Raw genomic sequence first — 57,671 nt, 5'->3', positions numbered from 1 at the left:
AGGTAAATTCACTATAAAGAGGAATCGCCGCAATCGTTACTTGATAGTCAGAATGTAACGGTAAAATATATTGATGGTGATACATAACATTAGGATCAGGAACGATTTGCTTACCTTTAAAAACAAATAATTGCTTATCGCCATCATTAATTGTTAACGTTACTACATTACTAGCCTCTAATAATGTCGGCAACCAACGAGGCAATGCTTGTACCCCTTGAGGATCTGCTAACTCTTGATCAATAACTGTCACCACGCCATCAAGATAATGGACTAATGAATCTTGACCAAGTTTACGAAAACTCAATGCGCCACCAATAAAAATCACTAAAATCGCGCAAATCACGATCATGGTAACAAACGCAACTAAACGATTTGTTAACTTCATCCTTGAGGCTTTTCTCATAGCATCCTTACTTCACATATGCCATTAATGTCATTAGATAATCATCAAACGATCTTAATCATTTTCAGATCGCTTAGCATACGCTACATTAGCCCCGTTAATCGATTATTAATCTTACATTGTAATAACAAAATAATACTTTTATGGATTGGATCACTTGTGCTAATCGTTTTATTACCGTAGTTGAGCATGGCTCACTCGCACAAGTAGCAGACAAACTTAATGCCTCTCGCTCTGCACTATCAACATGATTATTTTAGATAGAAAAACAATTAAGGTACTGCTGCCTCATTTAGCAGTCACAAACGCTATCCATTAAACGGTTAATGACAATCAAGATATATACATTATTACCACCGTTAATGATTAATTATTAATTATTTCCTCAGGATCATTTTTTAACATTTTAAATGGAATCATTTCATTACCGCTCAAAACTTGAATATCATTATTTTTTGGTAATTGATAAACATTAAGTGATGGTACTTGTGTTGTTTTAACGCCAATCCAATTAGAAAAAATAGACATGAAATTAAAGGCACTAACTTGCTTATTTAACATTATATGCTGATGAATATCACTGGCTATTTCAATTAATGGTACTTCATAATTTTGCTTATATAAATCACCATGCACTAATTGTGTTTTTCCTTTAACCGTACTAACGTTATTCAAACCATGATCAGAGAAATACAACACAGAATAGCTTTTTTGGGTTGCTTTCAAGTCCTTAATTACCGATTTAATAATCGCATCTGTTTGGTTATATGTTGATAAATAACAAGATAAATCTTTATCTTTTAATCTATAAATATCTTTTTTAATCCGATCACAAAAATTCTCATGTGATCCCATAATATGCAACACAATTAATTTAGAACCATTATATGGTTGTACTAATGCCTGTTTAAATAACGGCAATAATGCATAATCACTGGTATTATTAGTCAGAAAATTGCCCTTCTTTAAAAATTCTTTTTCTGAAGCATGTACAGCAATGGCTGATACAGCAGTATCATACTTACCTATAAAACCCTGATTTGATAACCATATTGTTTTCATCTTCGCGGCATTAGCTAAAGTAATAATATTATCTACTGGATGTAAATCTAAGCCATGGCTGATACCTAATGTACGAGGTAATGAAACAGCAGTATGAGATGCTGTTGAAAGGTAACCATTTACATATATTCCTGACGTTTTAGCTAAAAACGGCGTCGTATTAATAGGATAAGCATAAGCAGACATATAATCTTTACGCATGCTTTCTCCAATAATTAATACATAAGTTTTATATTTTGGCTTAACCTTTAAAATCGTCCAATTAGCCGTTTGATGAATACTCTTTTTCAATGCATCGATTTGCGTAATATAATGTTCAACACTTTTATAACCATGCGTTACAAATAAACTGAGTGATGATAAATAAAAGCAAACACATCCAAATAAAAAAGCAGTTTTACGCCATTTAAATATAAACTCAACGCTTATTAAATAATAAATAAAAGTTATCAATAAAATGGTATTAAGAAGCCATACTTTTATTGGAATAGCGAATAAAAATTCAATACTCTCACGTTTATTCGTTTCAAATAATGATGCAACAATACCGATATTTGGGTGCCCATAAATATAACCAGACTGAAAGTATAATACGGCAACCAATCCAATAGGAAATATAAAAAACCATTTAAACCAACGTGTAGCTGATAAAAATATCAGAGCTAAAAACAAGTATCCAGCTACTATTATTATTTTATTTTCATAACCAACACCAATGGTTAATAATAAAGATAATAATAATGTAACAGCAATATCTAAACGTTTCATAAATACAACAAGATAAATAAATAACAATCGAAATAATAGTTTATCTTAGGTTTGTTATTTTTAACACAAAAAACCCAGCAAGAATGCTGGGTCAATAAATATGGATAAGCTAAATATAATTATCTATATTACACTTTTTTTCATGAGTCCTAGAACGGAATATCGTCGTCAAAATCCATTGGTGGCTCATTATATTGCTGCTGCGGTTGCTGTGGAGCAGACTGCTGCGGCGCTGGCTGATGTTGTTGCTGTGGTGCATAATTTTGTTGTGGCGCAGCTGCAGGTTGTTGAGGCTGACCCCAATTACCTTGATTCTGCTGTTGTTGCTGGCCACCCATTGGAGCACCTTGACCGCCATTACGGCCGCCTAACATTTGCATTACACCATTAAAACCTTGAACAACGACTTCAGTAGTGTATTGATCTTGGCCTTGTTGGTTTTGCCATTTACGGGTTTGTAATTGGCCTTCGATGTACACTTGTGAACCTTTACGTAGGTACTCACCAGCGACTTCTGCTAATTTGCCAAACAATGCTACACGGTGCCATTCTGTTTTTTCACGTTGCTCACCGGTAGACTTATCACGCCAAGACTCAGAGGTTGCAATAGTAATATTAGCTACTGCACCACCGCTAGGCATGTAACGAATTTCTGGATCATTTCCCAAGTTACCAATTAAGATAACTTTATTTACGCCACGACTGGCCATAGTTCACTCCAAAGCTGATAGCGACGGTATTGGGTGTTAATAGCCGCTTAGTCAAAGTTTATACCCAATCACACAGTTTATCATGCTAGCAAGGTCAAGGCATAGTGCCAAAGCATGCCATAACACGCAATAATCCATAGCGACGCTAAGCTAAACCAATATTAATATGAAGAATAAATCCATCATCACCAATTGAAAACCTTAACACTATTAATGCAGATTATTACTGCAAAATTATTATTTTTCTAACTCACCATTTTTGTAACAATATTCAGCATCAACACTTAATAAAGTCTATTTTCAAGATTAAAAACGCATGCTGTTAAATATATTGTAAAAACTATTTGTAGATAACCACATTAAAAATATAAATAAATTTAAAGGTTAATCTTGTTATTCGCTCAAAGATTTAAAGATAACACGGTTCAAAATTATTATATGGTTTTGAGAGCACAACACTGATATTGAGTTGATTTATCGCTTAAAATCTCTAACATTGCACATCATAAAATAATGCTATATCGCATCAGCAGATAGACGTTAATCTGCATTCAATACATACTCAATTACATTAAATCTAGGAAACACTATGATCAAAAAATGTCTATTTCCTGCAGCAGGATACGGTACGCGTTTTCTTCCGGCAACAAAATCAATGCCAAAAGAAATGATGCCTATCGTAAATAAACCTTTGATTGAATATGGTGTAGAGGAAGCAATTCAAGCGGGCATGAACGGTATGTGTATCGTGACTGGCCGTGGTAAGAATACCTTGATGGATCATTTTGATAAAAACTACGAACTAGAACATCAAATTAGCGGTACTAACAAAGAAGAACTGTTATTTGATATTCGCCGTGTCATTGATTCAGCGCACTTCACTTACATTCGTCAAGGTGAAATGAAAGGTCTCGGTCACGCTATCCTTATGGGTCGTGAACTCGTTGGTAATGAACCTTTCGCAGTGGTACTTGCTGATGATCTTTGTGTCAATGAAGAGCAAGGCGTATTGGCTCAAATGGCTGCACTTTACAAGCAATTTCGTTGTTCAATCGTTGCTGTTGAAGAAGTACCAGCAGAAGATACCCATAAATACGGTGTCATTGCAGGTCAGATGATCCGTGATGACCTATTCCGCGTTGATAACATGGTAGAAAAACCAGAACCAGGCACTGCGCCAAGTAACCTTGCTATTATCGGTCGTTACATTCTAACTCCAGATATTTTTGATATCATCGAAGAAACAGAACCAGGTAAAGGCGGTGAAATTCAAATTACTGATGCACTCCTAAAACAAGCGCAATCAGGTTGTGTATTAGCATACAAATTTAAAGGTAAACGTTTTGATTGTGGTAGCGTTGATGGCTACATTGAAGCGACTAACTACTGTTATGAAAATATCTATAAAAAAGAACAATCATCTAAGTTAGCCAAACAACAAACTAGCAAAAAGTAACTTATCAATACCTTTTAAGAATCCCGCTTTTTATAGCGGGATTTTTTTCATTCTGCTGCTGTGTTTTTATTCTTTTGCTCATTAAAAGCGGCTATGAAATACTACTCACTAATAATTAACTAAAACAATAGTGATGGGTATGGATTACATCGAAGTACAGGGTGCACGCACTCATAATCTTAAAAATATCAATATTTCCATTCCTCGCGACAAGCTCGTTGTTATCACGGGCTTATCCGGTTCGGGAAAATCATCGTTAGCCTTTGATACCTTATATGCTGAAGGTCAACGCCGCTATGTCGAGTCACTATCTGCTTATGCTCGTCAATTTCTTTCGTTAATGGAAAAACCGGATGTTGATCATATCGAAGGTTTGTCACCTGCTATTTCAATTGAACAAAAATCAACATCGCATAATCCTCGTTCGACCGTAGGTACAATTACTGAGATCTATGACTATTTACGTTTGCTTTATGCTCGCGTAGGCGAACCTCGCTGCCCTATTCATAACGTTCCCCTAGCCGCACAAACCGTCAGCCAAATGGTTGATCAAGTACTTGCTATGGATGAAGGCAGCAAGTTAATGTTACTCGCACCTATCATCAAAGAACGTAAAGGCGAGCATGTAAAAACGCTCGCTAACCTTGCCGCCCAAGGCTATATTCGTGCTCGTATTGACGGTGATGTCTGTGATCTTTCCGATCCACCCACATTAGAGCTTCATAAAAAACACACCATTGAAGTTGTCGTTGATCGTTTAAAAGTCCGTGATGATCTGCAATTACGCTTAGCCGAATCGTTTGAAACCGCACTAGAACTATCTGGTGGTACCGTTATTATTGCCCCAATGACGACTGGTGACATACCAGAACAAGTATTTTCCGCTAATTTTGCTTGTCCGCATTGTGGTTACAGCATGCAAGAACTTGAGCCTCGACTGTTCTCATTCAATAACCCTGCTGGTGCTTGTGGTACTTGTGATGGTTTAGGAGTCCAACAATATTTCGATCCTGAACGCGTAGTACAAAATGGCGAACTCAGTTTAGCTGGCGGTGCCATTCGCGGCTGGGATAAGCGTAATTTTTATTATTTCCAAATGCTAAAATCACTAGCGGAACATTTTAAATTTGATGTTGAAGCACCTTTCGATACCCTACCAAAAAAAATTCAAACCGTGATCCTTAATGGTTCAGGCACAACAGATATAGAATTTAAATACATTAATGATCGTGGTGACATTACCGTTCGTCGGCATCCATTTGAAGGTATTTTAAATAATATGGAGCGCCGTTATCACGAAACAGAATCTAACTCTGTTCGTGAAGAACTGGCTAAATTTGTATCAACCAAGCCTTGTGCGAGTTGTCATGGCTCACGGTTACGCCAAGAAGCACGTCATGTTTTTATTGGTGAAACCAACCTGCCGCATATTTGTGACATGAGCATAAGTGAAGCATCCACGTTCTTTGAACAATTAGCATTAACCGGCCAACGAGCTCAAATTGCCGCTAAAATTCTCAAAGAAATTAATGAGCGTTTAAATTTCTTAATTAATGTTGGCTTAAATTATCTGAGCTTATCTCGCAGTGCTGATACTCTTTCGGGCGGTGAAGCTCAGCGTATTCGACTCGCAAGTCAAATTGGTGCAGGGTTAATGGGCGTGATGTATGTCCTTGATGAACCCTCAATAGGTCTCCATCAGCGAGATAATGAACGATTATTAAAAACCCTGATCCATTTGCGTGATCTCGGGAATACCGTCATTGTAGTTGAACATGATGAAGACGCTATTCGTGCTGCCGATTATGTGATTGATATCGGTCCTGGTGCGGGCGTCCATGGTGGTGAAATCATTGCAGAAGGCACCATTAAAGATATTCTAAAATCAAAAAAATCGTTAACAGGCCAGTATCTTAGCGGTAAAAAATCCATCGCAATCCCAACCCAACGGGTACCGTTTGATCCTGCTAAAACAGTTACACTTTTAGGAGCCAGCGGTAATAACCTTAAAGATGTTAATGTTGAAATTCCAGTCGGATTATTTACCTGTATTACAGGCGTTTCTGGATCAGGTAAATCGACGTTAATCAATGATACTTTCTTTAAAATCGCCCACCAACGACTTAATGGCGCCACAACAGGCACACCCGCGCCTTATAAAGAAATTCGAGATCTAGAACATTTTGATAAAGTAATCGATATTGATCAAAGCCCGATCGGTCGTACTCCTCGTTCAAATCCTGCGACTTATACGGGTATTTTTACCCCTATTCGTGAATTATTTGCAGGAACACAAGAATCTCGCTCTCGTGGTTATAAGCCCGGTCGTTTTAGCTTTAACGTTCGCGGCGGACGCTGTGAAGCTTGTCAAGGTGATGGTGTTATCAAAGTTGAAATGCACTTTTTACCTGACGTTTATGTTCCGTGTGATGCATGTAAAGGTAAACGCTATAACCGTGAAACATTAGAAGTACGTTACAAAGGCAAAAGTATTGATGAAGTTTTACAGCTTACCGTTGAAGATGCGCATCAGTTCTTTGAACCTGTTCCAGCAATTGCACGAAAATTGAAGACATTAATCGATGTCGGTTTATCGTATATTCGCCTCGGTCAGGCCGCGACAACGTTATCAGGCGGTGAAGCACAGCGGGTTAAACTTGCTAAAGAGTTATCTAAACGTGACACGGGTAAGACCTTGTATATTTTAGATGAACCCACTACAGGCTTGCATTTCCATGATATTCAACAGCTACTAACGGTGTTACACAAGCTGCGTGATCGTGGTAATACCATTGTGGTTATCGAACATAATCTCGATGTCATTAAAACCGCAGATTGGGTAATTGATCTCGGTCCTGAAGGCGGTAATGGTGGTGGTGAAATTATTGCTACTGGTACTCCTGAAGATGTCGCTCAAGTTAAAGGCTCACATACCGCAAGATTTCTAAAACCGTTATTAGGTTAGAATATGAAAGCACGTTAATATATCAACAGGCTGAGATTATTCAGCCTGTTTGCTCATTCATACTCAGGAACAACCATGACAGTGTTACAACTTCAAGGTACCAGATTAGAACAGAAACGAATTTCTAAACCTTTGGTGCGCTATTTTCTTGCAACAATAGGAATTATTTTTATTGTTGCGATGCATTACTTTCAACATAATCCCGGTGGTTCAGGGCTTGAGCTTTCCTTTAATGCCGCAGTATGGATACCATTTGGCTTTGTGCTGTCTTTAGGCTTACTTGAAATTTGCCGTCAACAAATATGGCGTTACTCTCGACTGACATTGTTCCTGTTTGGCTGCTGTGTACTACTCACTCTTCCCATTTTTTATCCTAATGCTGACGCAGAGGCTGCGTTTAATCGCTTATTTACTTTGTGGGCTGGGTTTCTTTTCTTTGTGAGTTTGCAACAATTTGTTTTTACTCATCAGCAACGTCAACGTTTACTATGGTTTATTTTAATTGGCGTTTTAATTGAAGCCGTTTTCGCCTGGTATCAATACCTTTGGATCCCTGCTAAAAATCCCATTGGTTATGATGTTATCGCTAACCGCCCTTATGGAATATTCCAACAACCCAATGTAATGGCAAGCTTCTTAGCGACAGGGCTAGTCATTAGCTGTTACTTATTAGCGCGAGTACCGTTATATCGTGGTAAATGGTCATGGCAACATATCATCCTACTCGCAACACCAGTTCTGACTATTCCTATTCTTGTCGTTCTAAACTCCCGTACAGGGTGGTTAGGTACCATCATTGGTCTAGTGCTAATGCTGCCTTATTTACACCGTTTTGCTGCTAAACAAACGCAACGCTTATGGCTATTAATGATTACACTAGGACTCTGTTTTGCATGGAATATAGCATCAACTGAAGACTGGTCACCAAGAAATGAAAGTATTTCTTTAGAAAGCCCAAGAGAAATTCATTTTCCACAAGCTTATGATATGTTTACCACTAAACCATTAACAGGTTATGGCTATGGTAAATTTGAACCCGCTTATATCACCCAAACTGCATTATGGCACCAACAAAATCCTGCTCATCAACCTGCAGGGATCCCCAGCTTAGATCATCCTCATAATGAGTTACTTTACTGGGCTGATGAAGGCGGCATTATACCGTTACTCGGGTTATTATTAGCAGCATTTGCTGTCTTAATGAGAATAAGAAAAGCCCCTAATGGAACGCAATTAGCATTGATAGGGTTATTCTTCCCTATCGTGTTACATACCCAACTTGAATATCCGTTTTATCACTCATTGGTACATTGGTTAATATTTATTATATTAATTTTTTGGGTCGATAATCTCACGGCAAAATATCATCGTCGCCAAGTGACATATACGTTAAGTATTAAAGTTTTTGCACTTATTACACCCATTATTATCTCTGGCTTTATGCTAACAACCTTATATTCAGGTTGGCTGTTAACTAAATTTGAAACAACTCGACCGGTTAATATTGATTACTTAATTAAAGTGAATAATCCATGGGCATGGAAAAATCGTTTTGAATGGGATCTTCATTTAACTCAACTACAACTAGGTATTGCGACCGAAAAACCGCAGTTAATTACTGAATATATTCAATGGGCAAACCAAAAAGCACAACATTGGCCTCGTCCCGCTTTGTTTGAAAATCTAATTCTTGCGTACACCGCACAAGGAAACACTGCCCAAGCAACCCAAGTGACACATGAAGCACAACTGCTGTTTCCAAATATCGCTCAACTAAGCGCTGCAACAACCACAGCGTCATCAGCAAAGTAACCACGACAAACAACCATCAATGGCGAACACTATTGCCATTGATGGTTCATCTCTCTCTTATTTCAACGTGCTTTCAAGAGCTTTAATACATAATGCGACATTTTCACTACGCGCAGCATAACCCATTAATCCAATTCGCCATGCTTTACCGGCAAGCGAGCCTAATCCTGCACCTATTTCTAGATTGTAACGCTCTAATAACGTCGATCTTACTGCCGCATCATCAATCCCCTCAGGAATATAAACCGCATTAAGCTGAGGTAACCGATAGGCTTCTGCAACCACAAATTCAATTCCTAAGGCTTCAAGTCCGGTCTTTAACTCAAGATGTGCTCGTTGATGACGCAGCCAAGCTTGCTCTAACCCTTCATTGTGTAATAACACTAGCGCTTCGTGTAATGCATACAAGCTATTAACGGGTGCAGTATGATGATAGCTGCGCTTACCTTCACCACTCCAATAACCCAGCACTAAACTTTGATCTAAAAACCAACTTTGCACTGCTGTTTTACGTTGCTGAATTTTATTTATAGCTTGCTCGGAAAACGTCAGTGGCGATAATCCGGGAACACAAGATAAACACTTTTGACTGCCAGAATAAACCGCATCAAGTTGCCACTCATCCACCAGCAACGGTACGCCACCTAAAGATGTTACGGCATCAACAATAGTTAAACAGCCATACTTTCGTGCAATTTCAGCCAAGGTTTTTGCATCAGATAATGCACCCGTTGATGTTTCTGCATGTACAAAAGCAACAATTTTAATCTCAGGATCGGTCTGTAATGCTTGTTCAACCAAAGCGGGAGATACCGGCTCCCCCCATGCATTATCAACCATAATGGCAATACCACCACAGCGTTCAACGTTCTCCCGCATGCGATCGCCAAACACGCCATTACGACAAACTAATACCTTATCTCCCGCTTCAACTAAATTAACAAAACAGGCTTCCATGCCCGCACTACCCGGCGCTGACACCGCAATCGTAAACGTATTTTTAGTTTGAAAAGCGTATTGCAGCAACTGTTTAAGCTCATCCATCATTTTAATAAATAACGGATCAAGGTGGCCAATTGTCGGACGACTTAGTGCTTGTAATACTTGCGGATAAATATCAGAAGGCCCAGGTCCCATAAGTGTTCTTTGTGGTGGTATAAAACTGGTGATAGGCATAGATTCAACTCCATTAAATCATGTTTATTATCAATAAGGTGATGGAAGGTTAGTCGTTATTACAGAGTATTAGAGCGATGCCAAAGCTGCAAGTAACGATCTAAAATCCTGTTAATTACACATACTTTTTATTAACCAGTGATAAATTATCATTTAACAATTGACAACTTAGGGTCATTTCCTATTCAATGAAAACAGTGATTATTCACTACAGAAGAGGTGCGTTACCTAGGTAGCAAGATGGTAGGACCCAAGCCTAAGTCGATCTTGTAAGGGAGAGTAACGCCGAGATATTACTGGTTTGGGGCCAATAATATCGGCTATGAGAGTTGAATCTCTCAGGCTGTCATCTAAGTCAGGTTGACGATGATGGGGAGCTTCTGGGTAGCCGCATCAGCGTTACTGCCTATTACCTCCTCGACAATGGACGTCGGGAATTCTTCCGAAGCAAAAGCCTACTTTGCCGTATTTACGATAAAAGGGAGAACACCGTAATGAGCATGATTTCAACCGCAACAACAAAGCCATTGATTGTGGCCAAATTTGGTGGTACCAGTGTCGCTGATTACGCTGCAATGTGTCGCAGTGCTAATATTGTTATTACTAACCCACACACCAAAATAGTATTAATAAGTGCTTGTTCAGGCGTGACCAATGTACTGGTCGCCTTAGCTAATGGCATTAGTGATACCACTTTACGCCAACAACATTTACAACAGTTAACTGAGACTCACCAACAGATACTGGATCAACTCCAGTACCCACATACGGTTAGTGACGCAATTTATACGTTATTAGATGATATTGCCTCAGCCTCAGCACAAGCAGCGATAGCATCATCACCACAACTCACTGATAAATTAGTCAGCCATGGCGAGCTATTATCAACCCATCTTTTTAATCAAATTTTAGTCGAAATGAATGCTGCTGCGATTCGATTTGATATTCGCGATGTCATGCGTACTGATACCCAATTTGGTAAAGCATTGCCGCAACCCAAGCTTATTCGTCAATTAGCTCAACAACATTTAGTACCACTTGTCGCTACTCAGATTGTAGTATCACAAGGCTTTATTGGTCGTGACGAACTGGGCAATACCACCACACTAGGCCGAGGTGGAAGTGATTATAGTGCAGCATTGATTGCCGAAGCGGTAGATGCGACCACCCTAGAGATCTGGACAGATGTTCCGGGAATGTATACCACCGATCCTCGCATTACCACGGCAGCCAAACCAATTAAAGAAATCAGCTTTAGTGAAGCCTCTGAAATGGCTAACTTTGGTGCAAAGATCCTCCATCCATCAACACTGGTTCCTGCTATTCGCCACCAGATCCCCGTTTTTATTGGTTCATCAACAGCACCGCAACAAGGTGGAACATGGATCAGAAAAACGGTCAATCAAGCGCCACTCTTTAGAGCATTAGCGTTACGTGGAAATCAGACGATGGTGACATTAACCAGTCTTAATATGTTTCAGGCTTATGGCTTTTTAGCCGAAGTATTTCGTATTTTGGCTGAACATAAAATCTCGGTCGATTTAATTACCACCTCAGAAGTCAGTGTTTCGTTAACGCTCGATAAAACCGATACTAGTGGCGGTGCCCCAACATTACCCTTAGCTGCCGTTGAACAATTGAATCAATTGTGTCGCGTTGATATTGAACAGGGGCTGTCGTTAGTGGCTTTGATTGGTAATCATATGAGTGACAGTAAAGGCTCTGCCAAGCATATCTTTGGCGCACTTGATGCGTATAATTTACGTCTTATTTGTTATGGTGCGAGTCCGCATAATCTCTGTTTCTTGGTCAATGAAGCTGATGCTAAATCAGTGATCACAACACTGCATCAACAACTATTAGAATAATCACTATCAGCACAAATAAAAAAAATACAAAAAAGGCGCAACCATTGCGCCTTTTCGTTTTAATCTCATAAAATTATTATAAATTAGGGCCTAACCACTTTTCAGCTTCAATCAAATCCCAACCTTTGCGATCAGCATAACTGGCTAATTGATCAGGTTGGATCTGCGCAACCGCAAAATAACGTGCATCTGGATGTGAAAAATACCAACCAGATACCGCCGCACCTGGCCACATGGCATAACTATCAGTCAGCACCATACCCGTATTGGCTTCTGCGTTTAATAGCTGCCAAATCGCCCCTTTTTCAGTGTGTTCAGGGCAAGCAGCATAGCCTGGAGCAGGACGAATACCCTGATACTTTTCACGGATCAAATCATCATTGCTAAGATCTTCATCCTCTGCATAACCCCAAATTTGTTTACGCACCATTTGGTGCATACATTCAGCAAAAGCTTCGGCTAATCGATCTGCCACCGCTTGAATCATGATCGCATTATAATCATCACCCTGCGCCTTAAACTGATCGGCAATATCATATTCACCAATTCCACCAGTCACCGCAAACGCACCAATCCAATCGGCTTTACCACTTTCTTTAGGGGCAATGTAATCGGATAAACAATAATTAGGGCCTTTGGGCTTTTTGGTCTGTTGACGTAAGCCATGCAATACCGTTAACACCTCGGTGCGAGTTTCATCAGTGTAAACCTCAATATCATCACCAATATTATTCGCTGGGAATAAGCCACACACACCATTAGCTTTGATCATCCCTGTACGCTCAATCTCATCAAGGATCTTATTAGCATCATCAAATAACTTAGTTGCCTCAACCCCAACAACTTCATGGCGTAAAATGGTTGGATATTTACCACTTAATGACCATGTCATAAAAAAGGGCGTCCAATCGATATACTGGCGTAATTTAGCCACAGGGAAATCGGTAAAGGTGTGTACACCCGCTTGTTTTGGTGCTGGCGGTGTATAATTAACCCAATCAAGCGCAACCGCATTTGCACGTGCTTGATCTAAGGTGATCGGAGGCGTTCGTGGCTTTTTACGCGCATGCTGTTCACGCACAACATCATATTCCGCTGCTAAGCGTTCAACAAAGGCTGGCTTTTGTTGTTCAGATAGTAATGCCGAACACACGCCAACAGCGCGTGAGGCATTAGAAACATACACCACAGGCTGCTGATAATTTTGTTCAATTTTAACCGCAGTATGCGCTTTTGAGGTGGTTGCACCACCAATCAATAATGGCACTTCAAACCCACGTCGCTGCATTTCTTTAGCTACATGAACCATTTCATCTAAAGATGGCGTGATCAAGCCACTTAAACCGATAATATCAACGTTTTGTTCTTGCGCGACCTGCAAAATTTTATCGCATGACACCATCACACCTAAGTCGATAATCTCATAGTTATTACATTGAAGTACCACTCCAACGATATTCTTACCGATATCGTGAACATCGCCTTTTACTGTGGCTAATAAAATTTTACCATTAGTATACCCCGCTTGTTTTTCAGCATTAATATACGGTTCTAAATGAGCAACAGCTTGCTTCATAACTCGCGCTGATTTAACCACTTGAGGTAAAAACATCTTACCTTCACCAAACAGGTCACCGACAACATTCATACCCGCCATTAATGGCCCTTCAATGACCTCAAGTGGTTTACTTGCGTTTACCCGTGCAAGTTCAGTATCTTCAATAATAAACTCAGTAATGCCTTTAACCAGTGCATGCTCTAGCCGTTTTTCAACCGACCAACTGCGCCATTCTTGTTGAGTACGATCTTCTTCAACTGCACCACTATCACGGTAGTTAGCTGCAATATCTAACAAGCGATCTGTACTATCATCGCGACGATTTAATACTACATCTTCAACAGCATCACGAAGCTCAGCAGGAAGATCATCATAAATCGCTAACTGACCTGCGTTAACGATCCCCATATCCATGCCATTTTTAAAACAGTAATATAAAAATACCGCATGGATCGCTTCACGAACTGGATTATTGCCACGAAATGAAAACGAAACGTTAGAAACACCGCCAGAAACCATCGCATGAGGTAACGTACGTTTGATATCAGCAACAGCCTCAATAAAATCGACCGCATAGTTATTGTGTTCTTCAATACCTGTCGCGACCGCAAAAATATTAGGGTCAAAAATAATATCTTCCGGTGGGAAACCAACTTCATCAACTAAAATATGATAAGCATGGGTACAAATTTCAATTTTACGTTCACGTGTATCAGCCTGACCTACTTCATCAAATGCCATCACAATCACTGCAGCACCATAACGACGTAACAGCTTAGCTTGAGTGATAAAATTATCTTTACCTTCTTTGAGTGAAATAGAGTTAACGATCGGTTTACCCTGTACACATTTCAGTCCGGCTTCAATAATTTCCCACTTTGATGAATCAACCATGATCGGCACTTTTGCGATCTCTGGTTCTGTGGCACATAAATTCAGAAAGCGTACCATTGCCGCTTTCGCATCCAACATGCCTTCATCCATGTTGATATCAATAATTTGTGCGCCAGATTCAACTTGCTGACGAGCAACCTCTAACGCTTCATCGTAAAGCTCATCTTTAATTAAGCGTTTAAAGCGGGCAGAACCTGTGACATTAGTACGCTCACCCACGTTAACAAATAAGCTTTCAGCTTCAATAGTGAGTGGCTCTAAACCTGATAATCGGCAGGCAATTTTAATCTCAGGTAACACCCTTGGTTTAATATTTTTAGTTACTTGATACATCTGCCGAATATGTTCAGGTGTTGTACCACAGCAACCACCAACTAAATTTAAAAAGCCTTGCTCTGCCCATTCCTTTATATGTTCTGCCATTTCATCGGCTTCAAGATCATACTCACCAAATGCATTAGGTAAGCCTGCATTGGGGTGAGCTGAAACTGCACATTCAGATATGCGCGATAACTCAGCCACATATTGACGTAATTCATCAGGTCCTAAAGCACAATTTAAGCCAAAAGAAATCGGCTTAACATGGCGTAACGAATTATAAAAAGCTTCCGTTGTTTGACCGGAAAGAGTACGCCCAGAGGCATCTGTAATCGTACCTGAAATCATGATTGGTAATTCATAACCCAGTTCTTCAAAAACACCAGTAACAGCAAATGCACATGCTTTGGCGTTTAAGGTATCAAAAATGGTTTCAATCAAAATAATATCAACCCCACCTTTAATTAACGCATGGGTCGATTCACTGTAAGCCGTCACCAATTGATCAAAAGTGACATTACGAAAACCAGGATCATTTACATCAGGAGAGATTGAACAAGTACGGTTAGTCGGGCCTAGCACACCAGCAACAAAACGTGGTTTATTTGGTGTTTGCGCGGTCCATTCATCCGCCGCTTCACGAGCTAGTTTGGCAGCAGTAAAATTAATTTCGGCACTGAGGCTTTCCATATCATAGTCAGCCATCGCAATGGTAGTAGCATTAAAAGTGTTGGTTTCTAAAATATCCGCACCAGCCTCTAAATACTCAAAGTGAATATCTTTAATTAACTGCGGCTGAGTTAAAACTAATAGATCGTTATTCCCTTTAAGATCTGCGTGCCAATCACTAAAACGTTGACCTCGATAATCTTGCTCATCCAATTTATAGCCTTGGATCATCGTGCCCATGCCACCATCAATGATCAAAATTTGCTGTTTGAGTCGCTTATGCAGTACATCCTTGTCTTTTAACACTACATTACATCCTTATAATCCATTACAGCCTGATAACATCCTATCACAATTCAAATAGGAATCTAGACGTCTAAAAAGGTAGAATGGCAAAATAAGTTAATTAACGGTAGCCATTGCTAACTGATGGTTTTACTATCACAACCAATTAAATCTAATCAATAATTTAATCTAGAGGCTTCGCATGTCGGTCTACAATACCCTCTGCTTCCTAGCTGCTGCAGCAATGCTGATAGCTTTTATAAACAGTAAGATAGGTAAGATGCAAACCACTATCGCCATCACGGCGGGTTCACTTATCTTATCGTTACTCATTATTTTTGCTGGCCATAATGGCTGGTTTCATCTTGAAGATATTGCTTCAACCCAAATGGCAAAAATTAACTTTGAAGACTTTTTGTTAAAAGGGATTTTAGGATTTTTGCTCTTTGCCGGTGGGCTTGGTATTAAATTGCCGCATCTCAAAGAGCAAAAATGGGAAATCACTACCTTAGCATTAGGCTCAACTCTCTTTTCAACTTTTTTTATTGGTTTTAGCTTGTGGGGTATTTGTCAATTAATTGGGATCCAACTCGATCTTATTTATTGTTTATTATTTGGCTCACTGATCTCGCCAACCGACCCCATTGCCGTACTTGCTATTGTTAAAAAGATGAATGCCCCCCGTCGAATCTCGACTCAAATTGAAGGGGAGTCACTGTTTAATGATGGCTTTGGTTTAGTTATTTTTGTTACTTTATTTACCATAGCTTTTGGTAATCAAAGCCCAACCGTATTAAGCGTCAGCCAATTATTCTTACAAGAAGCCATTGGTGGTATTGTTTATGGCTTCATTCTCGGTTTAATCTTCCATTACCTTATCTGCTCAACCAATGACCACTCAATGGAATTACTATTAACTATTGGTATTCCAACTGCTGGTTATGCTTTTGCTGAAATTATTCATGTGTCAGGCCCACTCGCGATGGTTGTCTCTGGTATTATGATCGGTAACTGGACCCGTTATATTGGTTTCTCAAAAGAAAGTGAAGAGCACCTTGATCACTTCTGGGAATTAGTCGATGAATTTCTTAACGGTCTACTATTCTTGTTAATCGGTATGACAATGCTTGAATTCAGTTTTCACCAAGAAGATTGGGTTCTAATGGCAATTGCAATTCCATTAGTATTGCTAAGTCGTTACTTAAGCGTCAAATTACCTTATCTTGGCTTTAGCCGTTATCGTCAATATAATCCAATGTCAGTTAAAATTCTTACTTGGGGCGGCTTACGTGGCGGTCTTGCACTTGCTATGGCGATGGCAGTACCAGCAGGCGTAATGGTTATTCCAGAGAAAGATATTGATGTTAGAGAGATAATCCTCGTAATGACTTATTCAGTAGTAGTGTTTTCAATTCTAATTCAAGGTTCAACCATTACCTCATTAATTGAAAAAGCCAAACTGTGGGAAAATCAGAATAAACATTAATTGCCATCAAGCACACAAATAACAACAGGCCTGCTACTAAGCAGGCCTTTTTATTAATCTTTAGTAAAACTGGCTTCAGAAAAATGTGCCAAGTCATAAGGGGTCTGTTGATAAACGCAATAATTAAGCCAATTACTAAATAGTAAATGTCCATGACTACGCCAACTGGCAACAGGTGCACAATTAACATCATCATTAGGATAATAATTTACAGGCACTGTAGGCTCCATCCCTTGCTCACTATCACGTATAAATTCATTGTGTAGCGTATCAACGTCATACTCAGGATGACCTGTAACAAATACATTACGTTTGTCTTTTGTTGCCGCCAGATAAACTCCTGCTTGATCAGATGTCGCTAAAATATCTAAATCAGTATGCTTACTTAAATAATCAGCAGAAAAATCAGCATAACGAGAATGGGGAGCAAAAAAACTATCATCAAAACCACGTAATACAGGATGATGACAATCATGAATGCGATGATGGTAAACCCCTGATAATTTTTCTTTTCGTGTCCGCTTCGGTAAATCATATAACAACTTCAATCCTGCTTGAGCGGCCCAGCAGACAAACAGTGTTGAGGTCACATGATCCTTAGCCCAATTCATAATCAGCTGAATCTCTTCCCAATACAATACATCTTCAAACTGCACTAACCCTAATGGTGCTCCCGTCACAATCAAGCCATCAAAATTACGATCTTTAACCATTTCAAATTGACGATAAAAGGTATCTAAATGTTCTTGAGGTGTATTTTTTGTCGGTCGGTTATCAATCCGTAATAACTCAACATCAACTTGTAATGGGCTATTAGAAAGCAAACGTAGAAACTGGGTTTCAGTCTCAATCTTCTTTGGCATTAAATTGAGTAATAACACTTTAAGCGGTCGAATACCCTGACTGGCAGCACGTGCCTCTGTCATTATGAAGATATTCTCACTTCTTAAAATATCTGTAGCAGGTAAACGATCCGGTATTTTAATTGGCACTTTGGTTTTCTCCTTACCCCAAAATAGCTTTAGCCGTCTAGATATCCGATTAAAGCTATAGAAAAAACAATAAGGGTGCAAGTAAAATAAAGCCACATCAACCAACACTATATTGTGATTATAATAAAGAGATGAAAAATACTGAGGAATTTTGATACGCTAGAAATGAAAAAACCCAGCCAAAGGCTGGGTTTTAAAGAGGTATTTAGCAATGTCCTACTCTCACATGGGGAGACCCCACACTACCATCGGCGCTACAACGTTTCACTTCTGAGTTCGGCATGGGATCAGGTGGTACCGCTGTGCTATGGTTGCTAAAAAATAAATGGTGCTAGTACCCAGAGTCGAACTGGGGACCTCACCCTTACCAAGGGTGCGCTCTACCAACTGAGCCATACCAGCACACAAAGCTGTTATGAATCTGCAAGTGCAAATTCTAAAATTTGAAGCCTGGCGATGTCCTACTCTCACATGGGGAGACCCCACACTACCATCGGCGCTATTACGTTTCACTACTGAGTTCGGCATGGGATCAGGTGGGTCCATAACGCTATGGTCGCCAAGCAAATTCTGGTTTATTTATTGCCTTGTGGCAATAAATAGCAATCTGGGAAAATCTAACTAGTTGTTCTCAACACGCATTCAAGCGTTTGTAGAGTCCGTCTCTTCTCTTTTGAGAAGAAAAACCCCTTGGGTGTTATATGGTTAAGCCTCACGGGCAATTAGTATCAGTTAGCTCAATGCCTCGCAGCACTTACACACCTGACCTATCAACGTTGTAGTCTTCAACAACCCTTTAGAGACCTTAAAGGTCTAGGGATGACTCATCTTGAGGCTCGCTTCCCGCTTAGATGCTTTCAGCGGTTATCGATTCCGAACTTAGCTACCGGGCAATGCATCTGGCGATACAACCCGAACACCAGCGGTTCGTCCACTCCGGTCCTCTCGTACTAGGAGCAGCCCCTCTCAATCATCCAACGCCCACGGCAGATAGGGACCGAACTGTCTCACGACGTTCTAAACCCAGCTCGCGTACCACTTTAAATGGCGAACAGCCATACCCTTGGGACCGACTTCAGCCCCAGGATGTGATGAGCCGACATCGAGGTGCCAAACACCGCCGTCGATATGAACTCTTGGGCGGTATCAGCCTGTTATCCCCGGAGTACCTTTTATCCGTTGAGCGATGGCCCTTCCATTCAGAACCACCGGATCACTATGACCTGCTTTCGCACCTGCTCGAATTGTCATTCTCGCAGTCAAGCGGGCTTATGCCATTGCACTAACCTCACGATGTCCGACCGTGATTAGCCCACCTTCGTGCTCCTCCGTTACTCTTTGGGAGGAGACCGCCCCAGTCAAACTACCCACCAGGCACTGTCCGTAACCCCGATAAGGGGTCGACGTTAGAACATCAAGCATACAAGGGTGGTATTTCAAGATTGACTCCACAACCACTGGCGCGGTTGCTTCAACGTCTCCCACCTATCCTACACATGTAGGGTCAATGTTCAGTGCCAAGCTATAGTAAAGGTTCACGGGGTCTTTCCGTCTAGCCGCGGGTACACAGCATCTTCACTGCGATTTCAATTTCACTGAGTCTCGGGTGGAGACAGCGTGGCCATCATTACGCCATTCGTGCAGGTCGGAACTTACCCGACAAGGAATTTCGCTACCTTAGGACCGTTATAGTTACGGCCGCCGTTTACCGGGGCTTCGATCAAGAGCTTCGACCGAAGTCTAACCCCATCAATTAACCTTCCGGCACCGGGCAGGCGTCACACCGTATACGTCATCTTTCGATTTTGCACAGTGCTGTGTTTTTAATAAACAGTTGCAGCCACCTGGTATCTGCGACTCCCGGCAGCTTAGAGAGCAAGTCTCATCACCGCTAGGAGCGTACCTTCTCCCGAAGTTACGGTACCATTTTGCCTAGTTCCTTCACCCGAGTTCTCTCAAGCGCCTTGGTATTCTCTACCTGATCACCTGTGTCGGTTTGGGGTACGATTTCTTATAATCTGAAGCTTAGAAGCTTTTCCCGGAAGCATGGCATCAATGACTTCACTACCGTAGTAGCTCGACATCGTATCTCAGCCTTAAGATGGTCCGGATTTGCCTAAACCATCAGCCTACATACTTGGACCTGGACAACCGTCGCCAGGCTCACCTAGCCTTCTCCGTCCCTCCATCGCAATTATAAGAAGTACGGGAATATTAACCCGTTTCCCATCGACTACGCCTTTCGGCCTCGCCTTAGGGGTCGACTTACCCTGCCCCGATTAACGTTGGACAGGAACCCTTGATCTTCCGGCGAGGGAGTTTTTCACTCCCTTTATCGTTACTCATGTCAGCATTCGCACTTCTGATACCTCCAGCACACTTTACAATGCACCTTCAACGGCTTACAGAACGCTCCCCTACCCAATATGAACGAGTTCACATTGCCGCAGCTTCGGTGTATAGCTTAGCCCCGTTAAATCTTCCGCGCAGGCCGACTCGACCAGTGAGCTATTACGCTTTCTTTAAATGATGGCTGCTTCTAAGCCAACATCCTGGCTGTCTGAGCCTTCCCACATCGTTTCCCACTTAGCTATAACTTTGGGACCTTAGCTGGCGGTCTGGGTTGTTTCCCTCTTCACGACGGACGTTAGCACCCGCCGTGTGTCTCCCGGATATTACTTACTGGTATTCGGAGTTTGCAAAGGGTTGGTAAGTCGGGATGACCCCCTAGCCTTAACAGTGCTCTACCCCCAGTAGTATTCGTCCGAGGCGCTACCTAAATAGCTTTCGGGGAGAACCAGCTATCTCCGAGTTTGATTGGCCTTTCACCCCTAGCCACAAGTCATCCGCTAATTTTTCAACATTAGTCGGTTCGGTCCTCCAGTAAGTGTTACCTCACCTTCAACCTGCCCATGGCTAGATCACTCGGTTTCGGGTCTAATCCTAGCAACTAATTCGCCCAGTTAAGACTCGGTTTCCCTACGGCTCCCCTAAACGGTTAACCTTGCTACTAAAATTAAGTCGCTGACCCATTATACAAAAGGTACGCAGTCACCCAACAAGTGGGCTCCTACTGCTTGTACGTACACGGTTTCAGGTTCTATTTCACTCCCCTCACAGGGGTTCTTTTCGCCTTTCCCTCACGGTACTGGTTCACTATCGGTCAGTCAGGAGTATTTAGCCTTGGAGGATGGTCCCCCCATGTTCAAACAGGATATCACGTGTCCCGTCCTACTCGATTTCACTAATAAAGCGTTGTTGGTTACGGGGCTATCACCCTGTATCGCGGTACTTTCCAGAACCTTCACCTAACGCTGAACTAACTTAAGGGCTAATCCGGTTTCGCTCGCCGCTACTACCGGAATCTCGGTTGATTTCTCTTCCTCGGGGTACTTAGATGTTTCAGTTCCCCCGGTTCGCTTCATTAACCTATGTATTCAGTTAATGATACTAGCTTATGCTAGTGGGTTTCCCCATTCGGAAATCCCAGACTCAAGTGGCTTTTACTGCCTAATCTGGGCTTATCGCAAGTTAATACGTCCTTCATCGCCTCTGACTGCCAAGGCATCCACCGTGTACGCTTAGTCACTTAACCATACAACCCCAAGAGGTCTTGTATGTTCAAACAACCAAGGTTTGTGTTTAATAATCCGATCAAGAAAATATTAAACATTGGTTTTTCGCCGGACTCATTTATTTGTCTTCACTTTAAAAAGTGAAAGCAAACACAGACACTTGAATGTGTATGTTTTGAGAACTCGTTTTTATTCTTCTTTTACAAGAAGCAACAAAAACATTTTAAAAATTAATCTTTCGATTAAATTTACTAGTCAGCTTTCCAGATTGTTAAAGAGCATGTGTCTATCTTTCGACGTCCACTTTTTAAAAGCACTTTAATCTCTTAAAGTTAAGAGAAATACGTTTAAAAAGTGGCGTCCCGTAGGGGAGTCGAACCCCTGTTACCGCCGTGAAAGGGCGGTGTCCTAGGCCTCTAGACGAACGGGACATTGGTGGAGCTATGCGGGATCGAACCGCAGACCTCCTGCGTGCAAGGCAGGCGCTCTCCCAGCTGAGCTATAACCCCAATATTTTACTTCAGAAGAAGTTCTCTAAAAAGAGAAAGTGGTGGGCGATACCGGGCTCGAACCAGTGACCCCCTCCTTGTAAGGGAGGTGCTCTCCCAACTGAGCTAATCGCCCACGATAATTGCTATTTGCTTTTACTTTAAAAAGTAAAATCAAACTAGCTTTCCTTCGTGGAAAGGAAATGGTGGGTCGTGCAGGATTCGAACCTGCGACCAATTGATTAAAAGTCAACTGCTCTACCAACTGAGCTAACGACCCATTGGCGTCCCGTAGGGGAGTCGAACCCCTGTTACCGCCGTGAAAGGGCGGTGTCCTAGGCCTCTAGACGAACGGGACAATGTTCATAACGTAAGTTGTTGGGCAACTTACGTCGGCTCTTTTACATTTCGACCAAGCAATCTGTGTGGACACTGCATAAAACAGTATAAGTCTTTAGGTAAGGAGGTGATCCAGCCCCAGGTTCCCCTAGGGCTACCTTGTTACGACTTCACCCCAGTCATGAACCACACCGTGGTAAACGCCCTCCCGAAGGTTAAGCTATCTACTTCTGGTGCAGCCCACTCCCATGGTGTGACGGGCGGTGTGTACAAGGCCCGGGAACGTATTCACCGTGACATTCTGATTCACGATTACTAGCGATTCCGACTTCATGGAGTCGAGTTGCAGACTCCAATCCGGACTACGACGTACTTTGTGGGATTCGCTCACTATCGCTAGTTTGCAGCCCTCTGTATACGCCATTGTAGCACGTGTGTAGCCCTACTCGTAAGGGCCATGATGACTTGACGTCGTCCCCACCTTCCTCCGGTTTATCACCGGCAGTCTCCCTGGAGTTCCCACCATTACGTGCTGGCAAACAAGGATAAGGGTTGCGCTCGTTGCGGGACTTAACCCAACATTTCACAACACGAGCTGACGACAGCCATGCAGCACCTGTCTCAGAGTTCCCGAAGGCACTAAGCTATCTCTAGCGAATTCTCTGGATGTCAAGAGTAGGTAAGGTTCTTCGCGTTGCATCGAATTAAACCACATGCTCCACCGCTTGTGCGGGCCCCCGTCAATTCATTTGAGTTTTAATCTTGCGACCGTACTCCCCAGGCGGTCTACTTAACGCGTTAGCTCCGAAAGCCACGGCTCAAGGCCACAACCTTCAAGTAGACATCGTTTACGGCGTGGACTACCAGGGTATCTAATCCTGTTTGCTCCCCACGCTTTCGCATCTGAGCGTCAGTCTTTGTCCAGGGGGCCGCCTTCGCCACCGGTATTCCTTCAGATCTCTACGCATTTCACCGCTACACCTGAAATTCTACCCCCCTCTACAAGACTCTAGTCTGCCAGTTCAAAATGCTGTTCCGAGGTTGAGCCCCGGGCTTTCACATCTTGCTTAACAGACCGCCTGCATGCGCTTTACGCCCAGTAATTCCGATTAACGCTCGCACCCTCCGTATTACCGCGGCTGCTGGCACGGAGTTAGCCGGTGCTTCTTCTGTTGCTAACGTCAAACAGCTAAGCTATTAACTTAACTGCCTTCCTCACAACTGAAAGTACTTTACAACCCGAAGGCCTTCTTCATACACGCGGCATGGCTGCATCAGGGTTTCCCCCATTGTGCAATATTCCCCACTGCTGCCTCCCGTAGGAGTCTGGACCGTGTCTCAGTTCCAGTGTGGCTGATCATCCTCTCAGACCAGCTAGGGATCGTCGCCTTGGTGAGCCATTACCCCACCAACTAGCTAATCCCACCTGGGCTAATCTCAGCGCGAGAGGCCCGAAGGTCCCCCTCTTTGCTCCCATCTCGTAAAAGATCGGAGATTATGCGGTATTAGCTATCGTTTCCAATAGTTATCCCCCACACTGAGGTATATTCCCAGGCATTACTCACCCGTCCGCCGCTCGTCAGCAAAGAAAGCAAGCTTTCTTTCTGTTACCGCTCGACTTGCATGTGTTAGGCCTGCCGCCAGCGTTCAATCTGAGCCATGATCAAACTCTTCAATTAAAGTTTTGTTGGTCTTTCGACCGGCTCAATAAATACTGACTTTAAATACCAATTCTTTATAAATAAAGAACGTAATTTTAAAGCTTTTTATCATTCAAAGAATGATAATTAAATAACTGTGCCAAAATAATCTTCTCTATAAATAGATTAGGCTATTTTGTATTGGTCACTCAGTTTATTGATAAATCTTTCGACTTAACTCTTCAGTGAGTGCCCACACAGATTGCATGGTCAAATTGTTAAAGAACAATACTGACTTTCGGTAACCACTTGCGCCGTTGTCCGTGTCAGTGAGGTCGCATTATAGGGACTTTTTTATTGCAGACAAGTACAATTTTAAAAAATTAAATCGTTTGCTTAAATTTAAGACAAAATAACAAGAAGTGTTACTTTTACAACCACAATCAATCTAAATATAATTTTTAATCAACTTGAATATACAAATTAATAGATATTTTCCACCTTCTAGATCTATATACGAAGATCAATAATAATTATTACAGTAGAAGTAGAAGTAGAAGTAGAAGTAGAAGTAGAAGTAGAAGTAGAAGTAGAAGTGAAAACTATGTTGTGGAATAAGTACAATAAAAAAACAAAAAAAAAGCCGAGTCCAAAGACTCGGCTTTCTTCTTATTTAACGGCTAGTGCTTATTCAGCAGCAGCTTCTTCCTTTGCAGGACGGTCAACTAACTCGATGTAAGCCATAGGAGCTTTATCACCAGTACGGAAACCGCACTTCATGATACGAGTGTAACCACCAGGACGCGCTGCGAAGCGTGGACCTAGTTCGTTAAATAATTTCGCAACAACTTCGTTATCACGAGTACGAGCGAATGCAAGACGACGGTTAGCAACACTGTCGGTCTTAGCTAGGGTAATCAAAGGCTCAATTACGCGACGTAGCTCTTTTGCTTTAGGCAAGGTAGTCTTAATTAATTCGTGACGTACCAGAGAGCTAGCCATGTTGCTGAACATCGCTTTACGATGACTGCTGTTGCGGTTGAGTTGACGACCACTCTTACGATGGCGCATGACCTAATCCTTCTAACTAGATATCAGTAAACTATTAATCTTCAGCGATTGATGCAGGTGGCCAGTTTTCTAGGCGCATACCTAGAGATAGACCACGAGAAGCCAATACATCTTTGATTTCTGTCAAAGACTTCTTACCAAGGTTTGGCGTTTTAAGAAGCTCAACCTCAGTACGCTGAACAAGATCACCGATGTAATGGATCGCTTCTGCTTTCAGACAGTTAGCAGAGCGAACAGTTAGTTCAAGATCGTCTACAGGACGCAGTAGGATCGGATCGAACTCCGGCTTCTCTTCTTTCTCTTCAGGAACTCGTACATCGCGAAGATCTACAAATGCATCCAATTGCTCAGCAAGAATTGTTGCTGCACGGCGGATAGCTTCCTCAGGATCAAGTGTACCGTTAGTCTCCATATCGATTACAAGCTTGTCTAGGTCAGTACGTTGTTCTACACGTGCTGCCTCTACCGCGTAAGCGATACGGTCCACTGGGCTGTAAGTAGCATCTACTAACAAACGACCAATTGGACGCTCATCTTCTTCAGTGTGAATACGAGCTGATGCTGGTACGTAGCCACGACCACGTTCTACCTTGATGCGCATGCTTAATTCAGCATTATCATCAGTTAAATGGCAGATTACGTGTTCTGGGTTCGCAATCTCAACATCACCATCATGGGTGATGTCACCTGCAACAACAGGGCCTGCACCAGATTTGTTCAGAGTAAGAATAACTTCATCTTTACCCTCAACCTTAACGGCTAGACCTTTAAGGTTAAGAAGAATTTCAAGGATATCCTCCTGAACGCCTTCTTTGGTGCTGTACTCATGTAACACACCGTCGATTTCCACTTCAGTTACAGCACAACCTGGCATTGAAGATAGCAAAATACGACGAAGAGCGTTTCCTAGAGTGTGGCCAAAACCACGCTCCAACGGCTCTAGAGTTACTTTTGCGTGCGTAGAGCTAACTTGTTCGATGTCAACTAGACGCGGCTTAAGAAATTCTGTTACAGAACCCTGCATTGTGTCCTCTCTTAACTGTAGCCTTACTTAGAGTAAAGCTCGACGATCAGGTGTTCGTTGATGTCGGCAGACAAATCAGAACGTTCTGGAAGACGCTTAAACGTACCTTCCAACTTGCTGCTGTCTACTTCGACCCAAGTCGGTAGTTCACGCTGTGTAGCAACTTCTAGAGCTGCTTTAATGCGTGCTTGGTTCTTAGCTTTCTCACGAATGCTAACAACGTCGTTTGCCGCTACCTTGAAAGAAGGAACGTTTACGACTTGACCGTTAACTAGAATCGCTTTGTGGCTTACCAATTGACGTGATTCAGCGCGAGTAGCACCAAAACCCATACGGTAAACTACGTTATCTAAACGACCTTCAAGAAGCTGAAGCAAGTTTTCACCTGTGTTACCCTTAATGCGGGCAGCTGTCTTGTAGTAGTTACGGAATTGTTTTTCTAGTACGCCATATGTACGACGAACTTTCTGCTTCTCACGAAGCTGAACGCCGTAATCAGATAGACGACCGCGACGAGCGCCATGTTGGCCCGGAGCGTTATCAATCTTACACTTGGTATCAATCGCACGTACACCAGACTTAAGGAATAAGTCTGTGCCTTCGCGACGGCTAAGCTTTAGCTTAGGACCCAAATATCTTGCCATTTTTCTTTCTCCAATTTCCTAGAAACGAAACGTTATACGCGACGTTTCTTAGGTGGACGACAACCGTTATGAGGGATCGGAGTCGCATCAACAATGTTAGTGATACGGAAACCCGCTGCGTTTAGAGCACGGATTGTAGACTCACGACCAGGACCAGGGCCCTTAACCATAACTTCTAGGTTCTTAACGCCATATTCTTTGGCCATTTCACCACAACGCTCAGCAGCAACCTGTGCAGCGAACGGAGTAGATTTACGAGAACCACGGAAACCTGAACCACCTGCAGTTGCCCATGAAAGAGCATTACCTTGACGGTCAGTAATGGTTACGATTGTGTTGTTGAAAGAAGCATGGATGTGCGCAACGCCATCGGCTACTTGCTTGCGTACGCGCTTACGAGCGCGAGTTGGTTGTTTTGCCATTGTACTCTACCTTATCCGACTATTTTTTGATCGGCTTGCGCGGACCCTTACGGGTACGTGCGTTGGTTTTAGTACGCTGTCCACGTAGAGGTAGACTGCGACGGTGACGAAGACCACGGTAACAACCAAGGTCCATAAGACGCTTGATGTTCATGGAAATTTCACGACGAAGATCACCTTCTACAGTGTATTTAGCTACACCATCACGCAGTAGATCGATCTGTTCTTCAGTTAGTTCACTGATCTTAACATCTTCAGCAATACCCGTTTCAGCTAGAATAGCTTGAGAACGAGTCTTACCGATGCCGTAAATCGCAGTTAATGCGATTACAGCGTGTTTCTGATCAGGAATGTTAATGCCTGCAATACGGGCCACTATTCACTCCTAGTACTTTACAAGAATAACCGCTGCAGAGCCCGTTCAGGATACGCAGCGGTGGTACAATTCTTTTGCACATAACAAAAGATGGTTGACTAATTTAGCCAACCTATCTTCAATTTGCAAGAAATATTTCTGCTAATTAACCTTGGCGTTGTTTATGCTTTGGCTCACTGCAAATTACACGCACAACACCGTTGCGCTTGATAACTTTACAGTTACGGCAGATTTTCTTAACGGAAGCACGAACTTTCATTGCTAAACTCCGTAAATATGGAAAACTAAACTTAGCGGCCGTAGCCTTTCAGATTAGCTTTTTTCAATACTGACTCATATTGTTGAGACATCAAATGTGTCTGAACTTGAGCCATGAAATCCATGATAACAACGACTACGATTAGTAGGGAAGTGCCGCCAAAATAAAAGCGAACGTTCCATGCAATCATCATGAACTCGGGGATCAGACAGATAAAGGTGATATACAACGCGCCCGCTAGGGTTAGTCGAGTCATTACTTTATCAATGTACATTGCGGTCTGTTCACCCGGGCGAATACCAGGTATGAATGCTCCAGACTTCTTCAAGTTATCAGCTGTCTCGCGAGGGTTAAACACCAACGCGGTATAGAAGAAACAGAAGAATATAATTGCAGCAGCGTAGAGCATTACATAAAGTGGCTGTCCTGGACTAAGAGCAAGTGAAATATCACTTAACCAGCCAAGACCTTCACTTTGTCCAAACCACTGAGCCAGTGTGCCTGGAAATAGAATAATACTCGATGCGAAAATTGCTGGGATTACACCTGCCATGTTGATTTTCAACGGCAAATGTGTGCTCTGCGCAGCAAAGACACGACGGCCTTGTTGACGCTTGGCGTAGTTAACGACGATACGACGTTGACCACGTTCCATGAACACTACAAAGTAAATCACAGCAAAAGATATAACCGCAATTAACAGTAGAAGAAGTACGTGCAATTCACCTTGACGCGCTTGCTCTACGGTCTGTCCAATAGCTGGCGGCAAACCAGCAACGATACCTGTAAAAATAATCACAGATATACCATTACCAATGCCACGCTCGGTAACTTGCTCACCTAACCACATTAAGAACATGGTACCAGTAACCAAACTAACCACGGCAACAAAATAGAAACTAGGACCTGGATTATGTACCAGGCCTGGAATCATACTTGGTAACCCCGTTGCAATACCAATTGCTTGGAAGGTTGCCAATACAAGCGTACCGTATCGGGTGTACTGACTTATCTTACGACGGCCAGCTTCACCTTCTTTCTTCAACTCAGCCAAGGCTGGATGAACTACTGTTAGCAACTGGACAATAATGGACGCAGAAATATACGGCATTATGCCCAGAGCTAAAATAGAAGCACGCGAGAGTGCACCACCAGAGAACATGTTAAACATCTCAATGATGGTACCCTTTTGCTGCTCGAACAGACTGGCAAGTACAGCAGCGTCAATACCAGGAATAGGCACAAAGGATCCAGCTCGGAATATTAATATCGCACCTAATACAAAGAGAAGGCGTGACTTAAGCTCTGCTAGGCCACCTTGTCCACTACGAAAATCTTGTCCTGGTTGTTTAGCCATCTGTACCTCATCCTCGAGTTAATTATTCCTCGATTTTACCGCCAGCAGCTTCGATAGCAGCTAAAGCGCCTTTAGTAACGCGTAGGCCTTTCACTGTTACTGAACGAGCGATATCACCAGAAAGTACAACTTTCACGAACTTAATGTCCTTAGTGATAACATTCGCAGCTTTTAGTGTTTCAAGGCTTACAACATCACCTTCAACTTTCGCTAGCTCAGCTAGACGAACTTCAGCAGTTACTAGGCTCTTACGAGACGTAAAACCGAACTTTGGTAGACGCTGTTTCAAAGGCATTTGACCGCCTTCAAAACCTGGGCGAACAGAACCACCTGAACGTGATTTCTGACCTTTAACACCACGGCCACAAGTTTTACCTAGACCTGAACCGATACCACGGCCTACGCGCTTCGCAGAAGGCTTAGAACCGGCAGCCGGTGATAGAGTATTCAAACGCATACTGATTACTCCTCAACTTTAACCATGTAGTAAACTTTATTGATCATGCCGCGTACGCAAGCAGTATCTTCAAGTTCAACAGTGTGGTTGATGCGACGAAGGCCTAGGCCGCGCAAAGTAGCTTTATGCTTCGGTAAACGACCGATAGAGCTCTTTGTTTGGGTTACTTTAATAGTTTTAGCCATGTCGATTACTCCAGAATTTCTTTAACAGAAAGACCACGTTTTGCAGCGATCATTTCTGGAGAGTTCATTCCACTTAGACCCAAAATTGTTGCGCGAACAACGTTAATTGGATTAGTAGAACCGTATGTTTTAGCTAGTACGTTACGGATACCCGCAACTTCTAGCACTGCACGCATTGCGCCACCGGCGATGATACCAGTACCTTCTGATGCAGGCTGCATGTACACTTGAGAACCAGTGTGACGGCCTTTAACAGCGTGGTGAAGAGTACCTTCGTTGATTGCGATCGTAACCATGTTACGACGTGCTTTTTCCATCGCTTTCTGGATTGCAGCAGGCACTTCACGTGCTTTACCGTAACCAAAACCGATGCGACCGTTACCGTCACCAACTACTGTTAGTGCAGTAAAGCTGAAAATACGACCACCTTTAACCGTTTTTGAAACACGGTTAACAGCGATCAGTTTTTCATTCAAATCTGATTGTGTCTTTTCGTTAGCCATCTTCCGCCTACCTTAGAATTTCAGACCAGCTTCACGAGCAGCTTCTGCTAGTGTCGCGATACGGCCGTGGTATTGGAAACCAGAGCGATCAAATGCAACGTTAGAGATGCCTTTTTCAATCGCGCGCTCAGCAATAGTTTTACCTACAACTGCAGCAGCGTCTTTGTTTCCGGTACTCTTAACTTGCTCACGGATCGCTTTTTCTAAAGTAGAAGCGGCTGCGATAACCTCAGAGCCGTTCGGTGCGATTACCTGAGCGTACACGTGACGTGGAGTACGGTGTACAACTAGGCGAGTTGCGCCCAGTTCAGCAATCTTACGACGTGCTCGGGTCGCACGACGGATACGAGATGCTTTCTTATCCATAGTGTTACCTTACTTCTTCTTAGCTTCTTTAGTACGCACAACTTCGTCGGCGTAACGAACACCTTTGCCTTTGTAAGGCTCAGGGCTACGGTAAGCGCGAATATCAGCAGCTACCTGACCAACTAACTGCTTATCAGTACCTGTAAGTACGATTTCAGTTTGTGATGGACATTCAGCTTTGATACCTGCTGGAAGTTCGTGCTCAACTGGATGAGAGAAACCTAGAGTTAGACCTACAGCGTTGCCTTTGATAGCAGCACGGTAACCTACACCCTTAAGAGTCAGCTTCTTAGTGAAGCCTTCGGTAACACCAACAACCATGTTGTTAACTAGTGCACGAGCAGTACCTGCTTGTGCCCAAGCTTTATCGAACCCTTCACGAGGACCGAAAGTAACTTTGTTCTCTTCCAAAGTTAGAACTACTGCTGGATTCATAACACGAACTAGTTCGCCTTTTGAACCTTTAACAGTAATTTCCTGACCGTTAAGATTAACTTCTACGCCGGCAGGGAAAACTACTGGTGCTTTTGCAACACGAGACATGTTCTACTCCTATTATGCTACGTAGCAGATAATCTCACCGCCAAGACCCGCTTTGCGTGCAGCGCGGTCGGTCATAAGACCCTTGGAAGTGGAAACGATAGCAATACCAAGGCCACCCATCACTGATGGTAGCGCACCTTTTTTCTTGTAGATGCGTAGACCAGGACGTGAAACACGTTGGATTTGCTCAATAACTGGATTAGCTTCGAAGTACTTAAGAGTAACTTCTAGCTCTGGCTTAACTTCACCTGTTACAGTGTAGTCAGCCACGAAACCTTCTTCTTGTAATAATGCTGCAATTGCAACTTTAAGCTTAGAAGATGGCATTTTTACAGCAACTTTTTTCGCTGCCTGACCGTTACGAAGACGGGTCAGCATATCCGAAATCGGATCTTGCATGCTCATAAGTTAATACTCCGTGATTCTGAATTGCTTACTGGATTACCAGCTTGCTTTACGTAGACCCGGAATCTCGCCTTTCATGCAAGCTTCACGAACCTTGATACGGCTAAGACCGAACTTACGTAGGTAGCCGTGTGGACGTCCAGTCTGGTTACAGCGATTACGCTGACGAGACTTCGCAGAATCACGTGGTAGTGACTGAAGTTTAAGCACTGCATTCCAGCGATCTTCTTCAGACGCATTCACGTCGCTAATTAGAGCTTTTAGCGCTGCACGCTTTTCAGCGAACTTAGCTACTAGCTTGGCACGTTTAGCTTCACGTGCCTTCATTGATTCTTTAGCCATTAGTAACCCTTACTTTTACTTACGGAATGGGAAGTTAAAAGCAGACAGTAGAGCTAGAGCTTCTTCATCAGATTTAGCAGAAGTTGTGATTGTGATGTCTAAACCACGTACACGATCTACTTTATCGAAATCGATTTCTGGGAAGATGATCTGCTCACGAACGCCCATGCTGTAGTTACCACGACCATCGAATGATTTCGGGTTTAAACCACGGAAATCTCGAATACGAGGTACAGCAATTGAAATTAGACGCTCGAAAAAGTCCCACATACGCTCGCCACGTAAGGTTACTTTACAGCCAATAGGGTAGCCCTCACGGATCTTAAAGCCTGCAACTGACTTACGTGCTACTGTGATTAGCGGCTTCTGACCTGCAATTGCAGTCATGTCAGCAGCAGCGTTTTCTAGCAGCTTCTTGTCGTTGATAGCTTCGCCCACACCCATATTAAGTGTGATCTTTTCGATCCTTGGGACTTGCATGATACTCTTGTATTCGAACTTGCCAGCAAGGTCTTTTACAACAGTCTCTTTGTAGTAATCATGCAGTTTCGCCATAGTACTACTCCAAACTTACTTGATAGTTTCGCCAGTCGATTTAAAGAAACGAACTTTTTTGTCGTCTTCAAATCGGAAGCCTACACGGTCCGCTTTACCTTGACCGTTAACGATAGCAACATTAGACGCATCGATCGCAGCTTCCTGCTCAACGATACCGCCTTGAACACCCATTGCCGGAACCGGCTTCTGGTGTTTCTTAACCATGTTGATACCTTCAACGATAACTTTACCGGTTGCTAGAACCTTAGTTACTTTACCAGTCTTGCCTTTGTCTTTACCAGCAAGAATGATAACTTCGTCGTTACGACGGATTTTAGCTGCCATTATAGTCGCTCCTTAAAGTACTTCTGGCGCTAGTGATACAATCTTCATGAATTTCGTATTACGAAGTTCACGAGTCACAGGGCCAAAGATACGGGTACCGATAGGTTGCTCAGTGTTGTCGTTCAACAATACGCAAGCATTACGGTCAAAGCGAATGACAGAGCCATCTTGACGACGAACGCCTTTACGGGTGCGTACAACCACCGCTTTCAGTACATCACCTTTCTTAACTTTACCGCGTGGAATTGCTTCCTTTACAGTAATCTTGATGATGTCACCGATATGTGCATAGCGACGGTGAGAACCACCCAGAACCTTAATACACATTACGCTACGTGCGCCGGAGTTATCCGCAGCATCAAGCATACTTTGCATTTGGATCATGTTAGTGCTCCGCTAATTTAAAACATCTAGACCCAAATCGAGTCGATATGCCTTTTCTTCAAAGGCGGCGAATAATAACACCATTTTCGACCGATGGGTAGATAAAAAAATGAACGGCCCTAAGTTTTTCAGGGCCGCTTACTTAAGTAGTTGTTAGTACGTATTAAATACGTGCTTTTTCAACTACGCGTACCAAAGCCCAAGACTTAGTCTTTGACATTGGACGGCACTCGCGAACTTCAACCATGTCGCCTAGGCCACATTCGTTGTTTTCATCGTGTGCATGAAGCTTAGTCGTGCGTGTGATGTACTTACCGTAGATCGGGTGCTTCACTTTACGCTCGATAGCAACAACAATAGACTTATCGCCTTTGTCGCTAACTACACGACCAAGCTGAGTACGGATTTGATCGCTCATTATGCGCCAGCCTTCTCAGTCAGTACAGTTTTAACACGTGCGATATCACGACGTACAGTTTTAAGATTATGAGTCTGCTGTAGTTGACCAGTCGCAGCTTGCATACGCAAGTTAAACTGTTCACGTAGCAAATTCACAAGCTCTGCATTAAGCTCTTCAACGCTTTTAGCGCGTAGATCTAGTGCATTCATCACATCACCGCCTTAATTACGAATGTTGTCTTGATTGGTAGCTTACGTGCAGCAAGATTAAATGCTTCACGAGCTAATGTTTCAGGAACACCACCCATTTCGTATAGAACTTTACCTGGTTGAATCTGTGCAACCCAGTACTCCACACTACCTTTACCTTTACCTTGACGAACTTCAAGAGGCTTAGATGTGATTGGTTTGTCTGGGAATACACGAATCCAGATTTGGCCCTGACGTTTTACATGACGAGTCATAGCACGACGTGCAGCTTCGATCTGACGAGCAGTTAGACGACCACGGCCGACTGCTTTAAGACCAAATGTACCAAAGCTTACATCAGTACCGTTCGCTAAACCGCGGTTACGGCCTTTAAAGGCCTTGCGGAATTTAGTGCGTTTAGGTTGCAGCATCAATAAACTCCTTATTTACGGCTTTTGCGCTGCTTCTTAGGCTTATCAGCCTTTGGCTCTTCAACCGGCATGCCGCCTAGAACTTCACCTTTGAAGATCCAAACTTTAACGCCGATAACACCGTATTGGGTGTGAGCCGAAGAAGTTGCGTAGTCAATGTCAGCACGAAGAGTGTGTAGAGGCACACGGCCTTCACGGTACCACTCAGTACGTGCGATTTCAGCACCGCCTAGACGGCCGCTTACTTCAACTTTGATACCTTTAGCGCCAAGACGCATAGCGTTTTGAACTGCACGCTTCATCGCGCGACGGAACATTACACGACGCTCTAGCTGAGACGAAATGCTGTCTGCTACTAGTTGACCATCTAGTTCTGGTTTACGTACTTCAGCGATGTTGATCTGAGCTGGAACGCCCGCGATCTTCGCTACTGCTGCACGTAGTTTCTCTACGTCTTCGCCTTTCTTACCGATTACTACGCCTGGACGAGCAGTGTGAATAGTCACACGGATGCTCTTAGCAGGACGCTCGATAACGATGCGTGATAGAGATGCTTTTGCTAGTTCCTTAGTAAGGAACTGGCGTACCTTGAAATCGCCGTCTAGGTTGTCAGCGAATTCTTGGCTGTTAGCAAACCAAGTGGTATTCCAAGGCTTACAGATGCCTAAACGAATACCATTAGGATGTACTTTCTGACCCATTGCTTTCTCTCCTAGTCTCTTAGCGGTCTGCTACAACAACAGTGATGTGGCTAGAACGCTTCAAGATGCGATCGGCACGGCCTTTAGCACGAGGCATAATACGCTTCATGGTAGGACCTTCGTCAACGAAGATTTTAGCAACATTAAGATCATCAATGTCTGCGCCTTCGTTGTGTTCTGCGTTAGCGATAGCTGACTCTAGAACTTTCTTGATTAAATCAGCAGCTTTTTTGTTGCTGAAGTTAAGAATTTCTAGAGCTTGAGCAACTGGCTTACCGCGCAGTTGATCTGCAACCAAACGAGCTTTTTGCGGCGAAATGCGAGCAAAGCGATGTTTAGCGATAGCTTCCATTACCTACTCCTTAGCGCTTTTTAGCTTTCTTATCCGCAGTATGACCGCGGTAAGTACGTGTTGGTGCAAATTCGCCTAGCTTGTGACCGATCATTTCTTCAGAAACGAAAACAGGAACGTGCTGACGACCATTATGGACAGCGATGGTCAAACCAATCATCTGAGGGATGATCATTGAGCGACGGGACCAAGTCTTAACAGGCTTTTTGTCTCCGCTTTCCAACGCTTTCTCTACCTTCTTCAGCAAGTGTAGGTCAATGAATGGACCTTTCTTGAGAGAACGTGGCATGGCGTATCCTCTTTATAATTACTTATTACGACGACGTACGATGTACTTGTCGGTGCGCTTGTTGCTACGAGTCTTATAACCCTTAGTTGGAACGCCCCAAGGTGTTACTGGATGACGACCGCCTGATGTACGACCTTCACCACCACCATGTGGGTGATCCACTGGGTTCATTACAACACCACGTACAGTTGGACGAACACCGCGCCAGCGTGAAGCACCAGCTTTACCTAGCTCACGTAGCATGTGTTCTGCGTTACCAACTTCACCTAGAGTCGCACGACCGTCAGCAAGAACTTTACGCATTTCACCAGAACGTAGACGTAGAGTCACATAAGTGCCTGCACGTGCAATGATCTGAGCGTATGCACCAGCTGAACGAGCCAGCTGTGCACCTTTACCAGGCTTAAGTTCAACACAGTGTACTGTTGAACCTACTGGGATGTTGCGCATTGGTAAAGTATTACCAACTTTGATAGCAGCATCTTCGCCAGACTGGATCATATCACCAGCTTGGATACCTTTAGGTGCGATAATGTAGCGGCGCTCACCGTCTGCGTACAGAACTAGAGCAATGTTTGCGCTACGGTTTGGATCGTATTCTAGACGCTCAACTTTCGCTGGGATGCCATCTTTAGTACGTTTAAAGTCAATTAGACGGTAGTGTTGTTTGTTACCACCACCGATATGACGTACTGTGATACGACCGTTATTGTTACGACCACCAGTCTTAGAGTTTTTCTCTAGAAGTGGTGCGTACGGCTTACCCTTATGCAGGTCAGAGTTAACCACTTTAACTACGTGGCGACGACCTGGGGAAGTCGGCTTACATTTTACAATAGCCATTCTTCTTTGCTCCTAGCCTTACTCTGCACTACCAGCGAAGTCGATGTCTTGACCTTCTTTCAAGATAACATACGCTTTCTTCACGTCTGAACGACGGCCTTGGCGCATACCTTGACGTTTGGTCTTACCCTTAGTGATAAGAGTATTTACAGACTTAACTTCAACCTCAAACAGTTTTTCAACTGCTGCTTTGATCTCTCTCTTTGTCGCAGTAATAGCAACTTTAAACACGATAGTATTCGCGTTTTCTGCAGCCATTGATGCTTTTTCAGAGATGTGCGGAGCACGTAGAACTTTTAAAATACGCTCTTCAGTGATCATGCTAGCATCTCCTCGATTGCTTTAACTGCAGCTGCAGTCATTACAATTTTATCGAAAGCGATCAAGCTAACTGGATCGATTGCCGCTGCATCACGTACGTCTACTTTGTATAGGTTACGTGCTGCAAGGAATAGATTCTCATCTAGTTCGCCAGTTACGATTAGTGCATCAGTTAGCTCTAGCTCTTTAAGCTTAGCTACTAGTGCTTTTGTCTTTGGTGCTTCTAGAGTGAAGTTTTCAACAACGATTAAACGCTCTTGACGAACTAACTCAGAAAGAATGCTCTTCATAGCACCGCGGTACATTTTCTTGTTTACTTTTTGGCTGTGATCCTGAGGACGAGCAGCGAAAGTAACACCACCAGAACGCCATAGCGGACTGCGGATTGTACCTGCACGAGCGCGACCAGTACCCTTCTGGCGCCATGGCTTAGCGCCACCACCAGAAACGTCTGAACGAGTCTTCTGAGCACGTGTACCCTGACGAGCACCTGCTGCAAATGCAACAACTACTTGGTGTACAAGCGCTTCATTGAAATCACGCCCAAAAGTAGTTTCGGAGACAGTTAGCGCGTTAGCGCCTTTGACTACCAATTCCATTACTAACTCCTCGACGTTACGCTTTAACAGCTGGTTTAACGATCACGTTACCGCCTGTAGCACCAGGGACTGCACCTTTAATAAGAAGCAGATTGCGCTCAGCGTCAACACGTACGATCTCTAGGTTTTGAGTCGTTACACGCTCAGCACCCATGTGACCAGCCATTTTCTTGCCTTTAAATACACGACCTGGAGTTTGACATTGGCCAATTGAACCCGGAGCGCGGTGAGACAAGGAGTTACCATGGGTCATATCTTGAGTACGGAAGTTCCAGCGCTTAATAGCACCTTGGAAGCCCTTACCTTTAGATGTACCAGTAACGTCTACTTTTTTAATTTCGTTAAAGATTTCAACACTTAGCTCAGCGCCAACTGCGAATTCTTCATTATTTTCTAGACGGAATTCCCAAAGACCGCGACCAGCTTCTACACCTGCTTTCGCAAAGTGACCAGCTTCTGGCTTAGATACGCGGCTAGCTTTCTTAGTTCCAGCTGTTACTTGAATAGCGTTGTAACCGTCAGTTTCTACAGATTTAACCTGAGTAACGCGGTTGTTTTCAACTTCAACAACAGTAACTGGAATAGAAATGCCATCTTCGGTAAAGATGCGGGTCATGCCCACTTTACGACCGATTAGACCAATCATTCTCTTATCTCCCCTTAACCTAGGCTGATCTGTACGTCAACGCCAGCAGCTAGATCTAGACGCATCAGAGCATCAACAGTTTTGTCTGTAGGCTCAACGATGTCGATAAGGCGCTTGTGTGTACGAATTTCGTACTGGTCACGTGCGTCCTTATTAACGTGTGGAGAAATAAGAACAGTGAAACGTTCTTTGCGAGTTGGTAGAGGGATTGGACCCTTAACCTGTGCGCCAGTACGTTTAGCTGTTTCAACGATTTCCGCAGTAGACTGGTCGATCAAACGGTGATCGAACGCCTTTAGACGGATACGAATACGTTGGTTCTGCATTAGACAGAGCTCCAAATAAAAATTACACAAACAATATCGCCACTCACGTTCGTAAAGACGAAGGAATGTCGATTGATTTATGTGAACGTAGCATCCCTATCGGATGCATTGTCAGCCAATTTAATGACTGCGAACATAAGTCAGAGTATTCATTATGAAACATACTAGGCGTAGCCTGTAGTAAGTTTCTCCTCAATGCTTATTGGTTCACAACAGCGCTTACAAGACTTTGTCTTAGGCAGTGACGAGCATTATACAGATCACATTTTTGAAAGCAAGCTTTGATCGATAAATAAACAATCTTCTAATTATTAACTTATATTTTCAATAAGTTAAGCTCTAAAATAAAGTCATTTACTCTCTTTTACTCAGATAAAAAATGCAAATATAAAAAAAGGAAGCCGAAGCTTCCTTTTTATTTAGTACTTAGTTATGCACTAATTGCTATTAAGCAATGATAGTTGCAACAACACCAGCACCAACTGTACGGCCACCTTCACGGATAGCAAAACGTAGACCTTCATCCATCGCGATAGGTGCGATTAGAGTAACAGTCATAGAGATGTTATCACCAGGCATTACCATTTCAACGCCTTCTGGTAACTCGATAGTACCAGTTACGTCAGTTGTACGGAAGTAGAACTGTGGACGGTAACCTTTGAAGAAAGGAGTGTGACGACCGCCTTCATCTTTAGAAAGAACATAGATTTCTGAAGTGAAAGTAGTGTGTGGAGTGATTGAACCTGGCTTAGCAAGAACTTGACCACGTTCAACGTCATCACGCTTAGTACCACGTAGTAGAACACCAACGTTCTCACCAGCACGGCCTTCGTCAAGAAGCTTACGGAACATCTCAACACCAGTACATGTAGTAGTGATAGTGTCGTGAATACCGATGATAGCTACTTCGTCACCAACTTTAACGATACCTTGCTCAATACGACCAGTTACAACAGTACCACGGCCTTGGATTGAGAAAACATCTTCGATTGGAAGGATGAATGGTAGATCGATAGCACGCTCTGGCTCTGGAATGTAAGAATCTAGAGCTTCAGCTAGTTCAACAATCTTAGCTTCCCACTCAGCTTCGCCGTTTAGCGCGCCTAGTGCAGAACCCATGATTACTGGGCAATCATCACCTGGGAAATCGTACTCAGAAAGAAGTTCACGAACTTCCATCTCTACTAGTTCAAGTAGTTCTTCATCATCAACCATGTCACACTTGTTCATGAATACGATGATGTAAGGAATACCAACTTGACGACCAAGTAGGATGTGCTCACGAGTTTGAGGCATAGGACCGTCAGTTGCAGCAACAACTAGGATACCACCATCCATTTGAGCAGCACCAGTGATCATGTTTTTAACATAATCGGCGTGTCCAGGACAGTCTACGTGTGCGTAGTGACGAGTAGGAGTATCGTATTCTACGTGAGAAGTAGAGATTGTGATACCGCGCTCGCGCTCTTCAGGAGCGTTATCGATAGATGCGAAGTCTTTAGCAACACCACCGTACACTTTTGCAAGTGTAGTACAGATAGCAGCTGTTAGAGTTGTTTTACCGTGGTCAACGTGACCGATTGTACCAACGTTAACATGCGGTTTTAGACGTTCAAATTTTTCTTTAGACACAATTGTGTTCCTTCCTAGTTAAGATACGCCCCCTACTAGGTCGGGGACGGCTCTGAAGTTTGTATTTTATGCGCCAATAGCCATTGACGCAATAATGAAATTAAATACGTTCAGCAATAATTTTATCAGTAACGTTCTTTGGCATTTCAGCGTACTCGCTAAACTCCATAGAATAAGACGCACGGCCTTGTGTTGCTGATCGTAAATCAGTTGCATACCCGAACATTGCTGATAGTGGAACTTGCGCACGAATAATTTTAATACCCGCGTTGCCTTCTTCCATACCTTCGATCATGCCGCGACGACGGTTAAGGTCGCCAACAACATCACCCATCCAATCTTCTGGCGTGGTAATTTCAACTTTCATCATCGGCTCAAGCAATACTGGAGTTGCATCAAGTGCACCTTGTCGTAATGCCATTGAACCTGCGATTTTAAATGCAATTTCGCTTGAATCAGTGTCGTGGTAAGAACCGTCAACTAATGTCGCTTTAACATCAATCATCGGGTAGCCTGCTAGCACGCCACTCTTCATTTGTTCTTCGATACCTGTCGCAACAGCGCTAATGTATTCTTTAGGTACGCTGCCACCAACAATTTCATCTACGAATACGAAACCTTCACCCGGCTCTGATGGTTCAAGCTTCAGCCACACATGACCATATTGGCCACGGCCGCCAGTTTCACCAGCTTGACGAATGAATTTACCTTCAACTTTAGTGTTACCACGAATAGTTTCACGGTAAGCAACCTGGGGTTTACCCACGTTACAGTTGACGTTAAATTCGCGCTTCATACGATCGACGATGATATCAAGGTGAAGTTCACCCATGCCAGAAATTAGAATCTGACCAGATTCAACATCGGTCTCAACGCGGAAAGATGGATCTTCTGCTGCTAGTTTATCTAGCGCAATTGTCATCTTATCTTGATCAGCGACAGAGCGTGGTTCAACCACAATCTGAATAACCGGTTCAGGGAATTCCATACGCTCAAGGATCACTTTATGATTTTGATCGCACAAGGTATCGCCTGTTGTTGCAAATTTAAGACCAATGGCTGCCGCAATATCACCAGCACGCACTTCTTTGATCTCTTCACGTTTATTCGCATGCATCTGAACAATACGACCTAAACGCTCACGTTTTTCTTTTACAGTGTTGAAAACAGTATCACCTGAATTAACAACACCTGAGTATACGCGCATGAAAGTTAACGTACCTACGAACGGGTCGGTTGCGATTTTGAACGCTAGTGCTGAGAATGGTTCGTCATCACTTGAATGACGCTCAACAGGGTTACCGTGTTCGTCTTCACCAGTAATTGCTTTTACTTCTGTTGGTGAAGGTAGGAAATCAACAACGGCATCTAGTACGGCTTGAACACCTTTGTTCTTAAATGCAGAACCACAAGTTGCCAATACGATTTCGTTGTTTAGGGTACGTTGACGCAGACCAGCTTTAATTTCAGCTTCAGTCAGTTCACCTTCTTCAAGGTATTTATCCATTAGTTCATCATTAGCCTCTGCTGCTGATTCAACTAAGTTCATACGCCACTCGTCTGCTAACTCTTGCATGTCAGCAGGAATATCTTCATAGGTAAAACTGGTGCCTTGATCAGCATCAGACCAGTTAATGGCCTTCATTTTGATCAGGTCAATTACACCTTTAAATTCATCTTCAGTACCAATATTTAACTGCAGAGGTACTGGTGTTGCGCCAAGACGGTGTTTAATTTGCTCGATAACGCGGAAGAAATCTGCGCCCGTGCGATCCATCTTGTTAATAAAAACAATACGAGGAACTTCATATCGATCGGCTTGACGCCATACAGTCTCAGACTGAGGCTCTACACCTGAAGCACCACAGAACACAACTACAGCACCATCAAGTACGCGCAGTGAACGTTCTACTTCAATGGTGAAGTCTACGTGTCCTGGAGTATCAATGATGTTGATTCGGTGCTCGTCGAACTGCTTGTCCATACCGCGCCAAAAGGTGGTCGTTGCAGCAGAGGTGATCGTGATACCACGTTCTTGCTCCTGCTCCATCCAATCCATAGTAGCAGCGCCGTCGTGTACTTCACCAATCTTGTGAGATAGACCTGTATAAAACAGGATGCGCTCGGTAGTGGTTGTTTTACCGGCGTCAACGTGAGCACAGATACCGATATTACGGTAGCGCTCGATAGGCGTTTTGCGAGCCACGGTTGTATCCTCTTACTAAGGTGAACCTTAGAATATGGTTTAGGCACAGCAGGATAACCTGCTGTGCCCAAGCGGTATTACCAGCTATATTACCAGCGGTAATGTGCGAACGCTTTGTTCGCATCTGCCATACGGTGAACGTCTTCACGTTTCTTAACAGCAGTACCTTTGTTGTCAGCTGCATCTAGCATTTCGCCTGCAAGACGCTGAGCCATAGATTTTTCACCACGCTTACGCGCAGCTTCAACTAACCAACGCATAGCTAGTGCATTACGACGTACTGGACGTACTTCTACAGGCACCTGGTAAGTTGAACCACCCACACGGCGAGATTTAACTTCTACCGCTGGACGAATGTTTTCAAGAGCTTTTTCAAATACAGCTAGGTGTTCTTCACCAGAACGCTCAGCCATAGTTTCTAGTGCAGAGTAAACAATTTTTTCTGCAGTAGATTTCTTTCCGTCAACCATTAGGATGTTAACGAATTTTGCCAGCAATTCTGATTTGAATTTAGGATCTGGAAGGATCTTACGCTGACCGATTACGCGACGACGTGGCATGGATTATCTCCGTTGTCTTCTTCAGGTTATCCAAAACTTTTCAGTTTCTTCAAAATTAAATAATTTTAGTGTTTGGCCTTACTTAACGGAATCCATTAAGACTTAGGACGCTTCACACCGTACTTAGAACGACCTTGTTTACGGTCATTAACGCCTGCACAGTCAAGTGCACCACGAACAGTGTGGTAACGAACACCCGGTAAGTCTTTAACACGACCACCACGGATAAGAACAACTGAGTGCTCCTGAAGGTTGTGACCTTCACCGCCGATGTATGATGTTACTTCAAAACCGTTTGTTAGACGAACACGACAAACTTTACGTAATGCTGAGTTCGGTTTTTTAGGTGTAGTAGTGTAAACACGAGTACATACACCACGTTTTTGTGGGCACGCTTCTAGTGCTGGCACGTTGCTTTTTACAACTTGCTTAGCACGTGGCTTACGTACCAACTGGTTAATAGTTGCCATTAAATAGCTCCTGATTGTTACTTTCGTAAGGTGAAAAATCTGCCTCCCAACAACAGGAGGACGCGAAATTTTAGGCATCGCACCCAAAGGTGTCAAGATCTAACCAACGATCAATTAAGTGATCATTTCTTAAACAATCACTTTTTTGTCCATTTATCGTTACTAATAATGGCTTATTATGCCCATCTCATGTGCTGGTCATGTTGTTCAGTCAACAAAACAAAACCTTTATAATCAATAACATCTAGATCTTTATCACATTTATCTTGTAAACCGCGCGCAATAATGTCGGCTTCCAGTAAATAAATTTTTACGCCAATATTTTTTATTAAATCAAAGTAAATATTTTCACTCAAGGCGACAATTACAGCATCTTCGAGCAATAAGATCTCATCACCAGGGCAAATAAACTGTAAACATTGTGTCAATGAGTGGCTATGAAATGGTGATTGGGTCACAGTATGTAACATCGATACCTCAAAATGTGAGAATTTGGTGGCAACAATGTAATCTTGTCACCAGCTCAGAATGGGGACAGATAATTACATCAATTAATAAATCATCAACACTTAATCCACGCTCAATTAATGACTGCTGACAAACATAAATATTTTCGATGTCATACAGAGGTAGCATTTTAAATGTCACACTATAATTGCGACTTAAAATGGCATTTGGCTGCTGATGCTTAGCCAGTTGTAATACCCCATCACCAATAAAAAACACATCTAATGCTTCAGTGTAAGCAGAAGCAGCCAATAGTGCATCCAAACCTTCACGCCCACTGCTGGTGCCATGAGGTGATTGACGAAAAACAAACCCAATGTTACTCACTCGATTACCCTCAAAATTGAATCACACGATCAGCACTAAGTAAGATCTCAGCAAGACCACCCAGCCCGGCTTGCTCAAATCCTGATGCTAAATTATGACTTGGTAATTGATTTTGTTGTGCTTCTTGTTCGCCAATAATGCCTCGGCGTAACGCTGCGGCAACGCAGGTATGTAATTCAACGTGATGGGTTTGCGCTAATTGCTGCCATGCGGCAACGAGATCAAACTCATCTGAGGCGGGAGCAGTAAGCGCATTACCATTTAATACACCGTCTTGATAAAAGAAAACGCGGGTTAATGTATGTCCAAGCTCAATAAGTGCACATGAAAATTGATAAGCTGAACGCGCAGCTTGAGTACCATAAGCCGACCCATTAACAACAATGGCGTAAGTTAAACTCACTTATCTCCGTCCTCTGTTTTTCGCTGACGAATGTAAAGATAGACGGTGTGCTTAGATATATTCAATCGATCAGCAACGCGGTTTATCGCATCTTTAATATCAAAAATACCTTTATCAAACAGTTCCATAACTATCTGACGATTCTTGGCATTATTAGATACATTTTTATCGGCATTAATTTCTTCGATGGTGCGCTCAACAGTTTGATCGACCAATTCATCGACGTCACTAGCAAAGTTTACTTTTGATGCGGCTTGCTTAGCTTCATCCGTTGGCATAAACGATTGCAAAATTTGGGTAAATGGCACATCAAGATTGATATTAATACATAACAAACCAATCACTTTATTATCGCCATTACGAATTGCGATAGTGATCGATTTCATTAAATCACCGCCTTTAGCACGAGTGAAATAAGCACGAGAAAAATTATTTTCTGAGTTTTGAATGTCACGCAATGAACGTAACGCAAGATCGGTAATCGGTGATCCCACTTTACGGCCGGTATTTTGCCCATTGGCTATTTTGATAGCCGAAGTATTTAAATCGGCTAATGAGTGCAGAACAATTTCACAAAATGGCCCAATCAATGCAGCTAAGCCATCAACAACAGCTTCATATGTACGCAGAATATTATCATCGTGTTCAGAAAAAATTCGTCTGTCAACGATGTCACTATCAACAATTATCTCTGTTCCAAGATTATCTACTGAAATCACGATACCACCTTCCATTTTGCTGCTTATCTACAATGCGATCTCGCCCAGATCTATTACTACAAGCATTCAATATAATTGATAAAATTTAAAATCTTCTCAGTAAGTTTATCAGATAATTGAACAAAAAAGACCCGACATATGCCGGGTCTGGATCAACAGTTACGCTTTTTTGTCACTAAAAAGTGATGATTTATTGCGTTTTTGTCGCTGTAGTTGTTGTTTTTACTGCTTCAACAGCTGGCTGTTGAGCTTGCTTAGCACCTTTGATGCTGAGTAATTCTACTTGGAAAACTAATGTAGAATTAGCAGGAATACTTGGATTAGCTTGTGCGCCATATGCAAGTTGAGGTGGAATAACAAATTCAAACTTAGAACCAACTGGCATTAATTGTACGCCTTCAGTCCAACCAGGGATCACTTGATTAAGTGGGAAGGTTGCTGGTTGATTACGTTGGTATGAACTATCAAACACAGTACCGTCAGTTAGCATGCCTTTATACTGTACTTCAACAGTATCAGTTGCTGCAGGTTTAGCGCCTGTACCTTCTTTCTCAACTTTGTACATCAAGCCAGATTTCGTTGTTACTACACCGGCTTCTTTAGCAAATTTAGCACGGAACTCTTCGCCTGCTTTTATGTTCTTTTCAGCTTCAGCTTTTGCTTTCTGCTCAACAATTTTTGCAACACGTTGATCAAGAGATTGTAGTGCTTGTTGAGTTTGTTCTTGTGTCATGCGGCTCTTACCTGCAAACACATCTTCAACACCCGCAAGTACATCTTGACGGTTAAGGTTAAGACCAAGTTCTTTTTGCTGATCAAGGTTAGCAGATAGGTATTGTGCTAGTGATGCACCAATAGCGTACGCTGCCTTTTGATCTTCAGTTTTAAATTCAACGTTAGCAACATCAGTTGTTGCAGCAGCTGCTGATGTTGTTTGCTCAACTTTTGCTGGCTCAACAGGCTTGTTGGTGTCTGCTTTATTATCGTCCTGACAACCGACAGCAAGGAAGATTGTTGCTGCTAATACAGACATCTTTAAAATAGGCTTCATGTATTTCTCCATCAGTCATTGAGGTCATGCCTCACTTTTACACTGTGTTTATTAGTATGAGTATGAAAACAAAATTATATCAATATACTACTACCCGTCTGATTAAGTAACTGTAAAAACTTAACACTACAGTTATTTAATTAGATTTGTTTCTCTATCTAGTTACCTTAACTAAGTGGAACCAGAGCTTAATGTATAAGAATTTTTTACCACTTAGTCTACTTTTCTCGACCTTTGCTTTAAGCGGTTGTTTTTTCTTTAATTCAGAAATTCAACGCTACCACCTTGCTCAGCAAGGCACGACGAGCCTAAGCCTAAGTCGTGATGGCCGCTTTGCACTTGTTAGCCCAAACACACAAAGTATCGTGCTATGGGACTTACAGCAAAACAAAACGTTAGCTGATTTTGGTTCTCAAGATCAATATCACAATAGTGTGATAACAAGTTATATATCAGATAACAGCCGCTATGCCATAACTGCTACATCTCAAAATTTTGCAGTATGGGATCTTGGCTGGTCGCAATCCCATGGCTTATGGTCAATTGATGACGCAATTATTCAAGATGTTACGATTGCGAATAACGGTACTGACGTGTTATTAGCATTGAATAACGGTAAGGCACTATTTATTAATCTCACAAGTGGACGGCGACTAGAATTTTTAGCCCATCGAGATAAAGTTAACAGCGTTGCTCTTTCAGCGAATGGCCGTTATGCATTGTCAGGTGGGAATGATCACTATGCCTATCTATGGGATACCCGTAGTGGGCAGATTATTTATTCATTTAAGCATAGCAGCCGAGTCAACCAAGTTGCCCTTCAAAGAGATGGAAAATTCGCTTTTTCTGCCGCAGGCAATAATGACAATATTATTTGGGATTTAACAACGGGTAAAAAAGTTACCCAGTTAGCAATAAAATCACGTCACCACACTCTCGCCAGTGCTCGCTTTTCAGATGACGGGCAATTATTAGTAACAGGAACGCTTTCACGCCAAGTTGAATTATGGCAAACAGATAATGGTGAAAAGATAGGATATTGGCGCGCTGAAATACTGTCAGGGACTCGACCCGCTACAGCAGTGGTGTATGATGTCGCTATTAGCCCTACAGGTAATGTTGTTGCTGGCTCTTCTGCTGGTTACGCTCAAACCTGGTCAACCGACTGAAAGATATCCCATGAATGAGATAGAACAACTACAAAGCCGTCTTGATGAACTTGAGATGAAACTTGCTTTTCAAGAACAAACCATTGATGAATTAAATGATGCGTTAACCAAGCAGCAATTTATGATTGATCGCATGGAAGTACAACTGAAGTTTATGGTCGGAAAAGTTAAAGGGATGCAAACCTCTAACATGGCAGACGAATCAGAAGAAACGCCGCCGCCGCATTATTAAATAGAAATTCGACAAGATAAAAAACAAAAAAGGAAGCCGAGGCTTCCTTTTTTATGATCACAACAAGTGTGATTAGTGAGAACAGCCGCAGCCGCCCTTACCTTCGCCACCGCAACAACCTTCGTCGTTACCGTGATCATGGTCGCCGCCACAGCAATCATCATCACCGTGATCGCCACAACCGCCTTCACCACCACAACAACCGCCACCTTGGTGTAGATGACCGTGTTCGATTTCTTCTTCAGTCGCAGCACGTACAGCAACAACTTCAACCTCAAAACCTAGCGTTTGACCGGCTAGCATGTGGTTACCGTCAACAACAACTTCGTCACCGTCAACTTCAGTTACTTCTACTGGAATTGGACCCTGATCAGTATCAGCAAGGAAACGCATACCAACAGTGATTTCATCAACACCTTGGAATACATTTGCAGGAACACGCTGAACCATTTCGTCCATGTGCTCACCGTAAGCTTCTTCAGGAGCAACAGTGATTTCAAACTTATCACCTGCCACGTGGCCTTCAAGCGCTTTTTCCAGACCAGGAATAAGGTTGTTATGACCGTGTAGGTAATCAAGAGGTACTTCAACTGTTGATTGATCGACAACGATACCGTCTTCAGTTTTCACTTGGTAAGCTAAACTTACTACTGTGTCTTTAGCGACTTTCATGTTTACTCCAAAATTTAAGCTTGGGGTGATAGTTTTTGTTCCCGTATCATACAGGATAATACCATTGAGATGCCATTATCACATTACTCTGGTTTAAAAATCCCTATCACTTGTTGTTTGGTTATAGAAGAAAGCTGTTCACTTTCTTTCACTGCTAATGGCAAACGTGTATCGACATGATGACATTGGACACATTCTATATGTTCAATATCATGCTGTTGCCACCAACGTAAAGTATCTTTCGCCTGGCAATTAGGGCAAATTGCACCAGCAATAAATCGTTTTTTGATCATGTTTAATCACTCCCTGATTAATCCCAGCCTTGATGACGTTGTTGTTCACCACGCATCTCACGATCAAAAATATCTTCTAGCTCTTTACGTGCTTCTTTTTGACGTGAAGCTAAATTGACATCTTCACTATGCTGAGGCAATAAATCACGTAATGCTTGGCTATCTATTTTACGAAAATGCGCTTGAGCACGATTCGCTTTATACGGATGCATACCCAAAGATATGAGGGCTTGGCGACCTAAATCAAGGGCTCCTTCAAATGTTTCACGTGAAAAACATTCAACGCCATAACTCAATAATTGATGTGCTTCAACACGACTTCGCGCCCGCGCCATTAATTTCAATTGTGGAAAATGTTGCTGACAAAGTGTGACGACTTCCATCACCTCAGTAGGATCATCTGTACAAATAATCAAAGCTTCAGCGTTATCTGCACCAGCTGAACGTAATAAATCGAGTTGGGTTGCATCACCGTAATAGACTTTATAACCAAATTTACGTAAAAACTGAATTTGACTTGGATCGCGCTCTAATACGGTAACGCGAATTTTATTAGCAAACAGTAATCGCCCCACTACCTGCCCAAAACGCCCAAACCCGGTAATAATCACTCGCGGTTGACGATCTATAACATTTGATGGTGGTGGTGGCTTATCTTCAGTTTTAAAACTATGCACATACCAGCGTTTTTGTAGTTGCAAGATCAATGGCGTGGTCATCATTGATAAACTCACAACGACCAATAATAACGGGGTTAACTCACCTTGTAATAATCCCCCAGCTTTAGCAGCAGTAAACAACACAAAGGCGAATTCACCACCTTGACTTAAAATAGCCGCCATTTGACTACGGGCTTTTGTTGTGACACCAAATAAACGTGCCAATAGATACAGCACTCCAGCTTTAATTGCCACCAGCACAATTACTGTCACTAAAATTTGCAGGGGATATTGCAATAACAACCCTAAATTAACAGCCATACCCACAGAGATAAAAAATAATCCCAGCAATAATCCTTTAAATGGCTCAATTGCGATTTCAAGCTCATGTCGATATTCACTTTCCGCCAATAAGACGCCAGCCAGAAAAGCACCAAGTGCCATCGACAATCCAATCATCTGCATAATCAAAGCAATACCGACGACTAACAATAAAGCAGCAACGTTAAACAGTTCCCGCACACCACTCATCACCACATAACGAAATAGTGGACGTAATAAAAAATGCCCCGCAACTAAGAAAATAATAATACTGCTTAACATCCATACGCCATCAAGCCAACTGCCACCAGTATTACCTGCCAGCAATGGTAATAATGCTAACATCGGAATAACGGCAATATCTTGAAACAGCAGTACAGCAAATCCAGATTGCCCCGTTTCACTACCACTTAATTGTTGTTCATCTATCACCCGTAATGCTATCGCGGTTGATGACAATGCTAATCCCATACCAATAACAATTGCATCACGCCAACTAATTGCAGGAAAAAACCGACTACAACCTAAAGCAATAACAGCAATGACGACACTAGTGATCACTACTTGGCTACCGCCTAAGCCTAAAATAGGTTTACGCATTTGCCATAATTTTTTAGGGTTAAGTTCTAAGCCAATCAAAAACAGTAGCAACACCACGCCAAATTCAGAGAAGTGCAACATAGCATCCACATCTGATATTAGCCCTAATCCCCAAGGACCAATTCCAATCCCTGCAATTAAATATCCAAGCACTGAGCCTAAACCTAATCGTTGTGCTAATGGCACAGCAATAATGGCAGCACCTAAAAAAATCACCATCACCACTAATAAGTCATTATCCATGCTTAATCTCCTGTGATTCGAGGTAATAATGGGGCATATTGATGAGGGTTTACTAACCATTGATAATAGGTTTGTGCATATTGCTGCATCTCAATCAACGGAATGCGCCGTGCCCAATGTATTACTAGTGGTGACAACCACTGCATACAGCAAAGATCAGCACACAATTCAAATGGTTTTAAAATATCGTCAATACTGCAACGGTTATACCCGTCAGGACGATAAGCTTCTGCCGCTCCTCCTGTCGTGACCACCGTTCGCCAATATTTACCTTTAGTTGCTTGCCCTTCTCCATGTGCAAAGCCTTTTACTAATACGCGATCTAACCATTCTTTTAATAACGCCGGACAAGAGTACATATACAGCGGATGCTGAAAAATAATAACATCATGCGCGATCACTAATGCTCGCTCCGCCACCTCATCGATAAAAAAATCGGGATAAATGGCATATAAATCATGTACGGTGACATGAGCTAAGTTTTTCACTTCATTAAGTAAGGCATTATTAGCCACTGATTCTTCTGGATCAGGATGCGCAAAGATAATTAATATTTTTAAATCGGTCATACTGTCCTTGGCATGTTATTTAATGAATGAAGTAACGCCGTTATAAAACATTGGACGCCAAATTGTTAACTATCATACCTAATTGTTACTCAATATGATCGTTAAGTTGCTGTTTCTATTTTAATCGACCTTACATCCGCACATTGCCAACCCGATGTTAACTCAGCGTCAGGTTAGCCAGTCGTTCCAGTTTGGGTTAGACTCCTGAGCATGATTTCCGTTTAATTTTGTGGAGCGGGCACGTCCCCGGCGCTATCGATGATTATCTTTTCAGATATCCAACTTCTACGTGGTGGTAAAGTTCTGCTTGAAAATGCCACAGCAACGATTAACCCAGGCGACAAAGTTGGCCTTGTGGGTAAAAATGGTTGTGGTAAATCAACCTTATTTGCATTACTTAAAAATGAACTCAGCTTAGATGGCGGTAATTGTCAGTTTCCGAGTAATTGGGAATTAGCGTGGGTTGCTCAGGAAACACCAGCGCTAGAACGAGCAGCGATTGAATATGTTATTGATGGCGATCGTGAATACCGTGAACTTGAGCGTCAATTGGTGGCCGCTGAACTTGCAGACAATGGTAATAAAGTCGCTGAATTGCATGGTAAAATTGATACCATTGGTGGCTATAGCATTAATGCGCGCGCAGCTGAGTTACTCAATGGTTTAGGATTTTCACAGCACCAAATGCAATGGAACTTAACCCAGTTCTCTGGTGGTTGGCGCATGCGTTTAAACCTTGCCCAAGCCCTGCTATGCCGCTCTGATCTATTGTTACTCGATGAGCCAACTAACCACTTAGATCTCGATGCGGTAATGTGGCTTGAAAAATGGCTGCAAAGCTACCGTGGTACGCTGGTATTGATTTCCCATGACCGCGATTTCTTAGATCCTGTTATCAACCGTATTATTCACGTTGAAAATCAAACCATGAACAGTTACACCGGTAACTACTCATCATTTGAAGTCCAACGGGCTGAGAAACTGGTATTGCAACAAGCCATGTTCCAAAAGCAACAGAAGCAAATGACGCACATGCAGTCATATATCGAACGCTTCCGTTACAAAGCCAGTAAAGCACGCCAAGCGCAAAGCCGTATTAAGGCCCTAGAACGGATGGAGAAAGTATTGCCAGCGCAGCTTGATAATCCATTTACATTTGAATTTAGAGAGCCAAGTGCCCTGCCAAACCCGATTCTAATGATGGATCATGTTGCCGCCGGTTATGACGATTTACTGATTCTTGAAAAAATCCGTTTAAACTTAGTACCAGGAAGTCGAATTGGATTATTAGGGCGTAATGGTGCCGGTAAATCAACGTTGATTAAAATGCTCGCTGGCGATTTACCAGCCAAAGCCGGTGATATGGCCTTTTCGCAAGGGGTCAAAATTGGTTACTTTGCGCAGCACCAATTAGAAACCTTGTACCTTGATGATACCCCCGTTCAACACATGGCACGTATTGCGCCAAACTCAACCGAACAACAGCTGCGTGATTATTTAGGTAGTTTTGGTTTTATTGGCGATAAAGCACTAGAGAAAGTCGGCCCATTCTCTGGTGGTGAAAAAGCACGCTTAGTATTAGCGTTAATTGTATGGCAACGTCCAAACCTATTGTTACTCGATGAACCAACCAACCACCTTGATTTAGATATGCGTCAAGCACTGACCTTTGCGTTGCAATCTTATGAAGGCGCAATGGTTATTGTTAGTCACGACCGTTACTTACTCCGTGCAACAACGGATGATTTATACTTAGTTCACGATCGCCAAGTGGTCCCTTTTGATGGTGATTTAAGTGATTATCACAAGTGGCTAAGCGAGCAACAGCGCAATGAACGTCGTGAACAACAAGCTGCAAAACCTGAGACCAATAAAGACAATAGTGCTGCATCACGTAAAGAACAAAAGCGCTTAGATGCAGAGTTCCGTAAGTTAACAGCCCCAATTCGCAAAGAAGTCACCAAGCTTGAAAAGCAGATGGATAAACTCAATGCGATCGTTACAGCTGCAGAAACCGCATTAAGTGATAGCGCCATTTATGAGCCTGAAAATAAAGCCCAAATGAATGAGCAGTTAAAACTTCAAGGCGATGCTAAGTCTGATCTTGAAGACATCGAGGTTGCATGGATGGAACTGCAAGAACAACTAGAAGAAATGGAAAGCCAGCTTAACGCTGAGTGATCATTTAACGCCGTCACAATATTTATTGCGACGGCGTTTTAATTTGAAAACAGGACTACATATGCAGCCATTCACCGCCGCTAGCGGATTAGGGAATCCCCACCTACAAACCTTATTACCACGATTTATTCGCCGCCAACCACTCTTTGCACCTGTAACCCAACGGCTTGAAATACCTGATGGTGATTTTGTTGATCTTGCATGGACAGAGCAGCCAGATATTAATAATCACCATCAGCCGATAATGATTTTATTTCATGGTTTAGAAGGCAGCTTTAACAGCCCTTATGCTAATGGCTTATTAATGGCAGCCAAACAGCAAGGTTGGCTTGGGGTCATGATGCATTTTAGAGGGTGCAGCGGTGAATTAAATCGTCATCCACAAAGCTATCATTCTGGTGATATAAACGATGTGCAGTTCTTTATTCAATGGCTGCGCCAGCAATTTCCACAGCGCCCATTTATGGCTGTCGGTGTATCACTTGGTGGTAATGTGTTGATTAATTACTTAGCTAATTGCCCTAATAATAACGAACTCATCGCAGCCCAAGCTATTTCACCACCGCTAAACCTTGCTTCCTGTTCTGATCGTATTCAGCAAGGGTTCTCGCGAGTTTATCAACGTTATTTACTGACATCACTCAAACGTACTATTGCAAAAAAAATTGAGCGTCACCCACATACTATGCCTGTTAATCAACACCAACTGACAACAATTAGCAGTGTACGGCAATTTGACCAAGCGGTGACGGCACCGTTGCATGGCTTTAAGAGTGCTAATGACTACTATCAACATTGTAGTGGTTTATCGCAACTGACTAAGATCACGCTTCCCCTACGGATTATTCACGCCAAAGATGATCCCTTTATGAATAATGATGTCATTCCTTCACAGCCCTTACCAATCAATATTGATTATCATTTATCAACGACTGGTGGTCATGTTGGTTTTATCAGTGGTAGCTTACTCAAACCGCAGTTTTGGTTAGAGCATACAGTGCCAGAATGGTTTCAACGCCAACTCAGGTTGCATCAATCACAACAACTGAAATAATAGCTAACTTTCTTTCTTGTTAATTTTAAGAATCTCGTCAATTTTAATAATATACTGCGGTTATTATTTCATTAGTCATTTAAGAAGTTGTAATGATTATTCCTTGGCAAGACATCGCACCAGAAACACTAACCAACCTGATTGAACAATTTATTTTACGTGAAGGTACCGACTATGGCGAAGTAGAAATAAGCCTTAGTGATAAGGTCGCTTATGTTCGACGCCAACTACAATCAGGCGATGCAGTTATTGTTTTTTCTGAATTACATGAATCGGTTGATATTAAACTGCGCCATCAAATGTAATCCAACCCATCATAGTATTAACATTTACCGAAACTTGTTCTCACCTACACTTTTATCACTTAATACCGACATTTTAGCAAACCTGTAGTAACATTTATTACTGTCTATTTTTTGTTATTTATCACGTAATAATTACAACAACAGGTGAGTTATGTCGGTAAAACACCCCATCATTGCTGTCACTGGTTCATCTGGCGCAGGAACGACAACGACATCAGAGGCTTTTCGCAAGATGTTTAACATGATGGACATCAACGCAGCATGGTTAGAAGGTGATAGTTTTCATCGCTTCACTCGTCCAGAAATGGATTGTGAAATTCGTAAGGCCAAAGAGCAAGGTCGTCATATCAGCTATTTCGGCGCAGAAGCCAATGATTTTGAGCAATTATCCCACTTTTTCAAACAATACGCTCAAGATGGTAGTGGTAAATTTCGCCGTTATTTACATACTTTTGATGAAGCTGTGCCTTATAATCAAATGCCCGGTACTTTTACACCGTGGCAACAGTTAGCTGAAAATACTGATGTGTTATTTTATGAAGGCTTACATGGCGGTGTGGTTGATGGTGAGATCAATGTAGCGCAACACGTTGATTTACTAATAGGGATGGTACCTATTGTTAACCTCGAGTGGATTCAAAAGATCATTCGAGACACTCGTGATCGCGGCCATTCAAGAGAAGCGGTAATGGAATCGATAGTACGTTCAATGGATGACTATCTTAATTACATCACACCACAATTTTCTCGCACCCACATTAACTTTCAACGCGTCCCAACCGTTGATACTTCCAATCCCGTCAGCGCGAAGGGTATTCCCAGTCTAGATGAAAGCTTTGTGGTGATCCGCTTTCGTGGTTTAAAGAATGTCGACTTTCCCTATTTACTCGCCATGATTCAAGGTTCATTTATGTCACGCCACAATACCCTCGTTGTGCCTGGCGGAAAAATGAGTTTTGCGATGGAACTCATTATGCGACCGTTACTTGAACAATTAATTGCAAACGGCAAAATAGCTTAAGTGGTACGTCAAATATAAGACCTAAAGATTAACAATCAGACGTAACCGTTAGTGACATTAATGAACGGTTACTGATCTCAGCAACCGCCATTCTTATATGAACATTACGCCACAACAATCTCATAGCTATGGCTCATATCAACCCCCTGACCGAGCATTAAACACACTGAGCAGTATTTTTCGAGAGAATCAGCCACCACCTTACTCACTAATTCATCACTTAGGTCATGGCCCGTAACAACAAAGTGTAAATTTGCATGTGTAAAAATTCGTGGGGCTTGCTCACGACGTTCAGCAGTAACACTCACCTCACAAGCAGTGATCTGTTGATGTAAATCTTGTAATCCACTAACGACATCTACGGAGCTACACCCTCCAGCGGCCATTAATACTAATTCCATTGGGCTCGGGGCTTTTTCGCCACCATTACCATCTAAAACAACGCTATGACCCGATGCTGATTGACCCACAAAAGTCATATTTTCTAACCACTTTACACGTGACTGCATTTTTATATCCTTTAGCTATATTCTTCAAAAATTTATCTTATTTTTGTTGATAATTCCATCAGTGCAATCGTGTTTATTGTGCTTAATGCTAATTACGTTGCATATTTATATTTGTAAAATTAGAGAATAAAACCACTTTAAAACGATACTGCAGGCAACTAACTCACAACGATGTGATCATGTGCACACTTATCTCTCATAAATGAGCCTATCTGCTCGATCAATATCAAGAAAAAGCGTGAGAAAAAGGATACACTCTAAGCCAGTTCAAGTTAACTCACAGCTTAGCCGCTGAGTGAATAACCCTGCCAACACTTCGTTTTGTTTAGTTATCTCTACAGAACATATTGTTGGGCAACATATGCAGAGGAAGTTAGTAATATGGTTCCAGGTAAACCGCAAACAGATCCAACTTTAGAGTGGTTTCTTTCCCATTGTCACATTCACAAATATCCATCAAAGAGCACGTTAATTCACGCAGGTGAAAAAGCTGAGACTTTGTACTATATCGTGAAGGGTTCTGTTGCTGTATTAATCAAGGATGAAGAAGGTAAGGAGATGATCCTTTCTTACCTAAACCAGGGTGACTTTATTGGTGAACTCGGCTTGTTCGAAGAAGACCAAGAACGTACAGCTTGGGTTCGTGCAAAAAGCCCTTGTGAAGTTGCAGAAATTTCATTTAAGAAATTCCGTCAGTTAATTCAAGTGAATCCAGATATTCTAATGCGTTTATCTGCTCAAATGGCATGCCGCTTACAAGTGACAAGTCAAAAGGTAGGTGATCTTGCATTCCTTGATGTAACAGGCCGTATTGCACAAACGTTATTGAATCTGGCAAAACAACCCGATGCAATGACACATCCTGATGGCATGCAAATTAAGATCACTCGTCAAGAAATTGGCCAGATCGTAGGTTGTTCTCGCGAAACTGTGGGTCGAATCTTAAAAATGCTGGAAGAGCAAAATCTTATTTCTGCTCATGGCAAAACGATTGTAGTTTACGGTACACGCTAATTTTTAGCGGTACGTTAATTACCAATGAAACCGCAGCTTATATCTGCGGTTTTTTTTATGCTAAATTTCCCCTTTAATATCCTCATAATATAATCATTAATAGCGGTAGTCTCACTGTTAAATTTTAATTTGTAATAACATCCATTCATGCTACATTTCACTTACAAATGG

At 42.5% G+C, this 57,671-nt stretch carries 61 protein-coding genes, 6 tRNA genes, 4 rRNA genes and 1 riboswitch (1 of these 72 running past the window's edge); of the genes, 13 read left to right on the top strand and 58 right to left on the bottom strand.

Annotated elements, in window-relative coordinates; genetic code table 11:
• Positions 1–406, bottom strand: the start of a protein-coding gene (gene csrD / locus OC457_RS01445) for an RNase E specificity factor CsrD (protein WP_080174420.1). 1,511 nt of this gene lie to the left of the window's left edge; only the first 406 of its 1,917 coding nucleotides appear in the window; it begins with the start codon at positions 404–406; the stop codon falls past the left edge of the window.
• Positions 407–549: 143 nt separating this feature from the next.
• Between csrD and OC457_RS01440 the strand changes: the two genes are divergently transcribed.
• On the top strand, positions 550–657 hold the full coding sequence (locus OC457_RS01440; RefSeq protein ID WP_235866927.1) for a helix-turn-helix domain-containing protein: 108 nt from the start codon (positions 550–552) through the stop codon (positions 655–657).
• Between the two features lie 115 nt (positions 658–772).
• On the opposite strand, the gene OC457_RS01435 is transcribed toward OC457_RS01440, so the two are convergent.
• On the bottom strand, positions 773–2,236 hold the full coding sequence (locus OC457_RS01435) for a phosphoethanolamine transferase (protein WP_080174419.1): 1,464 nt from the start codon (positions 2,234–2,236) through the stop codon (positions 773–775).
• 149 nt (positions 2,237–2,385) lie between these two features.
• Complete coding sequence (locus tag OC457_RS01430; RefSeq protein WP_080174418.1) at positions 2,386–2,946, bottom strand: single-stranded DNA-binding protein; 561 nt, start codon at positions 2,944–2,946, stop codon at positions 2,386–2,388.
• 589 nt (positions 2,947–3,535) lie between these two features.
• On the opposite strand from OC457_RS01430, the gene galU reads away from it, so the two are divergent.
• The 3 genes from galU to OC457_RS01415 all read left to right on the top strand — a co-directional run bounded on the left by galU (position 3,536) and on the right by OC457_RS01415 (position 9,179).
• A complete protein-coding gene (galU, locus tag OC457_RS01425; RefSeq protein WP_080174417.1) occupies positions 3,536–4,402 on the top strand; it encodes a UTP--glucose-1-phosphate uridylyltransferase GalU in 867 nt (288 codons plus the stop codon).
• Between the two features lie 139 nt (positions 4,403–4,541).
• Positions 4,542–7,367 (top strand): excinuclease ABC subunit UvrA, encoded by a 2,826-nt coding sequence (gene uvrA, locus OC457_RS01420; RefSeq protein WP_080174416.1) that lies wholly within the window; start codon positions 4,542–4,544, stop codon positions 7,365–7,367.
• Between the two features lie 75 nt (positions 7,368–7,442).
• Entirely contained in the window at positions 7,443–9,179 is a 1,737-nt protein-coding gene (locus OC457_RS01415; protein WP_080174415.1) for a PglL family O-oligosaccharyltransferase, read from the top strand.
• A 57-nt stretch (positions 9,180–9,236) separates the two neighbouring features.
• Here OC457_RS01415 and OC457_RS01410 read toward each other — a convergent pair whose 3' ends face one another.
• Positions 9,237–10,355: a pyridoxal-phosphate-dependent aminotransferase family protein gene (locus OC457_RS01410; protein ID WP_080174414.1), complete on the bottom strand. Its 1,119-nt coding sequence runs from the start codon at positions 10,353–10,355 to the stop codon at positions 9,237–9,239.
• A gap of 206 nt (positions 10,356–10,561) precedes the next feature.
• Positions 10,562–10,743: riboswitch (Lysine riboswitch) on the top strand.
• Positions 10,744–10,855: 112 nt separating this feature from the next.
• On the opposite strand from OC457_RS01410, the gene lysC reads away from it, so the two are divergent.
• On the top strand, positions 10,856–12,223 hold the full coding sequence (lysC, locus tag OC457_RS01405) for a lysine-sensitive aspartokinase 3 (RefSeq protein ID WP_235866931.1): 1,368 nt from the start codon (positions 10,856–10,858) through the stop codon (positions 12,221–12,223).
• 76 nt (positions 12,224–12,299) lie between these two features.
• Here lysC and metH read toward each other — a convergent pair whose 3' ends face one another.
• The gene (gene metH / locus OC457_RS01400; protein WP_080174412.1) at positions 12,300–15,968 is read right to left on the bottom strand and encodes a methionine synthase; all 3,669 of its coding nucleotides are present in this window, start codon (positions 15,966–15,968) and stop codon (positions 12,300–12,302) included.
• 181 nt (positions 15,969–16,149) lie between these two features.
• On the opposite strand from metH, the gene OC457_RS01395 reads away from it, so the two are divergent.
• The gene (locus tag OC457_RS01395; RefSeq protein ID WP_080174411.1) at positions 16,150–17,433 is read left to right on the top strand and encodes a cation:proton antiporter; all 1,284 of its coding nucleotides are present in this window, start codon (positions 16,150–16,152) and stop codon (positions 17,431–17,433) included.
• Positions 17,434–17,486: 53 nt separating this feature from the next.
• Here OC457_RS01395 and metA read toward each other — a convergent pair whose 3' ends face one another.
• The 48 genes from metA to fkpA all read right to left on the bottom strand — a co-directional run bounded on the left by metA (position 17,487) and on the right by fkpA (position 46,658).
• On the bottom strand, positions 17,487–18,425 hold the full coding sequence (gene metA, locus OC457_RS01390) for a homoserine O-acetyltransferase MetA (RefSeq protein WP_080174410.1): 939 nt from the start codon (positions 18,423–18,425) through the stop codon (positions 17,487–17,489).
• 203 nt (positions 18,426–18,628) lie between these two features.
• Positions 18,629–18,744 (bottom strand): 5S ribosomal RNA (rrf, locus tag OC457_RS01385).
• A 7-nt stretch (positions 18,745–18,751) separates the two neighbouring features.
• A tRNA-Thr gene (locus OC457_RS01380) sits at positions 18,752–18,827 on the bottom strand.
• A gap of 46 nt (positions 18,828–18,873) precedes the next feature.
• Positions 18,874–18,989, bottom strand: a 5S ribosomal RNA gene (rrf, locus tag OC457_RS01375).
• Between the two features lie 137 nt (positions 18,990–19,126).
• A 23S ribosomal RNA gene (locus OC457_RS01370) occupies positions 19,127–22,020 on the bottom strand.
• 335 nt (positions 22,021–22,355) lie between these two features.
• Positions 22,356–22,431 (bottom strand) — tRNA-Glu (locus OC457_RS01365).
• Between the two features lie 2 nt (positions 22,432–22,433).
• Positions 22,434–22,509, bottom strand: a tRNA-Ala gene (locus OC457_RS01360).
• A 39-nt stretch (positions 22,510–22,548) separates the two neighbouring features.
• A tRNA-Val gene (locus OC457_RS01355) sits at positions 22,549–22,624 on the bottom strand.
• Between the two features lie 68 nt (positions 22,625–22,692).
• Positions 22,693–22,768 (bottom strand) — tRNA-Lys (locus OC457_RS01350).
• Between the two features lie 2 nt (positions 22,769–22,770).
• Positions 22,771–22,846 (bottom strand) — tRNA-Glu (locus OC457_RS01345).
• Positions 22,847–22,947: 101 nt separating this feature from the next.
• Positions 22,948–24,506 (bottom strand): 16S ribosomal RNA (locus tag OC457_RS01340).
• The 16S, 23S and 5S rRNA genes sit together here with 6 tRNA genes alongside, the layout of an rRNA operon.
• Positions 24,507–25,154: 648 nt before the next feature.
• The gene (gene rplQ / locus OC457_RS01335; RefSeq protein ID WP_080176519.1) at positions 25,155–25,538 is read right to left on the bottom strand and encodes a 50S ribosomal protein L17; all 384 of its coding nucleotides are present in this window, start codon (positions 25,536–25,538) and stop codon (positions 25,155–25,157) included.
• Between the two features lie 34 nt (positions 25,539–25,572).
• On the bottom strand, positions 25,573–26,562 hold the full coding sequence (locus OC457_RS01330) for a DNA-directed RNA polymerase subunit alpha (protein WP_036789646.1): 990 nt from the start codon (positions 26,560–26,562) through the stop codon (positions 25,573–25,575).
• 23 nt (positions 26,563–26,585) lie between these two features.
• On the bottom strand, positions 26,586–27,206 hold the full coding sequence (rpsD, locus tag OC457_RS01325) for a 30S ribosomal protein S4 (protein WP_036789645.1): 621 nt from the start codon (positions 27,204–27,206) through the stop codon (positions 26,586–26,588).
• Positions 27,207–27,238: 32 nt separating this feature from the next.
• On the bottom strand, positions 27,239–27,628 hold the full coding sequence (gene rpsK / locus OC457_RS01320) for a 30S ribosomal protein S11 (protein ID WP_005370963.1): 390 nt from the start codon (positions 27,626–27,628) through the stop codon (positions 27,239–27,241).
• Positions 27,629–27,647: 19 nt separating this feature from the next.
• Positions 27,648–28,004, bottom strand: coding sequence for a 30S ribosomal protein S13 (gene rpsM, locus OC457_RS01315; RefSeq protein ID WP_005370966.1), 357 nt, complete (start codon positions 28,002–28,004; stop codon positions 27,648–27,650).
• Between the two features lie 145 nt (positions 28,005–28,149).
• Positions 28,150–28,263 (bottom strand): 50S ribosomal protein L36, encoded by a 114-nt coding sequence (gene rpmJ, locus OC457_RS01310; protein ID WP_000868186.1) that lies wholly within the window; start codon positions 28,261–28,263, stop codon positions 28,150–28,152.
• Between the two features lie 31 nt (positions 28,264–28,294).
• Positions 28,295–29,620, bottom strand: a complete 1,326-nt coding sequence (gene secY, locus OC457_RS01305; RefSeq protein ID WP_045038820.1) for a preprotein translocase subunit SecY — start codon at positions 29,618–29,620, stop codon at positions 28,295–28,297.
• 22 nt (positions 29,621–29,642) lie between these two features.
• Positions 29,643–30,077 carry a 50S ribosomal protein L15 gene (gene rplO / locus OC457_RS01300; protein WP_036789641.1) on the bottom strand — a complete coding sequence of 145 codons (435 nt, stop codon included), beginning with the start codon at positions 30,075–30,077 and terminating at the stop codon, positions 29,643–29,645.
• Between the two features lie 5 nt (positions 30,078–30,082).
• Positions 30,083–30,262: a 50S ribosomal protein L30 gene (gene rpmD, locus OC457_RS01295; protein ID WP_005302823.1), complete on the bottom strand. Its 180-nt coding sequence runs from the start codon at positions 30,260–30,262 to the stop codon at positions 30,083–30,085.
• A gap of 5 nt (positions 30,263–30,267) precedes the next feature.
• Positions 30,268–30,765: a 30S ribosomal protein S5 gene (gene rpsE / locus OC457_RS01290; protein WP_036789639.1), complete on the bottom strand. Its 498-nt coding sequence runs from the start codon at positions 30,763–30,765 to the stop codon at positions 30,268–30,270.
• A gap of 12 nt (positions 30,766–30,777) precedes the next feature.
• Positions 30,778–31,131, bottom strand: a complete 354-nt coding sequence (gene rplR, locus OC457_RS01285) for a 50S ribosomal protein L18 (protein ID WP_036789636.1) — start codon at positions 31,129–31,131, stop codon at positions 30,778–30,780.
• Between the two features lie 9 nt (positions 31,132–31,140).
• Complete coding sequence (gene rplF, locus OC457_RS01280; protein ID WP_036789632.1) at positions 31,141–31,674, bottom strand: 50S ribosomal protein L6; 534 nt, start codon at positions 31,672–31,674, stop codon at positions 31,141–31,143.
• A 12-nt stretch (positions 31,675–31,686) separates the two neighbouring features.
• The gene (gene rpsH, locus OC457_RS01275) at positions 31,687–32,079 is read right to left on the bottom strand and encodes a 30S ribosomal protein S8 (RefSeq protein ID WP_045032673.1); all 393 of its coding nucleotides are present in this window, start codon (positions 32,077–32,079) and stop codon (positions 31,687–31,689) included.
• Between the two features lie 36 nt (positions 32,080–32,115).
• Positions 32,116–32,421, bottom strand: a complete 306-nt coding sequence (gene rpsN / locus OC457_RS01270; RefSeq protein ID WP_005370985.1) for a 30S ribosomal protein S14 — start codon at positions 32,419–32,421, stop codon at positions 32,116–32,118.
• A 15-nt stretch (positions 32,422–32,436) separates the two neighbouring features.
• Entirely contained in the window at positions 32,437–32,976 is a 540-nt protein-coding gene (gene rplE, locus OC457_RS01265) for a 50S ribosomal protein L5 (protein WP_036789621.1), read from the bottom strand.
• A gap of 15 nt (positions 32,977–32,991) precedes the next feature.
• Positions 32,992–33,303 (bottom strand): 50S ribosomal protein L24, encoded by a 312-nt coding sequence (gene rplX, locus OC457_RS01260; protein ID WP_036789611.1) that lies wholly within the window; start codon positions 33,301–33,303, stop codon positions 32,992–32,994.
• 12 nt (positions 33,304–33,315) lie between these two features.
• Entirely contained in the window at positions 33,316–33,687 is a 372-nt protein-coding gene (gene rplN, locus OC457_RS01255) for a 50S ribosomal protein L14 (protein WP_045032667.1), read from the bottom strand.
• Between the two features lie 163 nt (positions 33,688–33,850).
• Positions 33,851–34,105: a 30S ribosomal protein S17 gene (gene rpsQ, locus OC457_RS01250; RefSeq protein WP_036789606.1), complete on the bottom strand. Its 255-nt coding sequence runs from the start codon at positions 34,103–34,105 to the stop codon at positions 33,851–33,853.
• Complete coding sequence (gene rpmC / locus OC457_RS01245) at positions 34,105–34,296, bottom strand: 50S ribosomal protein L29 (RefSeq protein WP_036789604.1); 192 nt, start codon at positions 34,294–34,296, stop codon at positions 34,105–34,107. Before rpmC ends, rpsQ begins: the two co-directional genes overlap by 1 nt.
• A complete protein-coding gene (gene rplP / locus OC457_RS01240; RefSeq protein ID WP_080159320.1) occupies positions 34,296–34,706 on the bottom strand; it encodes a 50S ribosomal protein L16 in 411 nt (136 codons plus the stop codon). Before rplP ends, rpmC begins: the two co-directional genes overlap by 1 nt.
• Before the next feature lie 11 nt (positions 34,707–34,717).
• Positions 34,718–35,407 (bottom strand): 30S ribosomal protein S3, encoded by a 690-nt coding sequence (gene rpsC / locus OC457_RS01235; RefSeq protein WP_036789594.1) that lies wholly within the window; start codon positions 35,405–35,407, stop codon positions 34,718–34,720.
• 19 nt (positions 35,408–35,426) lie between these two features.
• A complete protein-coding gene (rplV, locus tag OC457_RS01230; protein WP_005302797.1) occupies positions 35,427–35,759 on the bottom strand; it encodes a 50S ribosomal protein L22 in 333 nt (110 codons plus the stop codon).
• 10 nt (positions 35,760–35,769) lie between these two features.
• Complete coding sequence (gene rpsS, locus OC457_RS01225) at positions 35,770–36,048, bottom strand: 30S ribosomal protein S19 (RefSeq protein WP_080176518.1); 279 nt, start codon at positions 36,046–36,048, stop codon at positions 35,770–35,772.
• Positions 36,049–36,066: 18 nt separating this feature from the next.
• Positions 36,067–36,891: a 50S ribosomal protein L2 gene (rplB, locus tag OC457_RS01220; RefSeq protein WP_045038830.1), complete on the bottom strand. Its 825-nt coding sequence runs from the start codon at positions 36,889–36,891 to the stop codon at positions 36,067–36,069.
• 18 nt (positions 36,892–36,909) lie between these two features.
• Complete coding sequence (gene rplW / locus OC457_RS01215; protein WP_036789589.1) at positions 36,910–37,212, bottom strand: 50S ribosomal protein L23; 303 nt, start codon at positions 37,210–37,212, stop codon at positions 36,910–36,912.
• Complete coding sequence (rplD, locus tag OC457_RS01210; protein WP_036789587.1) at positions 37,209–37,811, bottom strand: 50S ribosomal protein L4; 603 nt, start codon at positions 37,809–37,811, stop codon at positions 37,209–37,211. The genes rplW and rplD overlap by 4 nt, the downstream gene beginning before the upstream one ends.
• A gap of 16 nt (positions 37,812–37,827) precedes the next feature.
• The gene (gene rplC, locus OC457_RS01205) at positions 37,828–38,457 is read right to left on the bottom strand and encodes a 50S ribosomal protein L3 (RefSeq protein WP_036789584.1); all 630 of its coding nucleotides are present in this window, start codon (positions 38,455–38,457) and stop codon (positions 37,828–37,830) included.
• Between the two features lie 14 nt (positions 38,458–38,471).
• On the bottom strand, positions 38,472–38,783 hold the full coding sequence (rpsJ, locus tag OC457_RS01200; protein WP_002541412.1) for a 30S ribosomal protein S10: 312 nt from the start codon (positions 38,781–38,783) through the stop codon (positions 38,472–38,474).
• Positions 38,784–39,230: 447 nt separating this feature from the next.
• A complete protein-coding gene (gene tuf / locus OC457_RS01195; protein WP_107276051.1) occupies positions 39,231–40,415 on the bottom strand; it encodes an elongation factor Tu in 1,185 nt (394 codons plus the stop codon).
• Between the two features lie 100 nt (positions 40,416–40,515).
• Entirely contained in the window at positions 40,516–42,621 is a 2,106-nt protein-coding gene (gene fusA, locus OC457_RS01190) for an elongation factor G (protein ID WP_080174397.1), read from the bottom strand.
• An 89-nt stretch (positions 42,622–42,710) separates the two neighbouring features.
• Positions 42,711–43,181 carry a 30S ribosomal protein S7 gene (rpsG, locus tag OC457_RS01185; RefSeq protein ID WP_080174396.1) on the bottom strand — a complete coding sequence of 157 codons (471 nt, stop codon included), beginning with the start codon at positions 43,179–43,181 and terminating at the stop codon, positions 42,711–42,713.
• Positions 43,182–43,276: 95 nt separating this feature from the next.
• Positions 43,277–43,651 (bottom strand): 30S ribosomal protein S12, encoded by a 375-nt coding sequence (gene rpsL / locus OC457_RS01180; protein ID WP_004399892.1) that lies wholly within the window; start codon positions 43,649–43,651, stop codon positions 43,277–43,279.
• A 176-nt stretch (positions 43,652–43,827) separates the two neighbouring features.
• Complete coding sequence (gene tusB, locus OC457_RS01175; RefSeq protein ID WP_080174395.1) at positions 43,828–44,121, bottom strand: sulfurtransferase complex subunit TusB; 294 nt, start codon at positions 44,119–44,121, stop codon at positions 43,828–43,830.
• 7 nt (positions 44,122–44,128) lie between these two features.
• Positions 44,129–44,485, bottom strand: a complete 357-nt coding sequence (tusC, locus tag OC457_RS01170; RefSeq protein WP_080174394.1) for a sulfurtransferase complex subunit TusC — start codon at positions 44,483–44,485, stop codon at positions 44,129–44,131.
• A gap of 10 nt (positions 44,486–44,495) precedes the next feature.
• The gene (tusD, locus tag OC457_RS01165; protein WP_080174393.1) at positions 44,496–44,888 is read right to left on the bottom strand and encodes a sulfurtransferase complex subunit TusD; all 393 of its coding nucleotides are present in this window, start codon (positions 44,886–44,888) and stop codon (positions 44,496–44,498) included.
• Complete coding sequence (locus OC457_RS01160; protein WP_080174409.1) at positions 44,885–45,607, bottom strand: helix-turn-helix transcriptional regulator; 723 nt, start codon at positions 45,605–45,607, stop codon at positions 44,885–44,887. Before OC457_RS01160 ends, tusD begins: the two co-directional genes overlap by 4 nt.
• Positions 45,608–45,797: 190 nt before the next feature.
• On the bottom strand, positions 45,798–46,658 hold the full coding sequence (gene fkpA / locus OC457_RS01155) for an FKBP-type peptidyl-prolyl cis-trans isomerase (protein ID WP_080174392.1): 861 nt from the start codon (positions 46,656–46,658) through the stop codon (positions 45,798–45,800).
• A 191-nt stretch (positions 46,659–46,849) separates the two neighbouring features.
• Here fkpA and OC457_RS01150 point away from each other — a divergent pair, with 191 nt between their 5' ends.
• Both OC457_RS01150 and OC457_RS01145 read left to right on the top strand, forming a co-directional pair.
• Positions 46,850–47,827, top strand: a complete 978-nt coding sequence (locus OC457_RS01150; RefSeq protein ID WP_080174391.1) for a WD40 repeat domain-containing protein — start codon at positions 46,850–46,852, stop codon at positions 47,825–47,827.
• Between the two features lie 10 nt (positions 47,828–47,837).
• The gene (locus OC457_RS01145) at positions 47,838–48,059 is read left to right on the top strand and encodes a SlyX family protein (RefSeq protein WP_080174390.1); all 222 of its coding nucleotides are present in this window, start codon (positions 47,838–47,840) and stop codon (positions 48,057–48,059) included.
• 72 nt (positions 48,060–48,131) lie between these two features.
• Here OC457_RS01145 and slyD read toward each other — a convergent pair whose 3' ends face one another.
• The 4 genes from slyD to kefG form a co-directional block, all read right to left on the bottom strand.
• On the bottom strand, positions 48,132–48,731 hold the full coding sequence (slyD, locus tag OC457_RS01140; RefSeq protein WP_080174389.1) for a peptidylprolyl isomerase: 600 nt from the start codon (positions 48,729–48,731) through the stop codon (positions 48,132–48,134).
• An 83-nt stretch (positions 48,732–48,814) separates the two neighbouring features.
• Positions 48,815–49,024: a YheV family putative zinc ribbon protein gene (locus tag OC457_RS01135; RefSeq protein ID WP_080174388.1), complete on the bottom strand. Its 210-nt coding sequence runs from the start codon at positions 49,022–49,024 to the stop codon at positions 48,815–48,817.
• Positions 49,025–49,041: 17 nt separating this feature from the next.
• Positions 49,042–50,847, bottom strand: coding sequence for a glutathione-regulated potassium-efflux system protein KefB (kefB, locus tag OC457_RS01130; protein WP_080174387.1), 1,806 nt, complete (start codon positions 50,845–50,847; stop codon positions 49,042–49,044).
• 2 nt (positions 50,848–50,849) lie between these two features.
• A complete protein-coding gene (gene kefG, locus OC457_RS01125) occupies positions 50,850–51,416 on the bottom strand; it encodes a glutathione-regulated potassium-efflux system ancillary protein KefG (protein ID WP_080174386.1) in 567 nt (188 codons plus the stop codon).
• 258 nt (positions 51,417–51,674) lie between these two features.
• On the opposite strand from kefG, the gene OC457_RS01120 reads away from it, so the two are divergent.
• The 4 genes from OC457_RS01120 to OC457_RS01105 all read left to right on the top strand — a co-directional run bounded on the left by OC457_RS01120 (position 51,675) and on the right by OC457_RS01105 (position 55,977).
• Positions 51,675–53,597: an ABC transporter ATP-binding protein gene (locus OC457_RS01120; RefSeq protein ID WP_080174385.1), complete on the top strand. Its 1,923-nt coding sequence runs from the start codon at positions 51,675–51,677 to the stop codon at positions 53,595–53,597.
• Between the two features lie 61 nt (positions 53,598–53,658).
• A complete protein-coding gene (locus OC457_RS01115) occupies positions 53,659–54,651 on the top strand; it encodes a hydrolase (protein ID WP_080174384.1) in 993 nt (330 codons plus the stop codon).
• Positions 54,652–54,743: 92 nt separating this feature from the next.
• Positions 54,744–54,956: a YheU family protein gene (locus OC457_RS01110; protein WP_080174383.1), complete on the top strand. Its 213-nt coding sequence runs from the start codon at positions 54,744–54,746 to the stop codon at positions 54,954–54,956.
• Positions 54,957–55,107: 151 nt separating this feature from the next.
• The gene (locus OC457_RS01105) at positions 55,108–55,977 is read left to right on the top strand and encodes a phosphoribulokinase (protein ID WP_080174382.1); all 870 of its coding nucleotides are present in this window, start codon (positions 55,108–55,110) and stop codon (positions 55,975–55,977) included.
• 104 nt (positions 55,978–56,081) lie between these two features.
• Here OC457_RS01105 and OC457_RS01100 read toward each other — a convergent pair whose 3' ends face one another.
• Positions 56,082–56,486, bottom strand: a complete 405-nt coding sequence (locus tag OC457_RS01100) for an OsmC family protein (protein ID WP_080174381.1) — start codon at positions 56,484–56,486, stop codon at positions 56,082–56,084.
• Between the two features lie 381 nt (positions 56,487–56,867).
• On the opposite strand from OC457_RS01100, the gene crp reads away from it, so the two are divergent.
• Positions 56,868–57,500, top strand: coding sequence for a cAMP-activated global transcriptional regulator CRP (gene crp, locus OC457_RS01095; RefSeq protein ID WP_036789513.1), 633 nt, complete (start codon positions 56,868–56,870; stop codon positions 57,498–57,500).
• Positions 57,501–57,671 lie beyond the last annotated feature (171 nt).

Origin of the sequence: Photobacterium toruni (genome assembly GCF_024529955.1) — a bacterium.
In the GTDB taxonomy this organism is placed as follows: Bacteria; Pseudomonadota; Gammaproteobacteria; order Enterobacterales; family Vibrionaceae; genus Photobacterium; species Photobacterium toruni.
This window is presented reverse-complemented; position numbering and strand designations above follow the sequence as displayed.

Coding starts and splice junctions, on each gene's coding strand:
- rpsS (WP_080176518.1), bottom strand. CDS start 36,048: ATGCCACGTTCTCTCAAGAAAGGTCCATTCATTGACCTACACTTGCTG.
- OC457_RS01105 (WP_080174382.1), top strand. CDS start 55,108: ATGTCGGTAAAACACCCCATCATTGCTGTCACTGGTTCATCTGGCGCA.
- rpsD (WP_036789645.1), bottom strand. CDS start 27,206: ATGGCAAGATATTTGGGTCCTAAGCTAAAGCTTAGCCGTCGCGAAGGC.
- OC457_RS01330 (WP_036789646.1), bottom strand. CDS start 26,562: ATGCAGGGTTCTGTAACAGAATTTCTTAAGCCGCGTCTAGTTGACATC.
- OC457_RS01430 (WP_080174418.1), bottom strand. CDS start 2,946: ATGGCCAGTCGTGGCGTAAATAAAGTTATCTTAATTGGTAACTTGGGA.
- OC457_RS01120 (WP_080174385.1), top strand. CDS start 51,675: ATGATTATCTTTTCAGATATCCAACTTCTACGTGGTGGTAAAGTTCTG.
- rpsQ (WP_036789606.1), bottom strand. CDS start 34,105: ATGAGCGATCAAATCCGTACTCAGCTTGGTCGTGTAGTTAGCGACAAA.
- rplB (WP_045038830.1), bottom strand. CDS start 36,891: ATGGCTATTGTAAAATGTAAGCCGACTTCCCCAGGTCGTCGCCACGTA.
- rpsN (WP_005370985.1), bottom strand. CDS start 32,421: ATGGCTAAAGAATCAATGAAGGCACGTGAAGCTAAACGTGCCAAGCTA.
- rplO (WP_036789641.1), bottom strand. CDS start 30,077: ATGCGTTTGAATACTCTATCACCGGCTGCCGGTTCTAAGCCTTCTGCG.
- uvrA (WP_080174416.1), top strand. CDS start 4,542: ATGGATTACATCGAAGTACAGGGTGCACGCACTCATAATCTTAAAAAT.
- rpsH (WP_045032673.1), bottom strand. CDS start 32,079: ATGAGCATGCAAGATCCGATTTCGGATATGCTGACCCGTCTTCGTAAC.
- crp (WP_036789513.1), top strand. CDS start 56,868: ATGGTTCCAGGTAAACCGCAAACAGATCCAACTTTAGAGTGGTTTCTT.
- rplQ (WP_080176519.1), bottom strand. CDS start 25,538: ATGCGCCATCGTAAGAGTGGTCGTCAACTCAACCGCAACAGCAGTCAT.
- rplD (WP_036789587.1), bottom strand. CDS start 37,811: ATGGAATTGGTAGTCAAAGGCGCTAACGCGCTAACTGTCTCCGAAACT.
- OC457_RS01145 (WP_080174390.1), top strand. CDS start 47,838: ATGAATGAGATAGAACAACTACAAAGCCGTCTTGATGAACTTGAGATG.
- OC457_RS01110 (WP_080174383.1), top strand. CDS start 54,744: ATGATTATTCCTTGGCAAGACATCGCACCAGAAACACTAACCAACCTG.
- rpmC (WP_036789604.1), bottom strand. CDS start 34,296: ATGAATGCACTAGATCTACGCGCTAAAAGCGTTGAAGAGCTTAATGCA.
- rplC (WP_036789584.1), bottom strand. CDS start 38,457: ATGATTGGTCTAATCGGTCGTAAAGTGGGCATGACCCGCATCTTTACC.
- rplN (WP_045032667.1), bottom strand. CDS start 33,687: ATGATCCAAATGCAAAGTATGCTTGATGCTGCGGATAACTCCGGCGCA.
- OC457_RS01410 (WP_080174414.1), bottom strand. CDS start 10,355: ATGCCTATCACCAGTTTTATACCACCACAAAGAACACTTATGGGACCT.
- rplR (WP_036789636.1), bottom strand. CDS start 31,131: ATGGATAAGAAAGCATCTCGTATCCGTCGTGCGACCCGAGCACGTCGT.
- rpsG (WP_080174396.1), bottom strand. CDS start 43,181: ATGCCACGTCGTCGCGTAATCGGTCAGCGTAAGATCCTTCCAGATCCT.
- kefG (WP_080174386.1), bottom strand. CDS start 51,416: ATGACCGATTTAAAAATATTAATTATCTTTGCGCATCCTGATCCAGAA.
- rplE (WP_036789621.1), bottom strand. CDS start 32,976: ATGGCGAAACTGCATGATTACTACAAAGAGACTGTTGTAAAAGACCTT.
- OC457_RS01440 (WP_235866927.1), top strand. CDS start 550: ATGGATTGGATCACTTGTGCTAATCGTTTTATTACCGTAGTTGAGCAT.
- OC457_RS01115 (WP_080174384.1), top strand. CDS start 53,659: ATGCAGCCATTCACCGCCGCTAGCGGATTAGGGAATCCCCACCTACAA.
- lysC (WP_235866931.1), top strand. CDS start 10,856: ATGATTTCAACCGCAACAACAAAGCCATTGATTGTGGCCAAATTTGGT.
- rpsK (WP_005370963.1), bottom strand. CDS start 27,628: ATGGCAAAACAACCAACTCGCGCTCGTAAGCGCGTACGCAAGCAAGTA.
- slyD (WP_080174389.1), bottom strand. CDS start 48,731: ATGAAAGTCGCTAAAGACACAGTAGTAAGTTTAGCTTACCAAGTGAAA.
- OC457_RS01100 (WP_080174381.1), bottom strand. CDS start 56,486: ATGCAGTCACGTGTAAAGTGGTTAGAAAATATGACTTTTGTGGGTCAA.
- rplV (WP_005302797.1), bottom strand. CDS start 35,759: ATGGAAGCTATCGCTAAACATCGCTTTGCTCGCATTTCGCCGCAAAAA.
- rplX (WP_036789611.1), bottom strand. CDS start 33,303: ATGGCAGCTAAAATCCGTCGTAACGACGAAGTTATCATTCTTGCTGGT.
- rplP (WP_080159320.1), bottom strand. CDS start 34,706: ATGCTGCAACCTAAACGCACTAAATTCCGCAAGGCCTTTAAAGGCCGT.
- tusB (WP_080174395.1), bottom strand. CDS start 44,121: ATGTTACATACTGTGACCCAATCACCATTTCATAGCCACTCATTGACA.
- fkpA (WP_080174392.1), bottom strand. CDS start 46,658: ATGAAGCCTATTTTAAAGATGTCTGTATTAGCAGCAACAATCTTCCTT.
- secY (WP_045038820.1), bottom strand. CDS start 29,620: ATGGCTAAACAACCAGGACAAGATTTTCGTAGTGGACAAGGTGGCCTA.
- rplF (WP_036789632.1), bottom strand. CDS start 31,674: ATGTCTCGTGTTGCAAAAGCACCAGTAGTTTTCCCTGCCGGCGTAGAA.
- OC457_RS01435 (WP_080174419.1), bottom strand. CDS start 2,236: ATGAAACGTTTAGATATTGCTGTTACATTATTATTATCTTTATTATTA.
- OC457_RS01135 (WP_080174388.1), bottom strand. CDS start 49,024: ATGATCAAAAAACGATTTATTGCTGGTGCAATTTGCCCTAATTGCCAG.
- rplW (WP_036789589.1), bottom strand. CDS start 37,212: ATGATCACTGAAGAGCGTATTTTAAAAGTTCTACGTGCTCCGCACATC.
- rpmD (WP_005302823.1), bottom strand. CDS start 30,262: ATGGCTAAAACTATTAAAGTAACCCAAACAAAGAGCTCTATCGGTCGT.
- rpsJ (WP_002541412.1), bottom strand. CDS start 38,783: ATGCAGAACCAACGTATTCGTATCCGTCTAAAGGCGTTCGATCACCGT.
- rpsL (WP_004399892.1), bottom strand. CDS start 43,651: ATGGCAACTATTAACCAGTTGGTACGTAAGCCACGTGCTAAGCAAGTT.
- kefB (WP_080174387.1), bottom strand. CDS start 50,847: ATGGATAATGACTTATTAGTGGTGATGGTGATTTTTTTAGGTGCTGCC.
- OC457_RS01395 (WP_080174411.1), top strand. CDS start 16,150: ATGTCGGTCTACAATACCCTCTGCTTCCTAGCTGCTGCAGCAATGCTG.
- OC457_RS01150 (WP_080174391.1), top strand. CDS start 46,850: ATGTATAAGAATTTTTTACCACTTAGTCTACTTTTCTCGACCTTTGCT.
- OC457_RS01415 (WP_080174415.1), top strand. CDS start 7,443: ATGACAGTGTTACAACTTCAAGGTACCAGATTAGAACAGAAACGAATT.
- rpmJ (WP_000868186.1), bottom strand. CDS start 28,263: ATGAAAGTTCGTGCTTCCGTTAAGAAAATCTGCCGTAACTGTAAAGTT.
- rpsE (WP_036789639.1), bottom strand. CDS start 30,765: ATGGCTAACGAAAAGACACAATCAGATTTGAATGAAAAACTGATCGCT.
- rpsC (WP_036789594.1), bottom strand. CDS start 35,407: ATGGGTCAGAAAGTACATCCTAATGGTATTCGTTTAGGCATCTGTAAG.
- galU (WP_080174417.1), top strand. CDS start 3,536: ATGATCAAAAAATGTCTATTTCCTGCAGCAGGATACGGTACGCGTTTT.